This is a genomic window from Streptomyces malaysiensis subsp. samsunensis (assembly GCF_024519315.1).
In the GTDB taxonomy this organism is placed as follows: Bacteria; Actinomycetota; Actinomycetes; order Streptomycetales; family Streptomycetaceae; genus Streptomyces; species Streptomyces malaysiensis.
The window spans coordinates 1-57,671 of the sequence record NZ_JANIIC010000044.1; the positions used below are offsets into that span (position 1 = coordinate 1).

43 protein-coding genes, 1 tRNA gene and 1 pseudogene (1 of these 45 running past the window's edge) are annotated in these 57,671 nt (G+C 72.6%); 16 read left to right on the plus strand and 29 right to left on the minus strand.

Going from position 1 to position 57,671, the window contains the following annotated elements:
* Positions 1-692: 692 nt before the first annotated feature.
* The 3 genes from NQU54_RS31175 to NQU54_RS31185 form a co-directional block, all read right to left on the minus strand.
* Positions 693-2,540, minus strand: a complete 1,848-nt coding sequence (locus tag NQU54_RS31175) for a tetratricopeptide repeat protein (RefSeq protein ID WP_079152988.1) — start codon at positions 2,538-2,540, stop codon at positions 693-695.
* A 181-nt stretch (positions 2,541-2,721) separates the two neighbouring features.
* Positions 2,722-2,795 (minus strand) — tRNA-Met (locus tag NQU54_RS31180).
* Between the two features lie 68 nt (positions 2,796-2,863).
* On the minus strand, positions 2,864-5,815 hold the full coding sequence (locus tag NQU54_RS31185) for a UPF0182 family membrane protein (protein WP_257634005.1): 2,952 nt from the start codon (positions 5,813-5,815) through the stop codon (positions 2,864-2,866).
* 135 nt (positions 5,816-5,950) lie between these two features.
* On the opposite strand from NQU54_RS31185, the gene NQU54_RS31190 reads away from it, so the two are divergent.
* Positions 5,951-6,517 (plus strand): PPA1309 family protein, encoded by a 567-nt coding sequence (locus tag NQU54_RS31190; RefSeq protein ID WP_257633953.1) that lies wholly within the window; start codon positions 5,951-5,953, stop codon positions 6,515-6,517.
* Between the two features lie 21 nt (positions 6,518-6,538).
* Here the strand turns inward: NQU54_RS31190 and NQU54_RS31195 are convergent, their stop codons facing one another.
* From NQU54_RS31195 to NQU54_RS31210, 4 genes are all read right to left on the minus strand, one after another.
* Positions 6,539-7,633, minus strand: a complete 1,095-nt coding sequence (locus NQU54_RS31195; RefSeq protein ID WP_257633954.1) for a YlbL family protein — start codon at positions 7,631-7,633, stop codon at positions 6,539-6,541.
* An 81-nt stretch (positions 7,634-7,714) separates the two neighbouring features.
* Positions 7,715-7,897 carry a hypothetical protein gene (locus NQU54_RS31200; protein ID WP_079258936.1) on the minus strand — a complete coding sequence of 61 codons (183 nt, stop codon included), beginning with the start codon at positions 7,895-7,897 and terminating at the stop codon, positions 7,715-7,717.
* A 275-nt stretch (positions 7,898-8,172) separates the two neighbouring features.
* Entirely contained in the window at positions 8,173-8,640 is a 468-nt protein-coding gene (locus tag NQU54_RS31205) for a molybdenum cofactor biosynthesis protein MoaE (protein ID WP_257633955.1), read from the minus strand.
* Between the two features lie 102 nt (positions 8,641-8,742).
* The gene (locus tag NQU54_RS31210) at positions 8,743-9,852 is read right to left on the minus strand and encodes an NAD-dependent epimerase/dehydratase family protein (protein WP_069864235.1); all 1,110 of its coding nucleotides are present in this window, start codon (positions 9,850-9,852) and stop codon (positions 8,743-8,745) included.
* Positions 9,853-10,043: 191 nt separating this feature from the next.
* On the opposite strand from NQU54_RS31210, the gene NQU54_RS31215 reads away from it, so the two are divergent.
* Both NQU54_RS31215 and NQU54_RS31220 read left to right on the plus strand, forming a co-directional pair.
* Positions 10,044-11,498, plus strand: coding sequence for a zinc-dependent metalloprotease (locus tag NQU54_RS31215; RefSeq protein WP_257633956.1), 1,455 nt, complete (start codon positions 10,044-10,046; stop codon positions 11,496-11,498).
* Positions 11,495-12,025, plus strand: coding sequence for an NUDIX hydrolase (locus tag NQU54_RS31220; protein WP_372506094.1), 531 nt, complete (start codon positions 11,495-11,497; stop codon positions 12,023-12,025). The genes NQU54_RS31215 and NQU54_RS31220 overlap by 4 nt, the downstream gene beginning before the upstream one ends.
* Positions 12,026-12,165: 140 nt before the next feature.
* Here NQU54_RS31220 and NQU54_RS31225 read toward each other — a convergent pair whose 3' ends face one another.
* From NQU54_RS31225 to NQU54_RS31240, 4 genes are all read right to left on the minus strand, one after another.
* Positions 12,166-12,924, minus strand: coding sequence for an AIM24 family protein (locus NQU54_RS31225; protein ID WP_257633957.1), 759 nt, complete (start codon positions 12,922-12,924; stop codon positions 12,166-12,168).
* 16 nt (positions 12,925-12,940) lie between these two features.
* Positions 12,941-13,624: an AIM24 family protein gene (locus NQU54_RS31230; protein ID WP_069864241.1), complete on the minus strand. Its 684-nt coding sequence runs from the start codon at positions 13,622-13,624 to the stop codon at positions 12,941-12,943.
* 11 nt (positions 13,625-13,635) lie between these two features.
* Entirely contained in the window at positions 13,636-15,411 is a 1,776-nt protein-coding gene (locus NQU54_RS31235; RefSeq protein WP_257633958.1) for a TerD family protein, read from the minus strand.
* A 213-nt stretch (positions 15,412-15,624) separates the two neighbouring features.
* Entirely contained in the window at positions 15,625-16,254 is a 630-nt protein-coding gene (locus NQU54_RS31240) for a M48 metallopeptidase family protein (RefSeq protein WP_069864244.1), read from the minus strand.
* Between the two features lie 264 nt (positions 16,255-16,518).
* On the opposite strand from NQU54_RS31240, the gene NQU54_RS31245 reads away from it, so the two are divergent.
* Positions 16,519-17,658 (plus strand): ThiF family adenylyltransferase, encoded by a 1,140-nt coding sequence (locus NQU54_RS31245; protein ID WP_257633959.1) that lies wholly within the window; start codon positions 16,519-16,521, stop codon positions 17,656-17,658.
* A gap of 74 nt (positions 17,659-17,732) precedes the next feature.
* On the plus strand, positions 17,733-19,202 hold the full coding sequence (locus NQU54_RS31250; protein ID WP_257633960.1) for an ABC1 kinase family protein: 1,470 nt from the start codon (positions 17,733-17,735) through the stop codon (positions 19,200-19,202).
* Positions 19,203-19,584: 382 nt separating this feature from the next.
* Here the strand turns inward: NQU54_RS31250 and NQU54_RS31255 are convergent, their stop codons facing one another.
* The 4 genes from NQU54_RS31255 to NQU54_RS31270 form a co-directional block, all read right to left on the minus strand.
* Positions 19,585-19,896 (minus strand): putative WhiB-interacting protein, encoded by a 312-nt coding sequence (locus tag NQU54_RS31255; protein WP_069864250.1) that lies wholly within the window; start codon positions 19,894-19,896, stop codon positions 19,585-19,587.
* Positions 19,893-20,255, minus strand: a complete 363-nt coding sequence (locus NQU54_RS31260) for a WhiB family transcriptional regulator (protein WP_069864252.1) — start codon at positions 20,253-20,255, stop codon at positions 19,893-19,895. The genes NQU54_RS31255 and NQU54_RS31260 overlap by 4 nt, the downstream gene beginning before the upstream one ends.
* A gap of 114 nt (positions 20,256-20,369) precedes the next feature.
* Positions 20,370-20,636, minus strand: a complete 267-nt coding sequence (locus NQU54_RS31265; RefSeq protein ID WP_079152989.1) for a hypothetical protein — start codon at positions 20,634-20,636, stop codon at positions 20,370-20,372.
* Between the two features lie 182 nt (positions 20,637-20,818).
* On the minus strand, positions 20,819-23,071 hold the full coding sequence (locus tag NQU54_RS31270; RefSeq protein WP_308408513.1) for an ATP-dependent DNA helicase UvrD2: 2,253 nt from the start codon (positions 23,069-23,071) through the stop codon (positions 20,819-20,821).
* A 171-nt stretch (positions 23,072-23,242) separates the two neighbouring features.
* Here NQU54_RS31270 and NQU54_RS31275 point away from each other — a divergent pair, with 171 nt between their 5' ends.
* Entirely contained in the window at positions 23,243-23,485 is a 243-nt protein-coding gene (locus tag NQU54_RS31275) for a mycoredoxin (RefSeq protein ID WP_069864256.1), read from the plus strand.
* Between the two features lies 1 nt (position 23,486).
* Here NQU54_RS31275 and nudC read toward each other — a convergent pair whose 3' ends face one another.
* The 5 genes from nudC to NQU54_RS31300 all read right to left on the minus strand — a co-directional run bounded on the left by nudC (position 23,487) and on the right by NQU54_RS31300 (position 33,941).
* The gene (gene nudC, locus NQU54_RS31280) at positions 23,487-24,422 is read right to left on the minus strand and encodes an NAD(+) diphosphatase (protein ID WP_257633961.1); all 936 of its coding nucleotides are present in this window, start codon (positions 24,420-24,422) and stop codon (positions 23,487-23,489) included.
* Positions 24,423-24,473: 51 nt separating this feature from the next.
* Positions 24,474-25,877 carry a M20/M25/M40 family metallo-hydrolase gene (locus NQU54_RS31285; protein WP_257633962.1) on the minus strand — a complete coding sequence of 468 codons (1,404 nt, stop codon included), beginning with the start codon at positions 25,875-25,877 and terminating at the stop codon, positions 24,474-24,476.
* A 54-nt stretch (positions 25,878-25,931) separates the two neighbouring features.
* Entirely contained in the window at positions 25,932-29,699 is a 3,768-nt protein-coding gene (locus NQU54_RS31290) for an ATP-dependent helicase (protein ID WP_257633963.1), read from the minus strand.
* A 206-nt stretch (positions 29,700-29,905) separates the two neighbouring features.
* Entirely contained in the window at positions 29,906-33,124 is a 3,219-nt protein-coding gene (locus tag NQU54_RS31295) for an ATP-dependent helicase (protein ID WP_306279253.1), read from the minus strand.
* Between the two features lie 412 nt (positions 33,125-33,536).
* Complete coding sequence (locus NQU54_RS31300) at positions 33,537-33,941, minus strand: MGMT family protein (protein ID WP_306279249.1); 405 nt, start codon at positions 33,939-33,941, stop codon at positions 33,537-33,539.
* A 222-nt stretch (positions 33,942-34,163) separates the two neighbouring features.
* On the opposite strand from NQU54_RS31300, the gene NQU54_RS31305 reads away from it, so the two are divergent.
* The 3 genes from NQU54_RS31305 to NQU54_RS31315 all read left to right on the plus strand — a co-directional run bounded on the left by NQU54_RS31305 (position 34,164) and on the right by NQU54_RS31315 (position 40,352).
* Positions 34,164-36,920, plus strand: a complete 2,757-nt coding sequence (locus NQU54_RS31305; RefSeq protein ID WP_257633965.1) for a lysylphosphatidylglycerol synthase transmembrane domain-containing protein — start codon at positions 34,164-34,166, stop codon at positions 36,918-36,920.
* Between the two features lie 207 nt (positions 36,921-37,127).
* Entirely contained in the window at positions 37,128-38,636 is a 1,509-nt protein-coding gene (locus tag NQU54_RS31310) for an alpha/beta hydrolase (RefSeq protein WP_257633966.1), read from the plus strand.
* Between the two features lie 111 nt (positions 38,637-38,747).
* Entirely contained in the window at positions 38,748-40,352 is a 1,605-nt protein-coding gene (locus NQU54_RS31315) for an alpha/beta hydrolase (protein ID WP_257633967.1), read from the plus strand.
* 98 nt (positions 40,353-40,450) lie between these two features.
* On the opposite strand, the gene moeZ is transcribed toward NQU54_RS31315, so the two are convergent.
* From moeZ to NQU54_RS31350, 7 genes are all read right to left on the minus strand, one after another.
* Complete coding sequence (gene moeZ / locus NQU54_RS31320; protein WP_069864271.1) at positions 40,451-41,629, minus strand: adenylyltransferase/sulfurtransferase MoeZ; 1,179 nt, start codon at positions 41,627-41,629, stop codon at positions 40,451-40,453.
* Positions 41,630-41,714: 85 nt separating this feature from the next.
* Positions 41,715-42,482 (minus strand): spherulation-specific family 4 protein, encoded by a 768-nt coding sequence (locus tag NQU54_RS31325; protein ID WP_257633968.1) that lies wholly within the window; start codon positions 42,480-42,482, stop codon positions 41,715-41,717.
* Positions 42,470-43,537, minus strand: coding sequence for an SDR family oxidoreductase (locus NQU54_RS31330; RefSeq protein ID WP_174884985.1), 1,068 nt, complete (start codon positions 43,535-43,537; stop codon positions 42,470-42,472). Before NQU54_RS31330 ends, NQU54_RS31325 begins: the two co-directional genes overlap by 13 nt.
* Before the next feature lie 121 nt (positions 43,538-43,658).
* Positions 43,659-45,005, minus strand: a complete 1,347-nt coding sequence (locus NQU54_RS31335) for a hypothetical protein (protein ID WP_257633969.1) — start codon at positions 45,003-45,005, stop codon at positions 43,659-43,661.
* Positions 45,006-45,042: 37 nt separating this feature from the next.
* Positions 45,043-46,860, minus strand: a complete 1,818-nt coding sequence (locus tag NQU54_RS31340) for a DUF3492 domain-containing protein (protein WP_257633970.1) — start codon at positions 46,858-46,860, stop codon at positions 45,043-45,045.
* Positions 46,861-47,067: 207 nt separating this feature from the next.
* Positions 47,068-48,633, minus strand: a complete 1,566-nt coding sequence (locus NQU54_RS31345) for a DUF3152 domain-containing protein (protein WP_257634009.1) — start codon at positions 48,631-48,633, stop codon at positions 47,068-47,070.
* Positions 48,557-49,591, minus strand: coding sequence for an alpha/beta fold hydrolase (locus tag NQU54_RS31350; protein WP_257633971.1), 1,035 nt, complete (start codon positions 49,589-49,591; stop codon positions 48,557-48,559). The genes NQU54_RS31345 and NQU54_RS31350 overlap by 77 nt, the downstream gene beginning before the upstream one ends.
* A gap of 208 nt (positions 49,592-49,799) precedes the next feature.
* On the opposite strand from NQU54_RS31350, the gene NQU54_RS31355 reads away from it, so the two are divergent.
* From NQU54_RS31355 to NQU54_RS31370, 4 genes are all read left to right on the plus strand, one after another.
* Entirely contained in the window at positions 49,800-50,030 is a 231-nt protein-coding gene (locus NQU54_RS31355; protein ID WP_257633972.1) for an Rv3202a family protein, read from the plus strand.
* Between the two features lie 138 nt (positions 50,031-50,168).
* Positions 50,169-50,810 (plus strand): TetR/AcrR family transcriptional regulator, encoded by a 642-nt coding sequence (locus tag NQU54_RS31360; protein ID WP_257633973.1) that lies wholly within the window; start codon positions 50,169-50,171, stop codon positions 50,808-50,810.
* A gap of 151 nt (positions 50,811-50,961) precedes the next feature.
* Positions 50,962-51,189, plus strand: coding sequence for a DUF3107 domain-containing protein (locus tag NQU54_RS31365; protein ID WP_257633974.1), 228 nt, complete (start codon positions 50,962-50,964; stop codon positions 51,187-51,189).
* Between the two features lie 218 nt (positions 51,190-51,407).
* Positions 51,408-51,680: a hypothetical protein gene (locus tag NQU54_RS31370; protein WP_257633975.1), complete on the plus strand. Its 273-nt coding sequence runs from the start codon at positions 51,408-51,410 to the stop codon at positions 51,678-51,680.
* Between the two features lie 103 nt (positions 51,681-51,783).
* Here the strand turns inward: NQU54_RS31370 and NQU54_RS31375 are convergent, their stop codons facing one another.
* The gene (locus tag NQU54_RS31375) at positions 51,784-52,605 is read right to left on the minus strand and encodes a ferritin-like fold-containing protein (RefSeq protein ID WP_372506098.1); all 822 of its coding nucleotides are present in this window, start codon (positions 52,603-52,605) and stop codon (positions 51,784-51,786) included.
* 263 nt (positions 52,606-52,868) lie between these two features.
* On the opposite strand from NQU54_RS31375, the pseudogene NQU54_RS31380 reads away from it, so the two are divergent.
* Positions 52,869-55,513 (plus strand): annotated as a pseudogene (locus NQU54_RS31380) (DEAD/DEAH box helicase).
* The gene (locus NQU54_RS31385; protein ID WP_069864292.1) at positions 55,510-56,376 is read left to right on the plus strand and encodes an alpha/beta fold hydrolase; all 867 of its coding nucleotides are present in this window, start codon (positions 55,510-55,512) and stop codon (positions 56,374-56,376) included. Before NQU54_RS31380 ends, NQU54_RS31385 begins: the two are co-directional and overlap by 4 nt.
* 50 nt (positions 56,377-56,426) lie before the next feature.
* On the opposite strand, the gene NQU54_RS31390 is transcribed toward NQU54_RS31385, so the two are convergent.
* Entirely contained in the window at positions 56,427-57,356 is a 930-nt protein-coding gene (locus NQU54_RS31390) for an NYN domain-containing protein (protein WP_069864294.1), read from the minus strand.
* A gap of 215 nt (positions 57,357-57,571) precedes the next feature.
* On the opposite strand from NQU54_RS31390, the gene NQU54_RS31395 reads away from it, so the two are divergent.
* A protein-coding gene (locus tag NQU54_RS31395) for a DUF8834 family protein (protein ID WP_087684286.1) crosses the window boundary here: on the plus strand, positions 57,572-57,671 show its 5' portion. It continues 53 nt past the right edge of the window; 100 of the gene's 153 nt are visible here — the first part of the coding sequence; its start codon is at positions 57,572-57,574; its stop codon lies off the right edge, out of view.

Here is a 57,671-nt window from a genome sequence, read left to right on the forward strand (position 1 = left end):
GGCGAGGGCGGCGGCCCCGGGGGGGGCCCCCCCCCCGACCCGGCCCCCCCCCCCCCCCCCCCCGTGGGTATTCCCCCCCCGGGAAGCCCCCGCCGGGGGGCCCCCCGCGGGCCCGCCCGGCGGTGGGCCGCTCGGGGGTGGGCCGCTGGGGGGTGGGCCGCTGGGCGGTGGGCCGCTCGGCGGTGGCACACCTGCCAGTGGGCCGCCCACCGAAGGGGCGCCTGCCCGTGGGGCGGCCGCCGCTGGGACACCTGCCGCTAGGCCGCACGCCAGGGGGACGTCCGCCGCTGGGACGCGTGCCTCTGGACCGCCCACCCGTGGGACGTCCGCCGCCAGGCCACCCACCGGTAGCACGCCTACCACCGGGCCGCCCGCCAGCGAGCCACCCGCCTCTGGACCGCCTGCCGTGGGACGTCCGTCGCCAGCCCCCAGTAGCACGCCCGCCAGCGGGACACCCGCCGATGGACCACCCGCCGGTGGCACACCCACCGCTGGGACACGCGCCAGCGGGCCACCCGTCGGCGGGGCGCCTGGCCTCTTGGCCGCACGCCACTGAGTCATCCGCCGCTGGGACACCTACGGCCTGGCCACCCGCCACTAGCACACCCACCAGCGGGCCACCCAACACCGGGACACCCGCCAGTGGCACGCCCGCCGACGGGCACTGGGCCGGAGCCCCGGGCCGGGGGTCCTTACGCCGTGAGTTCCTGCTGGAGCGCGTCCCGCAGCCGGGCGGCGCGCTCGGCGACCTCCGCGGGACCCAGTTCGACCGCTCGCGCGCACCACCGCTGCCCCTCGGCGAGCGCCCCGCGCCGGGCCGCGAGCAGGGCGAGCCGCAGCGCGGCCCGGCCGTGGCCCGCCTCGGCGGCACGCGTCCACCACAGGGCGGCCTCCGGCTCGCTGCCCTCGCGGGCCAGCAGCAGCCCGAGGTTGAACGCGCCGTTGCTGCTGCCCGCCTCGGCCGCCGTGCGGTACCAGCGCGCGGCCTCGACCACATCGCCGCGCGCGGCCGCGAACATGCCCACCCGCACCTGGGACCGCCGGTGGCCCTGGCGCGCGGCGCGCTCGTACCACTCCTCGTACTCGGGGACGATGGGCCCGGAGCCGTCGTGGGGCGGCGGGGTCGGGAAGCGTGTCCCGGAGGAGCTGCCGAAGCCGGTGCCGGTCGCCGGGTCGCCGCCGACCGACGAGCGGTCCAGCAGCGCGGCCAGCCGGAAGGCGCCCTCCGCGCTGCCGCCGCCCGCGGCGCAGCGCAGATGGCGCTCGGCGCCCTGGAGGTCGCCGTCCCGCTGCAAGGCGAGGCCGATCTGGAGCGCCGCCTCGGTGTGCCCGGCGGCGGCGGCCCGCTCGTACCACTGCCGGGCGGCCCGGCCCTCGCCCCGGCCCGCGTACAAGATCCCCAGGTTGAACGCGGCGTCGACGCTGCCCGCCTCGGCCGCCTTGGAGAACCACGGCTCGGCGCCCGCCGCGTCGCCGCGCTGAAGCAGCATCACGGCGACCGCGTTGGCGGCCTCGCGGTGGCCCGCGTAGGCGGCGCGGCGGTACCACTGCTCGGCCTGTGCGGTACGGCCCTGCTCGGCGCAGAGCAGCCCGAGGTTGTAGGCGCCGTTGATGTCCCCGGCGTCGAGCGCGGCGCGGTACCAGCGCTCGGCGGTCTGGGGCTCGCCCCGGTCGGCGTGGAGCGCGCCCAGCGCGTTGGCGGCGTTGCCGTCGCCGTCCTGGGCCGCCCGGTGCCACCAGACGGCGGCGCTGTCGGTGTCGCCCGCGTCGCGCAGCAGGAAGCCCAGCGCGCAGGCGGCACGGGCCTCGCCGTCCTTGGCCGACATCAGGTACCAGCGGCCGGCCTCCTTGGTCGCACCGCGCTTCTCCAGCAGCGTGCCGAGGTGGAGGGCAGCGCGCCGGTGGCCGCGCGCGGCGGCCTGCCGGTACCACTGCTCGGCCTCCTCCCGGCCCGCGCCATCGGCGCCCCGGCGGCGCTCGGCCGTCGGCTCGTCCCCTTCGTCGCCGTGGTCGTCGAGGATGCGGGCGAGCCGGTACGCGGCCTCGCGGTGGCCGCGCTCGGCGGCCGTGCGGAACCAGCGCTCGGCACCGATGTCGCTGCGGTGCTCCAGTAGATCGCCCAGCGCGTACGCGCCCAGGGTGTGCCCGGACTCGGCGGACTGGCGCAGCCAGTACTCGGCGGCGGGCTCATCGCCCCGCTCACGGTGGTGGCGGCCCAGGGCGTGGGCCGCGGCGGGGGATCCGGCGACGGCGGCTATCCGCCACCAGCCGGCGGCGTCGTCGGCGTAGCCGCGCTGATGCAGCAGAACGCCGAGGTTGTTGGCGGCGGCGCGATCGCCCGCCGCGGTGGCTCCCCGCAGATGCGGTTCGGCGCCGTCGAGGTCGCCGCGGCGCAGCAGCAGCGCGCCGAGTGCGCTCATCGCGGCGGTGTCACCGCCCTCGGCCGCACGGCGGTGCCGGGTCTCTTCCTCGGCATCGTCGTGCGTGTGCGCAAAACGCCCTGTCTCCAACAGACTGACCCTGTCCCCCATAAATCCCATCGTGGCATCACCCGCATCCGGCGTACACCTGGTATACCGCAGCCGACGAGGTCACTTCAGCGTTTTGTCGACATGCCCACAGAGAGACAACCCAAACGCTGGTATCCGCATTCCCCGAGTGGACGCTCCTGGAACGCACAACGAGGCCCGGATCCTTGCGGATCCGGGCCTCGTCCTTTAGTAGCGGGGACAGGATTTGAACCTGCGACCTCTGGGTTATGAGCCCAGCGAGCTACCGAGCTGCTCCACCCCGCGCCGTGGTGAAACCACCGTACCACGGCGCGCGGGGTCGGCCGGCCGGCCGTTCTCGCAGGTCGTCAGGGTCAGCCGCCCTTCTTACCGGCGCCTTCACCGGCGCTCTGGCTCTGTGGCTGGTTCTGCTTCTGCCCCTGCTTGCTGTCGGCCGCCTTCTCCTCCGCCTTGGCGGCGCGGTTCAGAGCGTCCCTCAGGTCCTCCTGGGCCCTGCCGTACGCCTCCCAGTCCTGCGGCTGCTTCTGGAGCGCGTCCTGGGCGTCCTGATAGGCGTCCTGGGCGTCCTTGAGGGCCTCCTTCACCGTGGGGTTGGTGCTCGACGGCGGTTCTTCCTGACCGCCGTCGTCCGGTGGCCGCTCTTCGGACGACTCGCCGAAGACGGCGTCCAGGGCCTCCCCCAGGGTGTCCTTGAAGACCGTCTCCTTGCCGTAGGAGACGCCCACCTTCTTCAGCAGCGGGTAGTTGGCGCTGCCACCGCGGGCGTAGACCGGCTCGATATAGAGGAAGCCGTTGTCCAGCGGCACGGTGAGCAGATTGCCGTACTCGATGTCGGAGTCGGTGCCCCTGAGGTTACGGACGAACTCGGCGACCTCCGGATCACCGTTGAGCTCGCTCTGCACCTGCTGTGGACCGGGCACGTTGGAGGTGACCTTCAGCAGTCTTATCGTGCCGTAGTCCTTGCTGTTGGCATCCGCGTCGATCGACATGAACGCGCCCAGGTTGGGACGCCCGTTGGGGGTGAAGGTCGTCGTCAGCGAGAACGTCTGCGCCTTCTGGTCGGGCATCTTCATGCTGAGGTAGTACGGCGGCACCGCGTTCCCGTCCTTGTGGGTCGGGTCCTCGGGCACCTGCCAGGCGTCACTGCCGCTGTAGAACTGCTTGGGGTCCGTGACGTGGTAGCGGGTCAGCAGCTCGCGCTGGACCTTGAACAGGTCCTGCGGATACCGCAGATGCTCCATCAGATCGCCGCTGATCTTGTCCTTGGGCTGCACGGTGCCCGGGAACGCCTTCTCCCAGGTCTTCAGGACCGGGTCCTTGGTGTCCCACTCGTAGAGCTTCACGGTGCCGTCATAGGCGTCCACGGTCGCCTTGACCGAGTTACGGATGTAGTTGACCTTGTTCTGCTGCGCGACCACCGAACGGTCTCCGTCGCTCAGCGAGTCGGCCGTGCTGTCGCCCAGGGTCGTCCGCGAGGCGTACGGATAGCCGTTGGTCGTGGTGTAGGCGTCGACGATCCACTTGATCCGGCCGCCCACCACCGCCGGATAGGCGTCACCGTCGATGGTCAGCCAGGGGGCGACCTTCTCGACGCGCTCCTTGGGCGTGCGGTTGTACAGGATCCGCGAACCGTCGCCGATCGCGCCCGAGTAGAGGATCTGGGGCTCGCCGAACGCCACCGCGTAGGCCGCGCGGTTGACCGGGTTGGAGAGGCTGACCCCGCTCTTGCCCTTGTAGCTGGTGGTCCGCTCGCCGTTCTTCTCGTAGTCGAGCTCCTTCTGGGGGCCGCCGACTATCGAGTACTGGTTGGTCTTCTCGCCGTAGTAGACCTGCTGCCGGTAGGTGCCGACCCCGCCGCCCGACGAGGACTTGGTGGGCAGCCCGGACTCGGTGAAGTCCGGTGAGCCGGCCGGGTCCGCGTTGGGATCGGTCGTGGTGCCCTTCGCCGCCACCATGCCGTAGCCATGGGTGTAGGTGAAGTGGTCGTTGATCCAGTTCCGCTTGGGGATGCCGTTGAGGTTCAGCTCGCGCACACCGACCACGGTGTCCTGGTCCTTGCCGTCGGCGCCCTTGTAGCGGTCGACGTCCAGCGTGGACGGGAACTGGTAGTACTTACGCTCCTGCTGGAGCTGCTGGAAGGTCGGCGAGATGACACTGGGGTCCATCAGCCGGTAACTGGCCGCCGTATTGGCGTCCTTGCGGAGCTTCTCGCCGCCGCTGTCGCTGTCGTTCTTACCGGAGTAGTCCGCCACCTTGGAGTCATCGATGCCGTACGACTGGCGCGTGGCCTCGATGTTCTTCTGGATGTACGGCGCCTCCTTGGCCTGCTCGTTCGGCTGGACCTGGAACTTCTGCACGATCGCCGGGTAGAGCCCGCCGATCAGGATCGCCGACAGCACCATCAGCCCGAAGCCGATGACCGGCAGCTGCCAGGTGCGGCGCCACAGCGTGGCGAAGAAGAGCACCGCGCAGATGGCCGCGATGAAGAACAGGATCGTCTTGGCGGGCAGATAGGCGTTGGCGTCCACGTAGCGCAGACCCGTCCAGTTGCCCGTCGCCTTGAAGTCGCTGGACTTCACCGCGAGGCCGTAGCGATCCAGCCAGTACGCCACCGCCTTGAGCGCGACGAAGACGCCCAGCAGCACCGACAGATGGCCGGTGGCCGCGGCGGTCGCGCGGGCGCCGGGGCTGGTGACCCGCAGGCCGCCGTAGAGGTAGTGCACCAGGGCGGCGGCGATCAGCGAGAGCACCGTGGCCGCGAAGCCGAAGCTCAGCAGGAAGCGGTACCAGGGCAGATCGAAGGCGTAGAAGGCCACGTCCTTGTGGAACTGCGGGTCCTTCTGACCGAACGGCACGCCGTTGACCCACAGCAGCCAGATGCGCCACTGGCCGGCCGCCGAGGCGCCCGCGATCAGCCCGACCAGGGCGGTGACCGCGAGCAGCACCCACTTCTTGAACGGGGCGATGCCCATCCGGTAGCGGTCCAGGCTCTGCTGCTCCATGGACATCGCGCTGAGCGGCGGCCGCAGCCGGTGCGCCAGCCAGATGTTGATCCCGACGGCCGTGGCCATCAGCACGCCGAAGACGAAGAACAGCCCGATCTTCGTCTTCAAGGTGGTGCTGAAGACGGAAGAGTAATGAAGAGAGCTATACCAGAGCCAATCCGTCCAAAACCCGGCAAACATGACAAAGAGCATGGCCAACACGGCCAGCACGCCCAGGGTCATGAGCAGGGTTCTGGCACGCCGGGACGGTCGGCCGACTCTCACCCGCGGCCCCGTCGGGCCTCCGCCGCGGTCCGGCATCTGGAAAGCCAAGGTGCGCACCTCGAAGTTCGCTGTCGATTGAGGGGACCCTGAAACCCAGGGCCCACCTGATGCAACTTACTCAGGCTTTACTCAGTTCCCGTTTCCGGGTCCGAACAGGGCACGATATGAACCATGTCCAACGCAACCCCCGGCACCGGCCCGCTGGCCGCGCATCCGCTGACCCGAGCCGTCCTCGAGATCGACGAGTACGCCGCAGGGCTCGGCTGGGACCAACCCGCCCGGCTCTTCGCCCTCGTCGACACCGCCCGGCTGCGCACCGAGGAGCCCGGCCTCGCCGCCCAGCTCGGCCTTGACGAGGACGGCGAGGAGATCGCCTCCCTGACCCCCATCGAGCAGGACGAGATGCCCTCCGGCGCCCCGCTGGACGAGTTCCTCGCCACCATCGCCTGGCCCGACGCCGTGACCGGCTGCGCCCTGACCGTGGAGCGGCAGATGCTGCCGCCGTCCGCCGAAGGCGCCGTGCCCGAGGGCCTGGACGACGCCGCACTGGCCAAATGGGTCGCCGACCACCCGGACCGCCAGGAGGTCCGGATGACCGTCGCCGTACTGCGGGACGGCGCGCGCGAGTCGGCCCTGCGGCTGCGCGAGAAGGGCTCCCCCACCGAGGTGGTCACCGGGGCCGGACTGGTGCCGGGCCTGGCGGACGCCCTCGCCGCCACCTTCGCCACCACCGACTGACGCCCGCCACGGGGGCGCCGCTCAGCCCGTCGTGCACTTCGGCAGACCGGCGGTGTCCCCCTTACGGAGCTTCTCGAGCGCCGTGAGGGCGTCGTCGATCGTGTGCACCTTGACCAGCCGCAGCCCGCTCGGCACGTCCTTGGCGGCGGCCGCGCAGTTCTCCTTGGGCGTGAGGAAGTAGCGGGCGCCCGCGTCGCGCGCGCCGATCGTCTTCATCTCGATCCCGCCGATCGGGCCGACCGTGCCCTTGTCGTCGATCGTGCCGGTGCCCGCGATGAACTTCCCACCGGTGAGATCGCCGGGCGACAGCCGGTCCACGATCCCCAGCGCGAACATCAGACCCGCGCTGGGCCCGCCCACGTCCGCCAGCTTGATGTCGATCCGGAACGGGAAGGTGTAGTCGATCCCGGCCTGGATGCCCACGATGGCGCGCGAGGGACCCTTGTCCGCCTTCGTGGTGGTGATGGTGACGCGCTCCTCGCCGGTCGGCTGCTTGCCACGCTTCTCCGCCGCGGCCACGTCCTTGGCCGGGACGACCGAGAAGACCACCTTCTGGCCCGGCTTGTGCTTGGTGACCAGCTTGGCCACGTCATCGGGCTCGCGCACCGCCGTGCCGTCCACCGACTTGATCACATCGCCCGCGTGCAGCCTGCCCTGGGCCGGGGCGCCCTTCTGGACGGCGCCGACGATCACATGCGCGGTGACCGGCTTCTTCAGCGCTCGCAACGCCGCGACCTTGGCCGACTCCTGGGACTGGGTGAACTCCTCCGCGTTCTGCTGGTCCACCTGGTCCGGGGTCTTGTCGTCCGGGTAGAGGGTGCTGTGCGGCACGACCACGTCATCGTGCGCCAGCCAGCCGTAGACGGCCTCCACGAGGTTCATCCGGTACTCGGAGCCGGTGACCCGGACCGTGGTCATGTTCAGATGGCCACCGGCGGTCTCACAGCTCCTACTGCCGGAGATCTGTAGCACGCACTCCCCGTTGTGCTCGCCCAGGGTGTTGTAGGTCGGCCCCGGCGACATCTCCGCGTACGGCACCGGGATCAGCACTCCGGCGCAGAGCAGCGCGATCAGCATCAGAAGGGAAGCGAGCATCGTCGCGGTGCGGCGTGGCATGGAACGACAGTACGGGACCCGTCCGTCAGTCCACCGTCGGGGCCGTCCGTACGAGGGGCGGCGCGGACGGGGAGCGCGGAGTCAGGCCGCGGCGTCCGAATCGGAGGGCCGGCGCTCCATCGCCTCGCGGAAGCGGGCATATCCGGCCAGCTCGGCCACATCTCCCCCGGACTTCCGTTTGCCGGCCCGGGCGGCTATGCCGGCGTATATCGCCGCGCCTATCGCCGCGAACAGTGGAATCAGCAACCAGAGAAGCGCGCCCACAGCAGCCTCCCGACCCCTTGAAAAATCGCGACGAACAGCCGCGACTGACAGATGAGCAGATTAAACCTCTGCCAGGTCAACGCTTACGGCAGGGTGGGGGTTACGCAAGCGGAGTACACCCTTCCGTGCCCCCATGCGCATGCGCTTTCCCCCTACGCGCCCACCCATTCCTCATGCGCCCACCCGCCCTCCCGTCACCCGACCACCACCCCCCAACGAGGCGCTACGCGCCCACCCGCCCTCCCGTCACCCGACCACCACCCCCCAACGAGGCGCTACGCACCCACCCATTCCTCGGTGCCGTCGGCGAAGGTCTGGTGCTTCCAGATCGGGACCTCGCGCTTGAGGTCGTCGATCAGCCGTCGGCAGGCGGCGAACGCCTCCGCGCGATGCGGGCAGGAGACGGCCACCACCACGGCCAGATCGCCGATCGCCAGATCGCCCACCCGGTGCACGGCGGCCAGCGCGCGCACCGGGAAGTCCGCCACGACCTTCTCGGCCACCCGGCGCAGCTCCGCCTCGGCAGTGGGGTGCGCGGAATAGCCGAGGGCGCCGACCTCCGCGCCTCCGTCGTGGTTGCGCACGGTGCCCACGAACAGCGCCGTGCCGCCCGCCGCGGCATCGCCCACCACCCCGAAGACCTCGTCCACGGACAGGGGCGTGTCACGGACGGCGAGCAGCCGGATGGGGTGGGCGGAGCCGAGTTCGCCGGGGTGATCGTACGAATGTGCCATGTGGTCCATCGTGCCGTACCGTCCCGCCCTCGTGGAAAGAATGGAGCAATCGGATACCGGATCCCGGAAAGTATCTTCCGGAACGCCGGAAAGCGCCCGGGAGCGCCCGCCTCAGGCCCGGCGGCGCGCCTTACGGGCGCGGCGCACGATCGCCGCGGTGCCCACCAGGGCCACGGTCGCACCCGCGGCGCCGAGCGTCGTGGCGTCCTTACGGCCGAGCCGCCGGCCCGCGACCGTATGGCGGCCGGAGACCTCCTCCAGCAGCTCCGCAAGGACCTCCTCATTGGTCCAGCTCGGCCGCCAGCCCGCCGCGTGCAGCCTGCTGCCGCTGACCGCCCAGGGATGCATCGTGTACGCGAGATCGCCGGCCGGGGACGGCGTCAGACCGAGCCGGTGCAGCCGGGAGGCGGCGCCCAGGGCCACCGCCGACGGCAGCTCCATGCGCCGGATGCCGGACAGCTCCTCGACCTCCTCCTGCTCCAGCCAGCCCTCGCAACCGACGGCCAGCTCACCCTCGACCTTCTCCAGGGCGGCGTACTCCAGCGCCCCGACCAGGTCCTCCACATGGCAGAACTGCCAGGTGGGACGGGATCCGGCGACGACCAGCAGCCGCGGTGACTCGAAGTAGCGGGTGAGCGCGGTGTCCGTGCCGCCGACCAGGACCGCCGGGCGCACCACGGTCACATTCAGCCCCGGATGCGCCCGGGGCGCGCGCTCCCCGAGCCGTTCGATCTCCAGGAGGTCGCCGACGCCGGTGGCCTCGGCGGTCGCCCGCAGCTCCGCGTCCTCGGCGAGCGGCACGTCGTTGTCCGGGAGCGCCCCGTAGACCATCGCGGAGGTGCACAGCACCACCCGGCGCACCCCGGCCGCCGCGGCGGCCGTCAGGACGGTCTGGGTGCCGCGCACGTTGTAGGCGGTGCGGGCGGCGGTATCGGTGCCCAGGTCCAGGTCGACGGCGAGGTGGACCACCACGTCCGCGCCGCGCAGCTTGTCGGCGATGGCCGGATCGCGGACGTCCAGCACATGCCACTGCGCCTCGGTCACCTCACCGCGGCGTTCATCGATGGCCAGGACCTGCTTGACCTCTTCGGACTCCGCGAGCCGCTGCGTCAGCAGGGCACCTGGGCCCGAGGCGGCACCGGTCACCGCCACGACGGGCCGTCGTACGGTGCGGGCCGTATCGTTTCGCGCAGCGCGAACTTCTCGGTCTGGGGAACTCACCGGGCGTCTCCAGCGGTTGTCTTCAGTACGCAGCGCATGCACGCATACGTACCAGGTGACGTCCATCCTGCCGCAGGGCGGCGATCAGCGAAGCACCGAGCCCGGAAACCGGCGAGGTGTCTAGGCTGGGTGGTGATGTCGGGCATCCGCCACCGGCCCGGGGCCGGTGGCCCAACGAGCCGAGGAAACCCGTGAGTGACACCCCATTCGGATTCGGCCTTCCGCCGGAGGAGCCGGACGACGGCGACGACGGTAAGAAGAAGGGCGGCCAGGGCGGCGAGCAGGGCCCCGCGAATCCCTTCGGGTTCGGCGGCGGCCCCGGTGGCGCGGGCGGCGCGGAGAATCCGTTCGCCGCGATGTTCGGTTCACTGAATCCGGGCGACCTGGGCGCCGCGTTCCAGCAGCTCGGGCAGATGCTCTCCTACGAGGGCGGCCCGGTGAACTGGGACATGGCCAAGGACATCGCACGCCAGACGGTCGCGCGCGGCACCGCCGACGGCAGCAAGGACGAGAGCGTCGGCCCCGCCGACCGTGCCGCGGTCCAGGAGGCCGTGCGCCTCGCGGACCTGTGGCTGGACGGCGTCACCTCGCTGCCCTCGGGCTCCGGCAGCGCGGTGGCCTGGAGCCGCGCCGAGTGGGTCGAGGCCACCCTGCCGGTGTGGAAGGACCTGGTGGATCCGGTCGCCGAGCGGGTCGGTGCCGCCATGGGCGATGTGCTGCCCGAGGAGATGCAGGCCATGGCGGGCCCGCTGCTCGGGATGATGCGCTCGATGGGCGGCGCCATGTTCGGCACCCAGATCGGGCAGGCGCTGGGCGTACTGGCCGGTGAGGTCGTCGGCTCGACCGACATCGGGCTGCCGCTGGGCCCGGCGGGCAAGGCGGCCCTGCTGCCGGTCAACATCGCGGCGCTCGGCTCCGGCCTCGGCGTGCCCAAGGAGGAGGTCCGGCTCTACCTGGCGCTGCGCGAGGCGGCCCATCAGCGGCTGTTCGCCCATGTGCCGTGGCTGCGCTCGCACCTCTTCGGCGCCGTCGAGGGGTACGCCCGCGGCATCAAGGTCGACACCGCCAAGCTGGAGGACGCGGTCGGTCAGCTCGACCCGACCCACCCCGAGCAGTTGCAGGAAGCGCTTCAGCAGGGCATGTTCCAGCCCGAGGACACCCCCGAGCAGAAGGCCGCGCTGGCGCGTCTGGAGACCGCTCTGGCGCTGGTGGAGGGCTGGGTGGACGCGGTGGTGCACGCCGCCGCCAAGCCGCATCTGCCGTCCGCCGACGCCCTGCGCGAGACGCTGCGGCGGCGCCGCGCGAGCGGCGGCCCGGCCGAGCAGACCTTCGCCACGCTGATCGGCCTGGAGCTGCGGCCGCGTCGGCTGCGGGACGCCTCCCGGCTGTGGGCCTCCCTGACCGACGCCCGCGGCCTGGAGGGGCGCGACGGGCTGTGGGCGCATCCGGACATGCTGCCGACGGCGCAGGACCTCGACGACCCGGACGGCTTCGTCCACCGCGAGCAGCTGGACTTCTCCGAGCTGGACAAGATGCTCGGCGAGGCGGCGGGCGGTGCGGACCGTAAGGACGACCCCGACCGTCCCGACCTCCGTAAGGACCGCACGGACGGCGAGGGCGACGACCGGGGCGACGGCGAGAAGTGAACCATCTGCACCAGGACGCGGCGCGGGTGCTCACCGAGTGGCCCGCGCCCGATGCCGCCCAGGAGCGGCTGCGGCTGCTGTACGGCGACCATCTGGCCGCGTATCCGGACGGTATGTGGAAGGCGTGCGGGGACGGCCACATCACGGCGAGCGCGCTGGTGATCGACCCGGAGCGGGGGCGCGTGCTGCTCACCCTGCACCGGAAACTGCGGATGTGGCTCCAGATGGGCGGCCACTGCGAGCCGGGCGACACCACGCTCGCGGGCGCGGCGCTGCGCGAGGCCACCGAGGAGTCGGGGATCGAGGAGCTGACGCTGCTGCCGGACGGCCCGGTGCGGCTCGACAGGCACCACACCCCCTGCGCCTGGCATCTGGACGTCCAGTACGCGGTGGTGGCGCCCCGGGGCGCGGTGACGGCGATCAGCGACGAGTCACTGGATCTGCGCTGGTTCGGCTACGACGAGGTGGCGGACGTGGCCGATGAGTCGGTGCGGCTCCTGGTGACGCGCACGCGTGCGCTGCTCTGAGCCCTGAGCTCCGAACGCGGGGCAGGAGCCATACGGAGTGCGGGACGGCGGCGGGTCCGAGGGACCCGCCGCCGTCGCGTCGGTGGCCGGGGTGAGCCGGTGGCCGGGGTGAGGACTGACCGGGGTGAGCGTGGCCGCCGTCAGTTGCTGAAGATGTTGCCCTGGTTCTGACCGCGGGCGCCCTGCTGGCCCATGCCGAACTGCGCCGCCATGCCGCCCCCCGCCACCGCGTTCTGCGGCGGAAGCAGCTCGCTGGGCTGCACAAGGGCGTAGCCCTGGCCGAGGAAGCTGAGCTCCCAGCCCTCGCCGGTGTTGCCGCGCCGCCGCCAGACGCCCGAGGAGTGCGTCTGCGCCTGCATCTGGACCCGTAGCGAACTGGACCAGGCGACGATGGCGTCCGCGTCGGCGTTGACGTACTTGTCGGGGGTGACCTGGAGCATGAGCGGCTCCCCCGAGGTCATCAGCGCGACCTTGCCCTGGCCGGAGATGTTGAGGTTGTACTTGCCGGAGCCGGAGATCCCGTACTGGCTGTCCACCGCGATCGCCTCCCAGTGCAGCGTGGAGTCGAGCGCGAGCACATAGGAGCTGTCGACGGTCAGCCCGTCGTGGTCCACGTCCATCACATGGATGTGCTGGGCGAGGTTGGCGAGGTAGACCGTGCCCTGCCCGGAACAGCGCATCAGGTCCAGGCCCTCACCGGTGCGGCCCCGGGCGCTGCGCTGTCCCGGCGTCTGGTACTCGCCGTCGAACTCGATGAGCCCCTGATAGGCGACCATGCTGCCCTTACGGGCGAGCACATCCTCATGGCCGCTCAGGGCGACCCGCAGCAGCTGCGGATTCTGGAGCGCGTAGCGGTCCTGCGTCTGGGCCTCGGTGAAGGCGAAAAGCGGGCTCTGCATCTGGTGTCCCTCCCCCTCAGCCCCGGGCCCGGAGCCGGTCGGTGCTGTCCTCACTGGGCTGTACGACGACGAAGCCCTGCCCGGAGAAGCCGAGCTGATACGCCTCGCCGCTGCCCCTGCCGATCAGGGACGACGCCTTGAAGCTGCGCTTGCCCTTCACCTTGAGCCCGGAGGACCAGGCCACGAGCGCGTCCGGGTCCACATAGGTCTCGTCCTCGCCGCGGCCGCAGTCGACGACGATGGGGATGCCGCGGGAGGTCAGGGCGACCCAGCCGGTGCCGGAGACGCCTACGTTGAACAGACCCTGACCGGCGAACTTGGCGATGCCCTTGACGCGTTCGACGCCCCATTGGAGGTGCGCGTCGAAGGCGAGGAGGTTGGTGCCGTTGACCGAGAGCGCGTCGCCGTTGAGGTTGATGCAGACGACGTTGGCCCCGTAGTCGGCGAGGTAGAGCAGTCCGTCGCCGCTGCACCGCATCAGCGGGGCGCCCTCACCGGTCAGCCACTGGGAGGCCATCTGCCGCACCGCGGGCGGATTGGGCTCGTACTGGACGAAGCCCTCGTAGGCCACCATCGAGCCGGTGCGGGCGAAGAGGTCCTGGCCGCTCTGCATGGCGACCTTGAGCATGCTGGAGCCGTGGTTCTCCATACGGGCGGCCACCGGGGCGGGTGCGAAGCCCGAGATCATTTGCTGGTCCATGACGGGCTCCTTCAGACCTCGTAGGGCTGGACGACGATGAAGTTGCCGGGCGCGCCACGGAACTGGAGGTTCACGGTCTCCCCGCTATGGCCGGGGTAGGCGCTGCGGCGCAGCCGCACCTGGCTGGAGATGATCACCTGGGATCCGGCGGACCACGCCACGATGGCGTTGCTGTCGGCGAAGGTGGTCGGGGTGACGGGGAGGACGACCGGCGTGCCCTCGGTCTTCACCACGACGGTGCCGGTGCCCTGGAACTGCATGGTGAACAGCGCTCCACCGGGGATGCCATGGCCCTCGATCCGGCGCACCTCATGGTGCAGCGACTCATCGAAGGCGAGCACGTTCTCGGCGGAGACACAGATGGCGTCGCCCTGGAGCTCGATCGGGTGGAGTTCGGCGGCGTTCTCGGCGAGGAAGACCTGGCCCTGGCCGGTGCAGCGCATCAGCTGCATCTCCTGGCCGGTCGCGTTGCCGGCGATCCGGCCGCGGAAACCGGCGCCCTTGTAGCTGAAGTCGACCTTGCCCTGGTAGAGCACCATCGTGCCCTGGCGGGCGAGCACGGGCTGCCCGCCGACACCGAGGTCGACCCGCATCAGCCGGGGGTTCTGCGGCGTCCAGCGCTGACCGGTGGGCGCCTCGCGGTACTTGGCGAGCGCGGCCTGGAGCCCGGGCGCGCCACCGCCCTGGGGCACGCCCATGGCCTGCGGCTGACCGTAAGGAGCGGGCTGGCCCGGCTGACCGGGCTGTCCACCGGGCGGACCGGGCTGGCCGGGGTATGGCTGGGCGGGCGGCTGACCATACGGCGCGGGGGCGGGCGGGGTCTGACCCGGCGCCTGGCCGAACGGGGGCTGATGGCCCGGGAACTGGCCCGGCGGTGCCGGGGGCGGCGGCATCTGGCCCGGGGGCGGCACCTGACCGGGCGGCGCGATGGGCGCGGCGACCGTCGGGGCGCCGTGCATCTGCGGGGTGCCGGGGACGGGCGGCTGAACGCCTTGCGGGGGTGTGCCCTGGGGCGCTCCCTGCGGGGGCGTACCCGGGGCGGGCGTTCCCTGAGGCGGCGTTCCCTGGGGCGGCGTTCCTTGGGGAGCGCCGAAGGCGGGGGCGGGCTGCGGTGCGGGCGGGGCCGGGGCAGGCTGCGGTGCGGCGGGCGCAGGGGCAGGGGCTCCGGCCGGGGGCGCGAAGGCCGGGGCGGCGGCCGCCTGGCCGGGCGGCGCGAAACCGGGCGCCGTGCCCTGGGCGGGCGCGGGGGCGGGCTCCTCCTCGGCCACCTCGCCGCCGAAGTTCTTGAGGAGCGCCTCCAGTCCCCCGTCGAAGCCCTGCCCGACGGCGGCGAACCGCCAGACGTCCTTGAGGTAGAAGTCGCCCAGCATCACCGCACGTTCGGTGCTGAACTCCGAGCCGGTGAAGGAATACCGGGCCACCTCCTCGCCGCCCGCGACGATCCGGAGGTAGCCGGGGCCGACCTGCGACATCTGCCCGGCACCGTCGATGGTCGCGGTGAAGGAGAGCTTCTGGATGGTGGACGGGATGCGGTCGAGCGTGACGCGGAACGAATCCGTGTCGCCGGCCTGCGGTCCGAGTTGCTGTATCGCTTCTTCAGGTGATTTCGGCTGGTTGAAGAAGATGAAGTAGCGATCGTCCGACAGCCGCTCGTCCGCGTCGAGGCCGAAGCAGCTGATGTCGAAGCTCAGCCCGGGCCCGGCGATCTGCACCCCGATGTACAGATCCCTCCCGGCCGTCAGATCACTGATCCTGGCCTTGTGGCCGCGTTGGAATTCCCTGGCCATACGTTAGGACCGTCCCCCATCCCGATACCGGTGTGTGCATTGCGCGTCAGGCTAGCCGCTGCCGCCGACTATGAGCGACGTCCGGGGGCCCGGGTGTGGTTCCGTTACGTCCCGGGCCTGGTTCCGTGACGTGCCGGGCGTGGTCCTGTGACGTGCCGGGCGTGGTTCCGTGACGTGCCGCCCCCGGTCCTGTGACGTCCCGGGCGCCGCTCCCTACGGCTGGTCGTCCCCGGGCCCGGAGAGGTGCGGCAACCGCCCGGCGGCGACCACCCCTTCGAGATAGCCCCGGGCGCGCTCGGTCCGCGGATACGCCTCCAGGAGCCGCCAGAAGCGTGGGCCATGACCGGGCACCAGCAGATGGGCGAGCTCGTGGAGGAGCACATAGTCCACGACGTACTCCGGCATGCCCTGGAGCCGGTGCGAGAGCCGGATGCTGCCCTCGGCGGGGGTGCATGACCCCCAGCGGGTGTTCTGGTTGGTGACCCAGCGAACGGAGGCGGGCCGGGCCCGACCGCCCAGGTACTGCTCGGAGAGCCACTCGGCGCGGGCGGCCAACTCCGCGTCGCCCAGCATCCGCTTGCTCTCCTGCGCTGCCAGCTTCTCCAGCATGACCCTCACCCAGCGCTGCTCCTCCGCCTCGGACATCCGGGCGGGGATGAGGACGACGGTGCGATCGCCCTCGCGATAGGCGGAGACCGTCCTGCGCCGCCGGGTGCTCCGGCGGACCTCGACCGGGTTCGCGTCCGAATCTCGACTCTTCGGGCTCGGGACGGTGCGCGGTGCGCTCGCGGCGCTGCGGGAGGGGGTCTCTCCCGTGGCGCGAGAGGACGGGTCGGCGGACACGCCCTGACGTTACCCGCTGGCGGCCGGGGAAGTCCCACCCCGCCGTTGGTTGCGGACCGAACCACTCCACGGTGTGCACGGCTTGTATGACCGGTGTTCGTACGACTTATTCCACTGCCTGTGGACAACGCACTGCGGGCTCCGGGCACCGACCCGCATGCTGAAGGCGGTTCAACGGAAACGAACCGATGCAAATCCACGCGAAACGCCATGAACAGGTAAGTACGGACGCGAAGAGATACAGCACATCAACGGGGGGCGGCTATGCATCCGATGCTCAAGCCCGCGCTGCGGCGCGGCTGGCGGAGCCGGGACACGGTGCAGTTCGGGGTGGCCCGGGCGCATGCGGTGGTGATGGGGCCGGTGGACACTGCCACGGGCAGTTTTCTGGAGCTGCTGGACGGCACCCGCGGTCTGCCGCTGCTGCGGCAGGAGGCCCGGGCCATCGGGCTGCCGGAGGGGCGGGCCGACGCACTGGTGGACCGGCTGGCGGCGGCCGGTCTGCTGGACGAGCCGAAGGACGGCGGTGAGCCGGCCGCGGCCCTGGACCGGCTGCGGCCCGACGCGGGGGCGCTTGCGGTGCTACACCCCGAGCCCGGGGCGGCTGCGCGGCTGCTCGCCGCGCGGCGGGCGATGCGGGTTCAGGTGCGGGGCGCCGGCCGGGTCGGGGCCGCGGTCGCGGCCGCCCTGTCGGGCTCGGGGGTAGGCCGGGTCGATGTGGTGGACGGGGGCTGTGTCGAGCCCTGGGATGTGGCGCCCGGCGGGCTGTCGGCCGAGCAGATCGGGGAGCGCCGGGATCTGGCCGCGCGCCGTGTGGTGCGACAGGCCGCGCCGGGTCCGCTCCCCCGCCGGTCGGCCCGGGAGCGGACCTCCGCCGAAGAGCGGACTTCCTCAGGAGAGACCGGTCTGGCGCTTGTGGTGATCACCCCGCGTGACGGCCTCGCCGCGTACGCACCGGCTCCGGAGCCGGCCCAGCCGCTGCTCGCCTCCGGCACACCCCATCTCTACGCGGGAGTCATCGAGGCCACGGGGGTGGTGGGGCCGCTGGTGGTGCCGGGCATCACACCCTGCGCGGGCTGCGCCGCGGCGGGCCGGGCCGAGCGGGAGCCCGCCTGGCCGCGGATGCTCGCGCAGTGGCGGTCCGGGCGCCGCCGGACCGCCCCGGCCTGTGACACGGCGCTGGCGATGGTGGTGGCGGGGCTCACAGCGGTGCAGGCGCTGGCCTTCCTCGACGGCCGGCCCTCGGGAGGCACGGGTGTCCGGTGGGAGTTGGCGCTCCCCTTCCTCATCTGGGAGGCACGTCCGGTCGAAGCACATCCCGGATGCGGCTGCGGAGCCGCCGGGGAGGAGGATGCCGTATATGCCTCGGCCGCAGAGGCACCGCACGCGACAATGTCCCGGTGACCCACGTCCGCGGAGTGGGCACGGGGGCCCGGGAACCACCTTCCGGGATGGCACGGCTGTAGTTGGAGGGGCGCATGACCGATCTGCCGCGCAAGGCGATCACCCGTACCGCCAAACTGGCGGCGCTGCCCTTGGGATTCGCGGGGCGCGCCACGTGGGGGCTCGGGAAGCGGATAGGGGGACGGCCGGCGGAGATCGTCGCCCGCGAGGTCCAGCAGCGCACCGCCGAGCAGATGTTCAAGGTCCTCGGTGAGCTCAAGGGCGGGGCCATGAAGCTCGGGCAGGCCATGTCGGTCTTCGAGTCGGCGCTGCCCGAGGAGATAGCCAAGCCCTACCGGGCGGCCCTCACCAAGCTCCAGGAAGCGGCCCCTCCGATGCCCACCCGTACGGTGCACGCGGCGCTGGAGGAGCGGCTGGGCCCGGACTGGCCGGAGCTGTTCCAGGAGTTCGAGGACAAACCGGCGGCGGCCGCCTCGATCGGGCAGGTGCACCGGGCGGTCTGGCACGACGGGCGCGAGGTGGCGGTCAAGATCCAGTACCCGGGGGCGGGCGAGGCGCTGCTGTCCGACCTCAGCCAACTGAGTCGGTTCGCCCGGGTGCTGGGGCCGCTGGTGCCGGGGCTGGACATCAAGCCGCTGATCGCGGAATTGCGCGAGCGGGTCGCCGAGGAGCTGGACTACGCGCTGGAGGCGGCGTCCCAGCAGGCCCATGTGGAGGAGTACGCACAGGACACGGAGATCATGGTGCCCGAGGTGGTGCACCAGAGCGACCAGATACTGATCACCGAATGGCTGGAGGGGATACCGCTCTCCGAGGTGATAGCCGACGGCACACAGGAGCAGCGGGACCGCGCCGGGCAGCTGCTGGCCCACTTTCTGTTCTCGGGGGTGTCCCGCACCGGGCTGCTGCACGCCGATCCGCATCCGGGGAACTTCCGGCTGCTGACCGGTGACTCCCCGGACGGACCGCCGGAGCGATGGAAGCTGGGGGTCCTTGACTTCGGATCGGTGAACCGGCTCCCGGGAGGGCTTCCGGAGCCCATCGGCATCGCGCTGCGCATGGCCCTTGAGGGCGACGCCACGGGGGTCTATGAGCTGATGCGCGGGGAGGGGTTCGTCAAGCCGACGATCGAGATCGACCCGGATGATCTGCTGGACTTCCTGCTGCCGATGATCGAACCGGCCCAGGTCGACGCGTTCGTCTTCGACCGGCAGTGGCTGCGCAGCCAGGCGGCACGGATGGCCGACCGTCATTCCCCCGTCTATGAGCTGGGCAATCAGCTGAATCTGCCGCCCGCCTATCTGCTGATTCACCGGGTGACCCTGAGCACCATCGGAGTGCTGTGCCAGCTGGGTGCCACCGTGCGGATGCGGGAGGAGCTCGAAGCGTGGGTTCCCGGCTTCGCCGCGGACCCGGAGTCCGAGGACCGCGCCGAAGAAGCAAATACAGAAGAAGGCGCGGAAGAAGGCGTAGAAGAAGGCCCCGATGGACGCGTCGAGGAAGGCGTCAAGGAGGAGCCCGAGGCCGCGGAGACGTCGGCCTGAGCCCGCTCGCCGCCCGGCCGCACCGGCCAGATCGGCGGCACATGCGGCACTGGCAGCACCGGCCGGACCGGTCACGCCGGTCACGCCGGTCACGCCGGTCACGCCGGTCACGCCGGTCACGCCGGTCACGCCGGTCACGCCGGTCACGCCTCCAACGCCGGGATTGGCGCCTCTGTCGCCGGGGGTGGCGCCCACGACCCCGAGGGTGGCGCCTACGCGCCTGGGTAGCGCTCGCCCCGAGCGCGGCTGCCTTGGGGTAACCGAAGGGCCGGTCCGATCGGACCGGCCCTCTGTGGTTGCGCGATGGGTCGGCGTATGACCCATCAGCGTGTGTTCGTGTCAGCCCCGCTTCTGGTCGGCGCCGCGCACGGTAGTCACCGCGTCACTGCATGACCGCCATGGCCAGGGCGCGGCGGGCGCGGAGCGAGGCACGCTCCGCGCGGCGCTGCATCCGGCGGGCGGCGGCGAGTCGAACGGCCTGCCGTTCGGACTCGGCCTCCTGGATCCGGTCGTGCATATGCGCACGAGCCAGGGCTTCTTGGATGAGTTGCATCTCTCGGTTCCTGTTCTGGCGCGATTCGGGCGCGCCGGAGGTATCAGGTGCGGGGGTGTCGGAGACCGGTGGGGTCATCGTCGGGACCTGCTTCATGGGGTCGTGCGTCGCTGGGCGATCGATGGTGCCGTGGGTGCTCATGCCGCGACCGGGTTCTTACGCGGGCGACCACGCGGCCGCTTGCGGGCCACCACCACGCCCTGGACGAAGAGCTCGCCACCCCAGACACCCCAGGGCTCCCGGCGGTCCTTGGCACCGGCGAGGCATGCCTCGCGCAGCGGGCAGGTCTGACACAGCGACTTCGCGTACTCGACGTCGGCCGGGGACTCGGCGAAGAAGACCTCCGGGTCGTACGAACGGCACGGAACGGCTACACCCAGGTTCTCGATGGCCTCATCGAGTTCGGTGAGGGCGGTGAGCGGGGTCAAGGAGTCCTCCGAGGAGTCAGGCGGGCGGTTCAGGTCGGTCGATGCGGACGGGGCAGGTGCGTTGAGTTGCACGGGGTGTGTTCCTCGTCTCTTCGGTCCGGCTGGTGGCCGGGCTTGGCAAATCAAAAGGGCCGCGGATCCCGGTGTGGGTTCCGCGGCCCTGGAAGGTGCCGACCTGATCCTGGATCAGGCTGGATAACTCCAGGGTTCGAGCCTGCGGAAGGCCCACGTCTTGTGGTGCTGCTGCGTCATCCGGGATTCGGCACCATTGGCCGCAAAGGCATAGGCCATTGCCTGTGCCGCTGCTGCTACCGCAGGTGCCTGGATCGGTCGCTCGCTGAGACGTGCCTCATTGGCGCCGGGCATACCGGTGCCAGGGAGCTCAGAGCCGAGCAGGCATGTGGCGACGACCGACCGATCGGCCTTTTTGATGGTGTTGATGAAGGTGATCACTGGTCTTCGCCTCCTCTCGGCGTCTCAGGGACCGATCGAAACCAGTCCGGGTGTTCAGTACAACACGGAATCCTTGGCTCCTGGAAGGGCCGTTGTCTCCGTGCTCGGAAGGCTATGGGTATGGCCTCGGCGCGCGCAAACTATTTTTCCGTCGAGTTTTGCCAAGGGTCACCCGAATGGCTTCACCCGGCTTCGACGCCGCCCTCGCCATCGACTGCCGAGGGGAGTTCCCGGCCCGCGCACAGCGCGAGAACATCGGCCCCGAACCGGTCCAGCTTCCGCCGTCCGACACCGGAGATGCGGGTGAGCTCCGATTCGGTTCCCGGAACGGCCTCGGCGATCGCGAGCAATGTCTTGTCGGTGAACACGCAGTAGGCCGGCTGCCCCAGCAGCCCCGCCTGCTCGGCCCGCCAGTCGCGCAGCCGCTCATAGAGCGCCTCGTCCAGCTCGGACGGGCAGCCCTCGCAGCGCATCAGCTTCATCTCGCCCGCGTCGGTCAGCGCCCTGCCGCACACCCGGCAGTGCACCGGGCCGCGCCGCCTGCGCACCGCGCCGCCCCCGCCCGGGGCCGCCGCCCCGCGCTCGATCCCACCGCTCCCGCCCGGGGTGCGGGCGCCCATGGCCTGGGAGCCGGGCCGCAGCCCGTTGAGAAAGCGGGTGGGGCGGCGGGAGGCCCGGCCTCCCGGAGCTCGCGAGAGCGCCCAGGACAGCGTCAGATGGCGACGGGCACGGGTGACCCCCACATAGAGCAGCCGGCGCTCCTCCTCGATCTGCTGCTCCGTCTTGGCGTAGGTGATCGGCATTATCCCCTCGGTGAGACCGACCAGGAAGACGGCGTCCCATTCGAGACCCTTGGCCGCGTGGAGTGAGGCGAGGGTCACACCCTCCACGGTCGGGGCGTGCTGTGCCGCCGCCCGCTCATCGAGCTCCGCCACCAGATCCGAGAGCGTGGCCCCGGGGCGGCTCGCCGCGAAGTCCTCCGCGAGCCGCACCAGGGCGGCCAGGGACTCCCAGCGGTCCCGCACCGCGCCCGATCCCGCCGGGGGCTCGGGCGTCCAGCCTCGGGTGCCCAGCACGGCCCGCACCTGGGACGGGATATCGACATCCGCCAGCGCCGGATCGGCGCTTCCCCCGCGGGCCGCGCCGCGCAGCAGCAGCCCCGCCTCGCGCACCTCGGGCCGCTCGAAGAACCGCTCGGCGCCGCGCAGCTGGTAGGGCACCTGGGCATCGGCCAGCGCCTGCTCATAGAGCTCCGACTGGGCGTTGACCCGGTAGAGGACCGCGATCTGGCTCGCCGGGACGCCGCCGCCCCCCTGCTCGACCGGGGTGATCAGCTCACGGATCCGCCGGGCGGTGCCCTCGGCCTCGGCCGGCTCGTCCTGATAGGCGGCGTAGGCCGGGTCGGGGCCCGCCTCCCGCTGGGAGACCAGCTCCAGCCGGTGCTCGGCGGCCCGGCCGCGGGCCTGGGAGAGCAGCCCGTTGGCCAGGTGGACCACCTGGGGGGTGGAGCGGTAGTCCCGGATCAGCTTGACCATCGTGGCCCCGGGGTGGCGGGTGCGGAAGTTGAGCAGATGGTCGGGGGTGGCGCCGGTGAAGGAGTAGATGGTCTGGCTGGCGTCGCCCACCACGCACAGGCTGTCCCGGTCGCCCAGCCACAGCTCAAGCAGCCGCTGCTGGAGCGGGCTGACGTCCTGGTACTCGTCCACCACGAAGTGCTGGTACTGACGGCGCACCTGATCGGCGATGTCCGGCCGCTCCTGGAGCACACCGACCGTGAGGAGCAGCACATCCTCGAAGTCGATGACGCCGCGGTCGCGCTTCAGCTGCTCATAGGTGGCGTAGATCCGGCCGATCTCGGCGGTGTCGCGGGGCGCCTCCCGGCCGGACTTGGCGGCCACGGCCGGATAGTCCTCGGGCACGGTCTGGGTGACCTTCGACCATTCGATCTCACCGGTCACGTCCCGCAGCTCATTGCGGTCCAGCCGGACCCGGCAGCGCGCGGCGGCCTCGGCCACGAGCTGCACCTTGCGCTCGACCAGCCTCGGCACCTCCCCGCCGACCGCCTTGGGCCAGAAGTACTGAAGCTGCCGCAGGGCCGCCGAGTGGAAGGTGCGCGCCTGCACCCCGCCCGCGCCGAGCTGCCGCAGTCGGCCGCGCATCTCCCCCGCCGCCCGGTTGGTGAAGGTGACCGCCAGCACACTGGCCGGCTGGAGTATGCCCGCGCGCACCCCATAGGCGATCCGGTGGGTGATGGCGCGGGTCTTGCCGGTGCCGGCCCCGGCCAGCACGCACACCGCGCCGTGCAAGGACGTCGCCACCTCGCGCTGCTCGGGGTCGAGCCCGTCGAGCACCGCGTCGGCGTCACGTGGCGTGGCCTCGTAGCCACCCGGTGTGGAGCCCTGCGGGAACAGAGTGGAGGACGTTGCTGCTGTCACCCCGCCATGCTGCCAGGTCCCCTGAGACGGCCGTGCCGGTTGTCCACAGCCGAGACCCTCCGGTCATATGAACGCATTGACTGACCGGGGGAAGGGGCCCGGGAATGACCGGGGGAAGGTGAGCGTTCACCTTCTGCCCACCCACCACGACCCCGAGGAGAGCGAAGACCGATGTCCGGCACTGTGACGATGTACAGCACCACCTGGTGCGGCTACTGCCGCCGCCTGAAGGGCCAGATGGACCGCGAGGGCATCACCTACACCGAGATCAACATCGAGCAGGACCCGGAGTCGGCCGCCTTCGTCGAGAAGGCGAACGGCGGCAACCAGACAGTGCCGACCGTTCTCTTCCCCGATGGGTCGACCCTGACCAACCCGTCCCTTGCGCAGGTCAAGGCCAAGGTCGGGGTCTGAGTCAGCCTCGCGGCAGCGGCTCGCCGTACCAGAGCTCGATCAGCCGGGCCGCGATCGAGATACCGGACGGAGGCAGGACCTCTCCGGACTCGATCGCGGCCCGCAGCTCTTCCCGGGAGAACCAGCGCGCCTCGTGGATCTCCTCCCCGTCCACCTGGATCCGGGAGGACGTGGCCCGCGCCATGAAGCCGAGCATCAGGCTGGACGGGAACGGCCACGGCTGGCTGGCCACGTACTCGACCTCGCCGACCGCGACGCCCGCCTCCTCCGCCACCTCGCGGACCACGGCCTGCTCGATCGACTCGCCAGGCTCCACGAAGCCCGCCAGCGTCGAGAAGCGCCCCTCCGGCCAGTGCACCTGGCGCCCGAGCAGCGCGCGGTCCTGCTCGTCCTTCACCAGCATGATCACCGCGGGGTCGGTCCGCGGGTAGTGCTCGGCGCCGCACGCCGGGCAGCGGCGGATATGGCCCGCCGCCGCGATCACCGTGCGCTCACCGCAGCGTGAGCAGAAGCGGTGCAGCCGCTGCCAGTTCTCCAGCGCGACCGCGTGCACCAGCAGCCCCGCGTCCCGCTGGGACAGCAGCGCGCCCGCCTCGCGCAGCCCGGCGGGGCGTGCCGACTGGTCCATCCGCCCCGGCAGGGAGTCCTTTTGCAGCGCGAAATAGCGCACACCCTCCTGGTCGGTGCCCAGGAAGTAGCGGTGGTTCTCGGTGGGCGGGGCCTCGAAGGACGGGGTCATGACGAGTTCGGTGCGGCCGTCCGGGGTGTCGTCGACCAGGGCCTGGCCGCCGGAGACCACGAAGACACGCGTCGTCGGGTGACTCCAGGCCGCGGCCAGCCACGCCTCGTCCAAGCGGTGGTGCGCGGAGCGGTCGATACCGCCCGGGGCGCTGAGCGTGATCGGCCGGTCGGTGGCGTGGTCGGTCGAGGTGGTCACAGCTGCTTCCAACTTCCCCAGTGCAACGGGCGGTTTACGTACATAAGCGAGCTATTCCCGTCCATTCTCGGCGAGATCGGCCCACAGATGGGCGGCTGTCTCCGCACCCTTCATGAGCAGGCCGAGCTCGACCTTCTCGTTGGGCGCGTGCCAGCCGTCGGACGGCACCGAGATGCCCAGGAAGAGCACCGGAGCGCCGAGGACGTCCTGGAGATCGGCGGCGGGACCCGATCCGCCCTCGCGGGTGAAGCGGATCTTCTGGTCGAAGGCGCGCCCCATGGCCCGGACGACCGACTGGAGCGCGGGGTGGTCCAGCGGGGTCAGACAGGGGCGGGTGGCGCCCCAATAGGTGATCTCATGGCGGATACCGGCCGGGAGCAGGGCGGCGACCCAGTCCCGCACGGATGACTGGACCTTCTCCACGTCCTGGCCCGCCACCAGCCGGAAGGAGAGCTTCAGCTGGGCGGCCGAGGGCACGATGGTCTTTCCACCCGGCCCCTGGTAGCCGCCGCCGATGCCATTGACCTCGGCGGTGGGACGGGCCCAGATCCGCTCCAGGGTGGAGTACCCCGCCTCGCCGAGCGTGGCCCGCGAATGCGCGGTCCGCAGCCAGCCTGCCTCGTCGAAGGGCAGCTCGGCGAAGAGCTCGCGCTCACGGTCGGTCAGCTCCACGACGCCGTCGTAGAAGCCCGGGATCGCCACCTTACGGTCGGCGTCGTGCAGGGCGGCGGCCAGCCGGGCGGCCTCGGTGGCCGGATTGGGGACCGCGCCGCCGAAGGAGCCGGAGTGGATGTCCTGGCCGGGGCCGTAGAGATCGATCTGGCAGTCGACGAGGCCCCGCATACCGGTGCAGACGGTCGGAGTGTCCTCCGACCACATCCCGGTGTCGGAGACGATCACGGTGTCGCAGACCAGTCGGTCGGCGTACGAGCGGATCAGCTCGGGGAAGTGCGGGGAGCCCGACTCCTCCTCGCCCTCGATCAGCAGCTTGAGGTTCACCGCGGGCGCGCCGCGGCCGGTGACGGCGAGATGCGCCCGTATCCCCAGGGTGTGGAAAAGGACCTGCCCCTTGTCGTCGGCGGCGCCGCGGGCATGGAGCCTGCCGTCCTCGATGACGGGCTCGAAGGGGTCGGTGCGCCAGCCGTCCTCACGGGCGGCGGGCTGGACATCGTGGTGGCCGTAGACGAGCACCGTAAGGGCGTCGGGATCACCGGACGGCCATTCGGCGAACACGGCCGGAGCGCCCGGTGTGTCCCATATCTCAGTCACCGGGAAGCCCGTCGCGGCCAGGTGGTCCTTCAACCACTCGGCGCTGCGCCGGACGTCGTCGGTGCGGGCGGGGTCGGCGGATACGGACGGGATGCGCAGCCACTCGGAGAGTTCGGCGAGAAAGGCGGCGCCATGGCCGTCCACATAGGCGCGGACGGCGTTGTCCGTGTCCGGGGTGTTGCTCATGCATGTGAGCCTATCCGGCCCGCGAGGGGGCGAGGGCGGGGGCCTCCGGGGTGCTCATGTGCGCTCGCTCTCGGTGACGGTTCCGACGTCGATATGGTCATTTCCGGTCGCGTCCGCGTCACCGACGCCGACCCCGTCTCCGGTTCCGGTTCCGTCTCCAATGCCGTCTCCCTCTGCGTTCTCCGGCTCGTCGCCGTTCTCGCCGAGCAGGATGCGCTCGAGACCGGCCCGTCCGGGCAGCCCGGCGGGGCGGACCACCTCACCGCTGCGCACGTACACGAACGCCGCCGTGACGGCAGACAGGGGCAGCCCGTGCTGTTCGGCCCAGGCGAGGCGGTAGATGGCCAGCTGGAGCGGGTCGGCGTCCCGGGAACGGCCGGTCTTCCAGTCGACGATCTCGTAGCGGGGGCCGCCGTCGGGGCCCGTTCCCGGCTCGCGGTACACCGCGTCGATCCGGCCGCGGATTATGCGTCCCGCCAGGGTCAGCTGGACCGGCACCTCCACGCGGTAAGGGGTGCGGCGGGCGTACGGCGTGCGGGCGAACGCCTCCTTGAGCGCGGCCAGATCCCGCTCGTCGGCGATCTCCGCCTCGCCGTCCTCGCCGCCCGGCAGCTCGTCCGGGCCGAGGAAGGGCAGCGGCAGCGCCTCGAAGCGCGATTCGACCCAGGCGTGGAAACGGGTGCCCCGCCGTGCGGCGGGGCGCGGCGGCCTGGGCATGGGGCGGGCCAGCTCCCGCGCGAAGCCGTCCGGATCGGCGGCGATGCGCAGCAGTTGGGAGGCGGTGAGCGTCCCCGGCAGAAGCACCTCGTGCACGGTCTCGCGGGCCCGGCGCAGCTCCCCCGCGAGCGCGTCCAGATCGCGGTCCCAGGAGCCGACCAGCCGGGCCTCCTCGGGCGCCATCTCGCCCTCGTCCGGCTCCCACGTGATATCCGGCACACCGGGGTCCGGTGCGCCGTGAGGATCGGGTCGCGGCGCGTCGCCGTACGGGCCCTCGCCCACGTCCTCATATGGGTCGTACGGGTCCTCGGCCGCCTCGCCTTCCCCGTACGGCCCCTCGTCCGCGTCTACGTAAGGGCCCTCGTAAGGATGCTCCGGAGGCTCGGACCACTCCGGGTCCTCCGCCTCCAGGCCCTCCAGGCCCTCCAGGCCCTCCAGGTCCTCCAGGTCCTCCAGGCCCTCGGGGTCCTCCGGGGGTTCGCGCTCCTCCGGCGGCTCCAAGTCGTCCACGGGCATCGGGAACGGGTCCTCATCAGCCGGGGGCCGCCCCTCGTCACGCGCCGTCGGCCCCTCCCCCACCGTCTCGATGCGCGCCAGGTGGGCCAACACCACATCGGCGGCGCGACGCCGGTGGCCCAGCGCGGCCGGGTCCAGCGGAAGCGGCCAGGCCCGGTCGGCCGCCGACTCCCGCAGGGCCGGGTTCTCCGCGCCCTCCTCCGGTGGCTCGGCCCATGCCTCGATCTCGCCGTACCCCGCCTCGCAGTGCTCGCGCAGCGCGTCCAGGAAGGCCGACGGCCCGCGCGGCCGCTTCTGGGTGGGGCCCCACCAGTGGCCCGAGCCCAGCAGCAGCGAGCGCGGCCGAGTGAAGGTCACATAGCCCAGCCGCAGCTCCTCGGTCCGCTGATGCCCCTTCATGGCGTCCTTGAAGGCCGCGATCCCCTTGCTGTCCCAGGCGGTGACGTCCGGGAGGGTTCGCGCGTCCCCGCGCAGCTCATGGGGCAGGACCTTCGCGTTCGCCGTCCAGGACTCGCGGGACTGCTCGCTCGGGAACTGCTTGGCGACCAGACCCGGCACCGCCACCACGTCCCACTCCAGCCCCTTGGACTTGTGGGCGGTGAGCACCTTGACCGTGTTCTCGCCGCCGGGGAGGGCGTTGTCGAGCCCCTTCTCGTACTGCGCGGCGGTGCGCAGAAAGCCGAGGAAGCCCTGGAGGGTGGCCTCGCCGTCCACGGCCGCGCCGCCCTCCCGGCCCGCGAAGGCGGCCGCGACGTCCAGGAAGTTGCCGAGCGTCTCGCGGCGGCGCGCGGCCAGGGCGTGTGGTGAGGCGGAGAGTTCGACCTCGAGGCCCGTGGTGGCCAGGACCCGGTGGAGGACGTCCATCAGCGGATCGGCCAGCGAGCGGCGCAGTTCGCGGAGTTCGGCCGCGAGGCGGGCGAACCGGACCCGTGCCTCGGCGGAGAAGGGCAGCCCGTCGTCCGGGCCGCCGCCCGCCTCCAGGAAGGTGTCGAGTGCGTCGGCGAGGGAGATCACCTCGGAGGGGTCGGTGCCCTCCACGGCCTCGGCGAGCCGTCGGTCGGGATCGTCCTCCGCCCCGTCCGGCCCGCCGTGGGAGACCAGCATGCGGGCGCGGCGGCCGAGCAGCGCGAGGTCGCGGGGGCCGATCCGCCAGCGCGGCCCGGTGAGCAGACGGACCAGCGCGGCGTTGGCCCCCGGGTCATGGAGGACCTCGCAGACGGCCACCAGATCGGCGACCTCCGGCAGATGCAGCAGCCCCGACAGGCCCACCACCTCCACCGGAACGTCCCGTTCCACCAGGGCGCCCTGGATCTGCGCGAAGTCACCCGCCGTACGGCACAGGACCGCGATCTCACCGGGCGGGGTGCCGGTGCGCACCAGGTGGGCGATGGAGTCGGCGAGCCAGGCCAGCTCCTCGGCGTGGGTGGGCAGCAGCGCACAGCGCACCGCTCCGTCCCGCTCGGCGCCGGGCGCGGGGCGCAGCGCCTCGACGCCCTCGTGCATCGCCCGCAGCGGGGCGGCCAGCCCATTGGCGAGGTCCAGGAGGCGGCCGCCGCTGCGCCGGTTCTCGCTGAGCGCGAAGCGCCGCGCCGGGCTGTCGTCGGCGTGCCGGAAGTGCTCGGGGAAGTCGTCCAGGTTGGCCACGGAGGCGCCGCGCCAGCCGTAGATGGCCTGGCAGGGGTCGCCCACGGCGGTGACGGGGTGTCCGGTGCCGCCGCCGAAGAGACCGGACAGCAGCAGCCGCTGGGCGACGGAGGTGTCCTGGTACTCGTCGAGCAGGACGACCGCGAACTGCTCGCGCAGGATCCGGCCGACCTCCGGGTGGTCGAGGGCCAGGGTGGCCGCATGGGCGATCTGGTCGCCGAAGTCGAGCAGATCGCGGCGACGCTTCTCCTCGCGGTACGCCTCGACCAGGCCCAGCAGCTCCTGGCGGGCGCGGGCGGCCTCGGGCACCTTGCGCAGCGCCTCGTTGGTGAGCCGCGTCCCCTCCAGCGTCCGCAGCAGCTCGGTGTCGTAGGCGCGCAGCCGCCCCACGGGGACGATGTGCTCGGCGAGTTCGGCGTCGAGCGCGAGCAGATCGGTGACCAGGTCGGAGAAGGGGCGGATGAGCGCCGGATACGGGCCGGGGGCGGAGCGCAGGACGCGCGCGGCGAGCTGGAAGCGGGTGGCGTCGGCGAGCAGCCGGGCGCTCGGCTCGAGGCCGACGCGCAGCCCGTGGTCCTTGAGCAGCTGTCCGGCGAAGGCGTGGTAAGTGGAGATGGCGGGCTCGCCCGCGGCCTCCTGGGTGGCGCCCGGATCCGGGTCGGGGTCCACGATGCCCGCCGTGACGAGGGCCTTACGGACGCGCTCCGCCAACTCTCCGGCGGCCTTGTTGGTGAAGGTGAGGCCGAGCACCCGGTCGGGCGCGACCTGCCCGGTGCCGACCAGCCAGACCACGCGGGCGGCCATCACCGTGGTCTTGCCGGAGCCCGCCCCGGCGACGATCACCTGCGGGGCGGGCCGTGCGGTGATGCACGCCATCTGCTCCGGGGTGAACGGGATCCCGAGGAGTTCCTTGAGCTCCTCGGGATCGGTGATGCGGGCTGACACTCCAGTGAGGCTATCGGTGCCCACCGACATGCCCCGCCACCCCGGTCAACGGCCGCCCCGGGATCCCGGCCTGATACACAAAGCCATCGGCCGGACACCGCCGGGCCTCGACCTGGTGCACCGGGGCATCAGCCATACGGGCCCCGGCCCGATACGCGAAGGCGTCAGCCGTACGCCGCCGGGCCCCGGCGGCGTACGCGATCGCGTCAGTCGACCACATGGCGCCCCTCCGCGCGGGCGCTGCACGCGCCGCGGAAGGCGCAGCGCTCGCAGTGGTCGCCCGTGCTCGGGGTGAACCGCTCCTCCAGGACGCGCCCGGCCGCGGTGGCGAGCAGCTGCCCCACCCACTCCCCGTCCGGCGGCTCCTGGGCCTGGACCTTGGGGACGTCGTCGCCGCCGTCCTTCTTGGCGGCGCCCTGCCGCAGCTGGACGAGCTCCGCGCCGCCCGGCTCGGGGCGCCCGCCGTCGAACAGGTCGTCCACGGCGCCCTCGCGCACCGCCAGCTGATAGACCGCCAGCTGGGGGTGGTGCTCGACATCGCCGCGGGTCACGGCCTGTTTGCCGGTCTTGAAGTCGACCACGTAGGCGCGCCCGTCCTCATCCGTCTCGACGCGGTCCATACTGCCGCGGATGCGCACCTTATAGGCGTCGGCTTCGAGCGTGACGTCGAAGGGGTGCTCGGTGGCGACCGGGGTGCGGCCGCCCCGCTCCATCACATGCCAGTGCAGAAAGCGCTCCAGGGCCGCCCGTGCCTGCTCCTTCTCCTGCCGTGACTTCCAGGGGGCGTCGAAGGCCAGCGCGTCCCATACGGAGTCCAGGCGCTCCATGAGGACGGCGAGATCGGCCGGGGTGCGGCCGGAGGCGACCTCGTCGGCCAGGACGTGCACCACGTTGCCGAAGCCCTGGGCGGCCGTCGAGGGCGCGTCCGCCTTCACCTCGCGCCCCAGGAACCACTGGAGCGAGCAGGTGTTGACGAGCTGGTCGAGCGCGCTGCCGGACAGCGCCACGGGCCGGTCCCGGTCGCGCAGCGGGGCCTCGCTGTGTGTCGGCTCGTACAGCCCCCACCAGCGGTAGGGGTGGGCGGCCGGAACCAGTGGGCGGCCCTCCTCGTCGCGCAGCGCCGCGAGCCGGGCCAGCCGCCGCGCGGCGGCGTCGCGCAGCGCCTCCGAGGCGTCCGGGTCGACGGTGGTGGCACGCAACTCGGCGACGAGCGCGGCGACGGACAGCGGGCGGCGCGGGCGCTGGGTGACGTCGGTGGGCGGGACACCCAGTTCGGTGAGGAAGCGGGAGGGCTGGTCCCCGTCCTCCGAGGCAGCCTTGACGGCGGTGACCACGAGCCGCTCCTTGGCGCGCGTCGCCGCCACATAGAACAGCCGCCGCTCCTCGGCCAGCAGCGCGCCCGGCGGCAGCGGCTCGGCCAGCCCGTCCCGGCCGATCCGGTCGGCCTCCAGGAGCGAGCCGCGCCGCCGCAGATCGGGCCACAGCCCCTCCTGCACCCCCGCGACGACCACCAGCGCCCATTCGAGCCCCTTGGAGCGGTGGGCGGTCATCAGCCGTACGGCGTCGGGGCGGACCATCCGGCGGGAGAGGGTGTCGGCCGCTATGTCCTGGGCGTCGATCTCCTCCAGGAAGTTGAGGGCGCCACGACCGCCGGTGCGCTCCTCCGCGCGGGCCGCGGTCTCGAACAGCGCGCACACCGCGTCCAGGTCACGGTCCGCGTTGCGCCCGGCGGTGCCGCCGCGCTGGGCGGTCCGCTCCAGACGGCCGGGCCAGGGGGTGCCGTCCCACAGCTGCCACAGCGCCTGTTCCGCGGTGCCCCCCCGCGCCAGCTCCTCCCGGGCCGTGCGCAGCAGCAGCCCGAGGTTCTGGGCGCCGCGTGCGTATGCCGGGTCGTGGACGGCCAGCCGCTCGGGCTCGGCGAGCGCCTCGGCGAGCAGGACGTCGGAGGGGCGCGGCACCGCACGTCCCGCGGACCGCTCCTCCTCGCGCAGCGCGCGGCCCAGGCGGCGCAGATCGGCGGCGTCCATACCGCCGAGGGGCGAGGCGAGCAGGGTCAGGGCGGTCTCGACGCCGAGGGCCGCGGACAGCCCGCCGCTGTCCGGCAGCGCGGCCGTGGCGGCGGCCCGCAGCGCCGTCAGCAGGGGGGCCACGGCGGGTTCATGGCGCAGCGGGATGTCATCGCCGTCCACCTCGACGGGGACTCCGGCCGAGGTGAGCGCCCGGCGCACACCCGGGATCGAGCGCCCCCCGGCGCGCACCAGGACGGCCATCTCACGCCAAGGCACCCCGTCCTCCAGATGGGCGCGGCGCAGGATGTCGGCCACATTGTCCAGCTCGGCGCCCGCGGTGGGGTATGTGTACGCCTCGACGCGGCCGCCGTCGCGGGCGGCCGCCAGCTCCCGATGCGCCCTTACGGCTCGCGCGGGCAGCCGGGTGAGCGGCATCCGGCCGGCGATCCGCCGGGTGGCCGCGAGCAGGGCGGCCCCCGAGCGGCGGGAGACGGTGAGCACCTCCATGCCGGCGGGCCGGCCGTCCGCCTGCGGGAAGTCCTCGCGGAAGCGGAGGATGCCGCCCAAGTCGGCGCCGCGGAAAGCGTAGATGGACTGATCGGGGTCGCCGAAGGCGAGCAGGGTCCGGCCGCCGCCCGCGACCGCCCGCAGCAGCCGGGCCTGGGCCACGTCGGTGTCCTGGTACTCGTCGACGAAGACGGCGTCGTACCGCCCCGCCAGCTCGGCCGCGACCTCCGGCCGCCCGGCGAGCAGCACCGCGCGGTGCACCAGCTCCGCGTAGTCCAGCACCCCCTGGGCGTCCAGGACGTCCAGGTACTCGGCGAGGAAGCCGGCCGCGGCGGCCCAGTCGGGGCGCCCGGTGCGCCGGGCGAACTCCCCCAGCGACCGTGGGCCCAGGCCCAGCTCCCGGCTGCGGGCGAGCACCGCACGCACCTCGTCGGCGAAGCCCCGGGTGGTCAGGCAGGCGCGCAGATCGTCGGGCCAGCGGACGAACGTCCGGCCCTCGCTCGCCAGCTCTGCCTGACCGGCGAGCAGCTCCCTGACGACGACGTCCTGCTCCGGTCCGGAGAGCAGCCGCAGCGGATCGGCGAACAGATCGACGTCCTGGTGGGCGCGGACCAGGGCGTAGCAGTAGGAGTGGAACGTCGTGGCCTGCGGGGCGCTCGCGCCGCCCAGGCGCGCGGCCATGCGGTCGCGCAGTTCGACGGCCGCCTTACGGCTGAAGGTGAGCACCAGGAGCCGCTCGGGGTCCGCGCCCTCGCGCACCCGGCGGGCCACCGCCTCCACGAGCGTCGTCGTCTTGCCCGTGCCGGGCCCGGCGAGCACCAGCAAAGGTCCGCCCCGGTGCTCAACCACAGCGCGCTGCCGTGCGTCCAGGACAGGAAGAGCACCTGGCTCCGGCCGATGACGGAGCAGGCGGTAGACGCCCTGGGTCGGCTGCCGTGAGGACGGCTGCCGCGCCTGCCGCTGCCGCGGAAGGGACGAGGGGGAGGAGCTCACGTTGGATCGCCGGTCCTGGTGGGTTGGCTGGGTGCGGGACAGCCTCTCATGCGATGCGGGGCATCACCCGTATGGCTGTGGATACCGCCGGTACGTCCATGGGCCCGCGCACCGTTACGGTCGCGGGCCCGTCGCATACCGGTCGGGCCGCGGGCCCGCCACACCCACGTACCGCCCCCCGCCCACCGCGCCTCGGCACGGCCACACACCCCCGTATCGCCCCGCGCCCATCGCGCCCCGGCACCGTGCACCCCGGTCCGGCCGCGCATCCGCCACCGTCCCCCGGCACGGCCGCCGCGGCCCCGCCACGCCACCGGCCGGGGTCCCGCTACCGCCCGTGGTCCTCCCCGCCCCCGTCCCACCGCGCCTTGGCCATGTCGATCCGCGGCACATGGCCCTCGGCCGACCGCGGCGCCTCGCGCAGCGGGGTGCCCTCCTCGCGGTAGTGGTCCAGGGCCCGCAGCTCATGGCCGGGCAGCAGCACACCGTCCGCGCGCACCACCCGCCACCACGGCACGGCGCCCCCGTAGAGCGCCATCGCCCGCCCCACCTGGCGCGGGCCGCCCTCCTCCAGCCATTCGGCGACGTCCCCGTAGGTCATCACGCGGCCGGAGGGGATCAGCTCGGCCACCTCCAGCACCCGCTCGGCGTACTCGGGCAGCCCGCCGGCGCCGTCCCCGTCCCCATCCCCGTCGTGGTCGGGCTCCCTGTTCTCCCTGCTCTCCCGGCTCATCCGCCCCATCCTGCCGCACCCCGCCGACACCCGCGCCAAGCGCCCCGCCGGGCGCCCCACCGAGCGCCGGCGGCGGGTCCGTTCCGGGCCGGGTCGCGGTTCGATCACGCATTGTGCGGGAATCCTCAGCACGGCGTACCATTCGGGGTTCACGTCCCCGAAATGCACCCTGATGCCCCCCTCCGCAGCCCGGGCATGCCACCATCTTCCGGGCGGTGACTGGTGATACGAGATCAAGAAGAGACGGCGAAGCAGCAGGGTGCGCAGCCTCCGGAGGAGGAGGCCCGCACCCCGAAGGCGTTGCCGCACTCCACGGCACCGTCCGGTGGCCGCCACGAAGCGCCGGACGTAGGGGATGACTGCGGGCCGGACGGACCGGAGGGCCATGTGGACCGGGTCTCCGGGGACGAGCCGCTGCTGCCCGCCCGCGTCCACCGCCCCTCCGATCTGCTGCGGATGCTGCTCGGGATCCTCGGCATGGCCGTCGTGCTGGCCATCGCGGCCTTCGCCCACGGCACCACGGCGGGTCTGGAGAAGGACATCGGGCACGGCGCCGACCAGGCGCCCCCGCTGCTGATCGACTTCGCGGGGCTCACGGCCGGGGTGGCCGTCCTCGTCCTGCCGGTGGCCTTCGCCTTCGAGCGGCTGATCAAACGGGACGGGCTGCGGATCGCCGACGGCGTCCTGGCCGCGGTGCTGGCCCATGGGGTCTCCCTCGCCATGGACCTCTGGGTCGCCGACAGCGCCCCCGGCTCGATCCGCGAGGCGCTCACCCAGCCCGCGCCCGGCGGCACCTTCAGCGACCCCGTGCACGGCTATCTCGCCCCCGTCATCGCCTATATGACGGCCGTCGGCATGGCCCGGCGCCCGCGCTGGCGGGTGGCCATGTGGTGCGTGCTGCTGCTCGACGCCTTCGCGGTGCTCGTGGGCGGCTACACCACACCGTTCTCGATCATCCTTACGGTGCTGATCGGCTGGGCGGTGGCCTACGGCACGCTCTACGCCGTCGGCTCCCCCAATGTGCGCCCCACCGGCCAGCACCTGCTCGCCGGGCTGCGCCGCGTCGGCTTCAACCCGGTCAGCGCCATGCGCGCCGAGGAGCCCGAGGACGAGCACGGCGGCCACAGCGACCGGGGCCGCCGCTATCTGGTCACCCTGGAGGACGGCCCGCCCCTGGACGTCACCGTGGTCGACCGGGAGCAGCAGGCCCGGGGCTTCTTCTACGGCGTCTGGCAGCGGCTGACCCTGCGGACGATCACCCCGCCCCGCAGCTTCCAGTCGCTGCGCCAGGCCCTGGAGCAGGAGGCGCTGCTCGCCTACGCGGCCATCGCGGCCGGGGCCAACGCGCCCAAGCTGATCGCCACCTCCGAGCTGGGCCCGGACGCCGTGATGCTGGTCTACGAGCATGTGGGCGGCCGCCCGCTGCACGCCCTGCCCGACGAGGCGATCACCGACGAGCTGCTGGCCGGGGCCTGGAACCAGGTGCAGGCGCTCCAGTCGCGGCGCATCGCCCACCGGCGGCTGGACAGCGACGCCCTGCTGGTCGACCGCAACGGCACGGTCGTGCTGACCGATCTGCGCGGCGGCGAGATCGCGGCCGGTGACGTGGTACTGCGGATGGACGTGGCACAGCTGCTCACCACCCTGGGGCTGCGCGTGGGCGCCGAGCGCTCCGTGGCCGCCGCGGTGGAGGTCCTCGGCCCGGACGCGGTCGCCGGCAGCCTTCCGCTGCTCCAGCCCCTGGCGCTCGGCCGGGGCACCCGCGCGACCCTGCGCCAGCTCGCGCGCGAGCGCGCCCAGCGCCAGCGGGAGGCCGTCCTGGAGGCGTCACACGCCGCCAAGAAGGCCAAGGAGGCCGAGGCGAAGGAGGCCCTGGAGGCCGGGGCCGCGGAGACGGCCGCGAGCGACCGTAAGACCACCAAGGCCGAGAAGCAGGCGGAGAAGCGCGCCATCGAGGAGGCCCTGGAGGACGCCCGCGAGGAGGATCTGCTCTCCCAGATCCGGCAGCAGGTGCTGCTGGTGAGGCCGCAGGCGCCGATACAGCCCGAGCGGCTGGAGCGCATCAAGCCACGCACTCTGGTCAGTTTCTGCGCGGGCGCCTTCGCCGCGTACTTCCTGCTGTCCCAGTTCACCCATCTCAAGCTGGGCGCCCTGGTCGGCGAGGCCAACTGGATCTGGGTCATCTTCGCGCTCGTCTTCTCCGCGCTCACCTATCTGGCGGCGGCGCTGAGCCTGCTCGGCTTCGTCCCGGAGAAGGTGCCCCTGGGACGGGCGGTGCTGGCGCAGGTCGCCGCCTCGTTCGTGAAGCTGGTGGCCCCCGCGGCGGTCGGCGGCGTGGCCCTCAACGCCCGCTTCCTCCAGCGCGCGGGGGTGCGGCCGGGGCTCGCGGTGGCCAGCGTGGGCGCCTCCCAGCTGTTCGGGCTCGCCAGCCATATCGTGCTCCTGCTGACCTTCGGCTACATCACCGGCACCGAGCGCACCCCGGCGCTCTCGCCGTCCCGGACCGTGATCGCCGGACTGCTGACGGCCGCCGTCCTGGTGCTGGTGGTGACGGCCATCCCCGTCCTGCGGAAGTTCGTGTCCACCCGGGTGCGGTCGCTGTTCGCGGGCGTCGTCCCGCGCATGCTGGATGTGCTCCAGCGCCCCAAGAAGCTGCTCACCGGCATCGGCGGCGCCCTGCTGCTGACGGCCGCCAACGTGATGTGCCTGGACTCCGCGATCCGGGCGTTCGGCGGTGAGCTGAGCTACGCGAGCATCGCCGTCGTCTTCCTCGCGGGCAACGCCCTGGGGTCCGCGGCGCCCACCCCCGGCGGTGTGGGCGCGGTCGAGGCCGCCCTGATCGCGGGTCTGACCTTCGCCGGGCTGCCGTACGAGACCGCGGCGCCCGCGGTGCTGCTCTTCCGGCTGATGGTCTTCTGGCTGCCGGTGCTGCCCGGCTGGGTGGCCTTCACCCACCTCACCCGCAAAGCGGCGTTGTAGGGCCCGCCCGCGAAAAGCGCCATGGGGCTCCCGGTCAAAGGGGCATCGCCCTCGAAGAGGCGCCGCAAGGGCCGTGACGGCCCCGCTGGAGCCCTCCCGCGGACACCGGCTCCCGGGGCACCCCCTCACCCGTACGCCCCCGCTGTGCGCGCGCGGGGCGCCCGTGGCCCTCACGATGGCGGTACCCCCACCCACGGGAGAGTCGCCGTGTCCCGACCTCTGCGCATCGGCGCGCTGTCCGCCGCCCTGCTGCTGGCCGCCCTGGCCGCCGGATGCGGTGGCGACGGCGGACGGCCGGACACCTCGGCCCATCAGAAGCTGGACTGGTCCGCCTGCCCCGCCCCCTCCTCGAGCCAGGACGCGGGCGCCACCAAGGCCCCGGGCCGGGAGTGGGAGTGCGCGACGCTCCAGGCGCCGCTGGACTACCGCAAACCGCACGGCCGGACCATCGGCATCGCCATGATCCGCGCCAAGGCCACCGGGCCGGGCAAGCGCATCGGCTCGCTCATCTTCAACTTCGGCGGACCCGGCGGCTCCGGCGTGGCCACCCTCCCGGCCCTCGCCAACAGCTACAAGCAACTGCGCACCCGCTACGACCTGGTCAGCTTCGACCCGCGCGGGGTCGGCCGCAGCAGCGGGGTGCGCTGCCTCGGGGACCGGCAGCTCGACGCCTACTACGCCGCCGACTCCTCCCCGGACGACAAAGCCGAGGTGAAGAGCCTGGTCCGCCGGGTCAAGACCTACGCCGCCGGATGCGAGAAGAACTCCGGCACGATCCTGCCGTACGTCGGCACCACCAACGCGGCCCGTGACATGGACCTCATGCGGCGCGTCCTCGGCGACCAGAAGATGCACTACTTCGGCGTCTCCTACGGCACCGAACTCGGCGGCGTCTACGCCCATCTGTATCCGAAGAACGTGGGCCGCGCCCTCTTCGACGGGGTCGTGGACCCCATGCAGACACCCGAGCAGGGCGCGCTCGGCCAGGCCAAGGGGTTCCAGCGCGCCCTCGACGACTATATGAAGGCATGCAGGGGCAGCGCCGTCTACAGCTGTCCCACCCAGAACCGGATCCGCTCGCTGCTGAAGCGGCTCGACGGCCATCCGGTGCGCGGCTACGGCGGCCGGAAGCTGACCGAGTCCCTGGCCGACGGCGGCATCGCGCAGTCCCTGTACTCCCGGGACTACTGGCAGTACCTCACCCAGGGGATCGCCGCCGCCCAGCAGGGCGACGGCAGAATCCTGCTGGCCCTGGGCGACGCGATGAACGGACGCGGCCCGGACGGCCGCTACAGCACCCTCCAGTCCGCCCTCGCCGCCATCACCTGCGCCGACTTCAAACAGCGCTATACGGTCGCGGACATCGAGCGGAAGCTGCCCACCTTCCGTAAGGTCTCCCCCGTCTTCGGCGACATGATGGCGTGGGGCCTGACCCAGTGCACCGACTGGCCGGTCCGCGGCGCCTGGACCACACCCGACGTCAGCGCCAAGGGCTCGGCCCCGATCCTGATCGTCGGCAACATCGGTGACCCGGCCACCCCGTACGAGGGCGCGGGGCGGATGGCGAAGGAGCTGGGCCCCGGGGTCGGGGTGGAGCTCACCTACAAGGGCGAGGGCCATGGGGCGTACGACAGCGGCAACGCATGCGTCCGAAACACCGTCAACGCCTATCTGCTCCGGGGGAAGGTGCCGCCGAAGGGCAAGGTCTGCACCTAGGTCCGGGCCCGTGCCCGGCCCCGCCGCGCCCCGGCCGGCCGCACGAATCGTGACGGCTTTGAGAAGGATCACAGGCGATTCTGTCCCCGCCTCCTCATAGGATCTCCGGATATGCCGAGTTCCACACGCACCATACGGACCAGGGCGCTGGTCTCCGTGACCGCCATGGTCACCCTCATCACCGTCGCGGGCTGCAACGACGACGGGGGAAACGAACAGGGCAAGGCGTCGTCCGGGCCCACGGCGTCGGCCCCGGCCGCGCCCTCCGGCTCCGGCCTGCCGACCTCGCTCACCGGGCAGAAGCTGGACTGGTCGTCCTGCTCCGCCCCGACCGCGATCCAGGGCACCGGTGAGAAACCCGGAAGCCAGTGGGAGTGCGCCACTCTCGAGGCCCCGCTGGACTACTCGAAGCCCAAGGGCGAGACGATCGATCTGGCCATGATCCGCGCCAAGGCCGACGGGCCGGGCAAGCGCATCGGCTCGCTCATCTTCAACTTCGGCGGACCCGGCGGCTCCGGTGTCTCCTCGCTGCCCGGTTTCGCCGACGCCTATGACACCTTGCGCTCCCGCTATGACCTGGTGAGCTTCGACCCGCGCGGGGTCGGGGAGAGCGCCGGGGTGACCTGCCAGAGCGACAAGGAGATCGACGCCTCGGACTCCATCGACGGCACTCCGGACGACGACGCCGAGGTCAAGGCCGCGATGGCGGACGCCCGGGAGTTCATCAAGGGCTGCGAGAAGCGTTCGGGCAAGGTGCTCGCCCATGTGGACACCGTGAGCGCCGCGCGTGACATGGACCTCATGCGGCAGGTGCTCGGCGACGACAAGCTGTCGTACTTCGGCATCTCCTACGGCACCGAACTCGGCGGCGTCTACGCCCATCTGTATCCGAAGAACGTGGGCCGCGCGGTCCTGGACGCCGTGGTCGACCCCACCGAGGACCCCGAGCGGGGCTCCTACGGCCAGGCGAAGGGGTTCCAGCTGGCGCTCGACAACTATCTGAAGGACTGCGCCAAGAAGGGTTCCGCCTGTCCGACCGGTGACGACCCGGCGGCGGGCACCGACCGGATCGTCGCCCTCCTGAAGAAGCTCGACAAGAAGCCGCTGTCCACCGAGAGCGGCCGGAAACTCACCCAGGACGCGGCGCTGGGCGGTATCGCCGCAGCGCTCTACGACAAGGAGAGCTGGAAGTACCTGACGCTCGGGCTCCAGGAGGCCATGCAGCTCGAGGAGGGCAATATGTTGCTCGCGATGGCCGATTCGATGTCCGGCCGCGACGAGGACGGCCACTACAGCAACATCAACGCCGCCAATGCCGCCATCAACTGCGTGGACGACAGGCAGCGTTACACCGTGACCGATGTGAAGGCCCAGCTGCCGCGGTTCCGCAAAGCGTCACCGGTCTTCGGCGAGTATCTGGCCTGGGGCATGCTCGGCTGCACCGGCTGGCCGGTGGACGGCACCACGGACACCCCGGATGTCAGCGCCGAGGGCTCGGCGCCGATCCTCGTGGTCGGCAACACCGGCGACCCGGCCACGCCGTACGAGGGGGCCCGGAAGATGGTCCAGGAGCTGGGCAAGGGCGTGGGCGTCGAGGTCACCTACAAGGGGCAGGGCCATGGCGCGTACAACAGCGGCAACGCCTGCATGACCAAGGCCGTGAACGCCTATCTGCTGGACGGAAAGGTGCCCGCGAGCGGTACGACCTGCGGGTGAAGCCCTTACGGCCCTTACGGCCCTTACGGCAGGCACAAGGGGGCCGGATCGCCGTCGGCGCGGCGATCCGGCCCCCTTGTGCGCGATGCGTCAGGAGATCAGTAGACCGGCTTGTCGGGCTCGATCTGGTTGACCCAGCCGAGCACGCCACCGCCCACATGGACGGCGTCGGCGAAGCCCGCGGACTTCAGGACGGCCAGGACTTCCGCCGACCGGACACCCGTCTTGCAATGCAAGACGATCTTCTTGTCCTGCGGAAGGTCCTGGAGGGCGCCGCCCATCAGGAACTCGTTCTTCGGGATCAGCCGGGCGCCGGGGATCGAGACGATCTCGTACTCGTTCGGCTCGCGGACATCGATGATGTCGATGTTCTCGCCGTCGTCGATCCACTCCTTGAGCTGCTTGGGAGTGATCGTCGAACCGGCCGCCGCCTCCTGGGCCTCCTCCGACACCACACCGCAGAACGCCTCGTAGTCGATCAGCTCGGTGACGGTCGGGTTCGGACCGCAGACCGCGCAGTTCGGGTCCTTGCGGACCTTGACCTGGCGGTAGGTCATCTCCAGGGCGTCGTAGATCATCAGACGGCCGACCAGCGGGTCCCCGGTGCCGGTGAGCACCTTGATGGCCTCGGTGACCTGGATGGAGCCGATGGAGGCGCACAGCACGCCCAGCACGCCACCCTCGGCGCAGGACGGGACCATGCCGGGCGGCGGGGGCTCCGGGTACAGGCAGCGGTAGCAGGGGCCGTGCTCGGACCAGAAGACCGACGCCTGGCCGTCGAAGCGGTAGATCGAACCCCAGACGTACGGCTTGTTCAGCAGCACGCACGCGTCGTTGACCAGATAGCGGGTGGCGAAGTTGTCGGTGCCGTCGACGATCAGGTCGTACTGGGAGAAGATCTCCATCACGTTGTCCGCCTCGAGGCGGCCCTCGTGCAGCACGACATTGACGTACGGGTTGATGCCGAGCACCGAATCCCGCGCGGACTCCGCCTTGGGACGGCCGATGTCCGCCTGGCTGTGGATGATCTGGCGCTGCAAGTTGGACTCGTCGACCTCGTCGAACTCCACGATGCCGAGAGTGCCCACGCCGGCCGCGGCGAGGTACATCAGGGCCGGGGAGCCGAGGCCGCCCGCGCCCACACAGAGCACCTTGGCGTTCTTCAGCCGCTTCTGCCCGTCCATCCCGACATCGGGGATGATCAGATGGCGCGAGTACCTTCGGACCTCGTCGACGGTGAGCTCGGGAGCCGGCTCGACCAGGGGTGGCAGCGACACAGGGACTCCGTAAGGGGAGGGAGCAGACGGTTCACCCCCGCGTGAGCGGGGAGGTTTTCTTCTCGTAACACTGCCACGCCCCATCTCATTCCATGACACGTGGTCCGAGTCGCGAGACGATTTCGTCCCAGTAGCCGGGCAGGCCCTTCCAGGGGGCATCGGCGCAGGTCCGGCCCTCCGGATGGGCCGTACGGTCGGTGAAGTAGACCGTGCCCGCGCCCTGCCAGCGTGCGATCCTCAGCGCCTCCTCCAGATGGCGGCGGGGGACGCCATGCACCTGGTGGCAGAACCGTTCGGGCGGATACCCCGCCGTCCACTCGGCCACCTGGGACCAACGGTAGTCGGCCCAGGCGCCCCGGAACGTCACCAGCTGATCGGCGAGCTCCATATAGCCCTCATGCGGGTGGATGCCCTGGCCGAGCACCAGATGGGCCCCGTCCAGCAGCGCCCGCAGCGTGGCCACCGTACGGCGGACCTCCGGCAGACCGGGGCGGTCCACCGGGCAGCGCTCCAGACAGAAGCCGTCCACCTGGTACCACTCCAGGAAGTGGCTCGCGTCACTGATCACCTCGCCGAAGGGGCGGGTGCCGCAGCGCAGGTCGAGATGGCCCAGCACCCGTACGCCCGTGGCGCGCAGCTTCGCGGCCGCCGTAAGGCAGTGCGGATCCCTGCGCGAGCCGGGGCCACGCGCGACAGTGAGGACCGCCCAGTGCAGGGGCGCGCCGGGGCGGCTCAGCTCGGCCCACTCGGTGGGCGCGACCAGGGGGTGGGCATAGCCGGGCACCCCGAAGCCCAGCCGGGCGGCGGTGGCCGGGACCTCGTGTGAGCGGTCCGCCGGGATCAGATGCGACATGCCGCCTCCATCCAGATGTCGGCGAGCGACTCCTCCAGCGGAATCCTGGAGCGCCAGCCGAGCCGGTCGCGGGCGGTGCGCACATCGGCCTGCTGCCAGCTGCCGCAGCCGTCCGGATACGGGTAGGTGGTCGCGCTGCCCGCGCCTCCCGGGCCGCCGCCGTGCTCGCCGGCCGCCTGGGGGTGGGCGGGCGCATGGCCGTGGGCGGTGGCGTGGCCGTGGGCCGCGCCATGGGGGTGGGCGGGCGCCGGGACATGCACGCCGGCGGCCGCGACGTGATGCGGTCCCCCGCGCCCCGGCGGGCCGTCGATCTCGTGCAGGGCGCCGCCGAAGCCCGCGACCCTGGCGAGCACGGAGGCCGCCTCGCGCAGTCGTACGGCGCGGCCGCTGCCGATGTTGACCACGCCCTGCGCGGCCGACAGCGAGGCCGCGTGGACCGCCCGTGCCACGTCCCGTACGTCCACGAAGTCGCGCTGCACCCCGAGGCCGCTCAGCTTGAGCTCGCTCTCCCCGGACTGCATCGCGCGCCGCATCGCCTCCGCGAGCCGCCCCAGCGGCGAACCGGCCGGAGTGCCGGGCCCCACGGGCGAGAAGACCCGCAGCACCACCGCGTCCAGCCCGGAGCCCAGCACCAGCTCGGTCGCGGCGAGCTTGCTCACGCCGTACGGGCCGCCGGGGCGCGGCACGGCGTCCTCGGCGGTCGACGAGCCGGGCTGCGAGGGCCCGTACTCGGAGGAGCAGCCGATCTGGACGAGGCGGGCGCCGCAGCCGCTGCGGCGCAGCGACTCGCAGACGGTCGCCACGGCGACGGTGTTGTGCCGGGTGAGCTCGCGCGCCCCGCCACGGGTCGCCCCGGCGCAGTTGATCACGACGCCGGGGTGGACCGCGTTGAGGAAGCGGGTCAGCGCGCCGGGGCTGCCGTTGGAGAGGTCGAACCGTACATCCGCGTCGTCGCCGCGGCCGAGCGCGGTGAGCTGGACGGCGGGGTCGGCGAGCAGGTGTTCGGCGACATAGCGGCCGAGAAATCCGCCGGATCCGAGCAACAGGACTCTCATCGGCCGCGCCTCCCCGTACCGGCGCGCTGATCGGTCATGTCGCAGCTCATGTGGTTGCTCCTCGGACTCATTGAGGGGAATGGAAGGGAAGGGACGGGGGGTGGCGGGTTCGGTGGGCGCCTTACGGGGCGCGGTTCGGAGCGGTGCGAGTGATACGGGTGGCACTGACGGTGCGAGTGGTGCGCGCACCGGGGGCGCCATGGGCGGAGGCCCGGCACAGGACGCCGAACGCGTGGATCAGCAGCGCGAGCGCGGCGGCGCCACAGGCGGCCACCGGGACGGCGGCCGCGCCCTGGGCGGCGGTCAGCCGTGCCACGGGCGCGCCGAGCGGCGCGGCGCCCGGCAGCCGGGCGGCCGCGGCCATCGCCAGGGCCGCGGCCTGGACCGCGCAGGCCACGGCGACACCGCTGAGCGCGGCCCGGCGGAAGCCGTGGACGGCGAGCAGCCGGGCGAGGAGCAGCAGCCCGCAGAGCGCCACGACGGCCGCCTCGGCCGTCGACAGGGGCGCGGCGGCGGGAGGCGATCCGGGCACCGTGAGCCGGGCGGCGGGCACCAGGGCCGCCAGCCCGCACAGGTAGGCCGTCACCACGCCCGCGAACAGCGGGCGCACCCCCGCCGCGAACTCATCGAGGCCACGGCCGGCCGCCAGCCTGCGGCGCGCCCTTACGGCGAACCAGCGGGCGCACCACGCGGCGGGCGCGACGGCCAGGGCGAGGAGGACGGCGGCCTCGGCCGCGGGCGCCGCTTCGTAGGGACGGCGTCCGTCCAGGAGCCCGGTGAGCAGCCAGTCCCCGGCGGCGGCGTAGCCGAGCAGCCAGCACGTGCACAGGGCGTGCGCGATACGGCCGCCGCGTCCGCTCCCATGGACGCGCAGGGGGCCGCGGCGCAGGCACAGCCACAGGGCGATGACCGTCAGGAGGGCGCCGCCCGCGCCCACGGCGAGGCCGATGGCGGCGTCCTTACCGACGTTACCGACGGCATCGACATGGGGCACGGCGAAGGCGGTCGCCACGCACAGGGCGCCCGGCAGCAGCCACAACGCCCCGAGAACCATGCGCACGCCCAGCGCGCGCCCCGGCGCGGGGGCGGCCGGGGGCTCGGGCTCCTCGGCGCGCTCCACCCGGGCGTACAGCTCCTCGGCGAGCGAGAAGACATCGCGGTGCCGGAAGCGCGCGGCGGTGCGGTCCGTCACACCGTGGGCCTCCAGCCCGGCGGCGATCTCCAGTGGATCGACCGCGCGGGCGCACAGGTCGTGGTGCCGGTGCATCAGCGCCCGCACCGGATCGGCGGGCCCCCGCCGGCCCTTCCCGGCGCCGGTGCGCGGTGACGCCTCGTCCGGCCGCCGGGAGACCGGCACCCGGGCCCCGGAAAGGGCGCCGGAAAGAGCGCCGGACAGGGCCCCGGGGCCGCGATCGGAATCGGAGGAGGCCGGGTCGAACGGGCCGTTCCACCGGGGAGGCGTGGTCACTGGTGGACCCTCCTTGCTGCGGGCCTCGTTGAGAGGGTCATGCGGACTCCTCGGACGGCCGCGGGCCCACGCCCAGCGGCTCGGGCGGCGGTGGGGTGGCCCAGGTGGGGGTGTGCTCGGGGGCGGGGCGGGCGGCGGGCGGGCCGGGCAGCCAGTGGCCGAAGCCGTCGCCATCGCGGCCCGCGGTCCAGCGCCCCGGCACATGGGCCTCGGCGGGGCGGGCGAACGGCAGCGGCCCGCCGCCCGCACCGACCTCCTCGCGCCGCACCGGGCAGTGCGACATCAGCTCGAGATAGATACCGCGGAAGGCCGCGACGTTCTGCTCGACGGTGAACAGCTCCAGCGCACGGGCGCGCGCGGCGGCGCCCAGGCGCGCACAGCGCTCGGCGTCGCTCAGCAACGCCAAGCACGCATCCGCGAGCGCCCGGGGGTTGCGCGGGGGCACCACGAGTCCGGTGCCGCCGATGACCTCGCACACCGCGCCCACGTCCGTGGACACCGTGGCCCGTCCGCAGAACATCGCCTCGACCAGCCCGACCGGAAAGCCCTCGACCACGCTGGACAGCACCACGACACCGCCCGCCCCATAGGCGTCGGCCAGGGTCGGCACCTCGGGGTCGCCGAGCCGCTCGAAGGAGACCGGGTTGTCACCGGTGGAGTGGGCGTCCGCGGCCTCGTCGGGGAAGAGATGGTCGGCCAGCGCCCGGCAGTGGGCCGGATAGCCGTCGGCCTCCGGGTCGTCACCGCGCCGGGTCTCGATGATCCTCAGCCGTGCGTCCGGCTGCCACCTGCGCACCTCGGCAAAGGCGTGCAGCAGGGCGATGACGTCCTTGGGGGGCTCGATCCGGCCCACCCACACCAGCGTCCGGTCGTCGCCGGGCTGGGCCGCGCCCCGCTCGCCGACCTCGGCGAAGCGGGCGGCGTCCATGCCCGGGTAGACGGTGCGCAGCCGCTCCCGCTCGGCGCCGCACCGCTCCTGCCAGCGGCGCGTATGGGTGTTGCCGGGGGTGATCAGATCCGCGCGGGCGTACGCCTCGGCGGCCAGCAGGCCGTGGAACGCGGCCAGCAGGGTCCGTACCGGCCCGGGGAGCGGCCGCCCGCCCGCCGCACCGGCCGCGCCCGCCAGATAGCACTCGCGCAGCCGTACGCCGTACTCGGTGAGCAGCAGCGGGGTGCCGAAGCGGCGCTTGGCCAGCAGTCCGGGGAGCACGGCCGCGCCACCGGTGGCGGCGTGGCACAGATCCACCCCGGACAGCCCCGGGTCGCCGCCGGCCCCGTCGCCGTACCAGTCGAGCGACAGCGGGCGCAGGGCGCGCTCCAGCGCCTCGGTGACGGTCAGCAGATCGGCGGCCCGCGCCCGCTGGGCGCCGTGCGGCGCGCCCAGGGTGCGGCACGCCCGCTCCAGCGTCCTTACGGCGTCCTCGGAGCGGAGCGCGGCGGACAGCCCGCCGTACTCCCCCGCCAGATCGGCGAGGCCGTGGAGAGCATTGGCGAAACGGTCCGCCTGGACCGTGGTGCGTCCGGGCGCACAGGAGCCATGGGGCGCGCCGGAACCGTAAGGCGCGCTGATCGCCGCGGCCAGCTCCCCGAAGTGCTCGGCGAACCGCCGCCGCTGCCGCCGGCCGCCCCGCCCGCCCGGCCGGCGCTCCGGCTCCCCCCACAGCGGCGCGGTGCGCACCCAGCCGACGTTGCGCGGCAGATCGCCCCAGCCCCCGGCCTCCTGGCCGGGGTCGCGGCCGAGCGCGTACACCTCGAACTCATGCTGGGCGAGCCCGCGCACCAGCCGGTCGCACCACACCCGAGCATCACCCGTCGCATACGGATACCCACCCTCCGTGAGCAGTCCCACGCGCATGAGCGCACCCCCGATCTCCCAAGCGGGCCGTTGCTCCTGCCGCCGTCACCGGCGGCGGCCGCCGCCGTCAGGCAGCGGGAGCACGTTATGCGCGCAGGGCCATGGTGCGACGGACGGTTGTCCGTGGCACCACCGGAAGGGGTGAACGCACGTGACCTATCGGGAATTCAGGCGTTGCGAGGCGCTATACGGGCCGGAGCGCGGCCGTCAGCCCTTGGGGAACGGCCAGGCGTTGGGGCGGCAGGTGGCGCCGTCCGTCGACAGGAACTTGGTCTGCTGCATCATCACCGGTGCGAGCGCGCCCTGTTGGGAGCAGATCTCGTGGTTGTGGCCGAGACGGTGGCCGACCTCGTGGTTGATGAGCATCTGACGGTACGAGTGCATCTTGTCGTCGCCGAAGGTCTTGGCGCCCTGTGCCCACCGATAGGCGTTGATCATGACGCGCTCGGTCGACGCCGAGTCGCAGGAGACGTTGTCCTCGGTGGTGTCGAGGCCGGACTTGGCGCACCACGTCGCCGTGGTCCCGGGGCTCGCGAGCGTGATGACGAAGTCCGCATGCCCGGACGAGACCCGCTCGAAGGTGCGAACGCCGCCGTGGCCCCAACTGCGGTCGTCGTTGAGCGTCTTGTGCACGGCCTCGGCGAACAGCTCGCCGTCGAGCGGCAGGTCCTTCTCCACATCGACGCGGTAGCGCAGCAGCTGGCCCCGGCCGGGGGCCTTGTCGTGCCCGCCGACGGTCCGGAAGGCGCCGGATCCGCGCAGCTTGGCGTCGAGCGGATACAGGGCCGCCATCTTCGCGTCGTAGGTGACGGGCGCCGGGGAGCCCGCCGGGCGGGCCGGCGCGCGGCCGTCGTCGGCGCGGGACGCGGTATCGCCACCGCTCTCCGAGCCGCCCCGGGACTGCGTCTTACCGCCGCTCTGCGGTCCGCTCGCGACCTGTCCGGCCACCACGACGGCCAGCACGGTGGTCACGGCCGCGGCGGCGACACCGGTGAACGTGCGCCCCTTACCGCCCTTGGCCGCACCGCGCGCTCCCTTGCCCGAGGGCTCACTCCCGTCGTCGTCCGGCCCACTGCCTCCGTCGCCGCCCGAGCCGCCGCCGATCCCGCCGGAGGGGCCGGCCGCCGTCCGCGTACGGCGCTGCGGGGGGACTCCGCCCGGCGCCCCCGCGGCGAACACGTCGTCGCCGTCGCAGTCCAGGGCGTCGAAGGTGTCGAACGCCTCGATGTACTCCTTGCGCGGACCGGGCATCAGACCGGCCGCGCCGCCCGTGCCGCCCGTGGTCGGGCGCTGCGGCGGGTTCATGGTGCGCATGCCGTAAGGGGGCCGCGGCGGACCGCCCGGCCCCACGGGGCCTCTGGGACCGCCGGGACCGGCGCCGCGGCCGCCGACCGCGCCCCAGCCGCCGCCCGCCTCGCGCTGCTCGGGGTGGTCGCCTCTGGTGCGCGCCACGGGCCCGCCCGCTCCGTACGGCAGTCTGGGCACGCCCTGCGGCGGCGTCACTCCGGGGTCGGGGGCTCCCTGCCCCGGTACGCCGCGCCGACGGCGCCCCGTACCCGGTCCGTCCTCGTCGGCCATGGGGGGCGCGCCGGGTGCGATGTGCTCGACGAACTCGGGGCCCGGGCCGTGTCCTTGACCGGAGCCCGCCGCGACGGACCGGCGATCCCGGCCCTCCTGGCTGCCACGTGCGCTGTGTTTACCCACGCGCCGCACCGCTCCCGTCCACGCCGGACACCGGTGCGGCCCCCCACGCCTCCCGGCTCTCCCGGTCATCTCGTTCGTCAACGTCATCGAGCAGCTCGCGCATCCCGCGCGCCACTGTTTCCGGATACTCCATCATCGCGACGTGCCCGGCGTCCAACAGTGTCAACAGGCGCGAGTCGCGGAAGGTTGCGTTCGCCCGCCGCGCCATCCTGAACGACACCAGCTGGTCCCGGCCGCCGTAGACGAGCAGGGTCGGGGCGAGCACCCGCTCGGCCTGACGCCACAGGGAGTGCTGACCGCCCAGGGTGTAGGAGTCGACGACACCGCGTGCCGAGCGGCTGAGCGCGTCCCAGAAGTACGGGAGGGCGAGCCGGCGCTCGAACTCCTCGACCGCGTAGGCGAAGTCCTCCTGGCTGACCAGGGACGGATTGCCGAAGGTGAGCAGCATCACCTCGCGGGTGCGCCGCTCCGCGTCCCAGTCCCTGGTCATGCGGGTGAACAGCCGGGTCACCCCGGGCACCGCGAGCAGACCGGTCGGCACCGCGCTGCGCTGCGGGCGCAGCTCGGGCAGCGCGGGCGAGACGAGCGTGAGGGTGCGCACCAGATCGGGCCGCACCGCCGCGACGCGCGTGCTGATCGAGCCGCCCATCGAATTGCCGACCAGATGGACGGGCCCGCGGTCCCGCGCGTCGAGGTAGCGGATCACGGCGCGGGCATGGCCGGTGATGGAGTAGTCGCCGTCGTCCGGCGGCGGGGAGTCGCCGAAGCCGGGGAGGTCGAGCGCCTCGCCCTCCACCCGGTCGGCGAGCAGCTCCATCAGCGCCGACCAGTTCTGCGAGGAGCCGCCGAGACCGTGGACGAAGAGCGCGGGCGGCAGTCCGGAGGCGGACGGCGGACGGCAGCGCACGGTCATCGTGAGCCCCGGAAGGGAGGCGGTCCGCAGCTTCTCGCCCGCTCCGACCCGCACGGGCCTCGCGGGCGGGACCGCCGCGACGATGCGGGCTTCCGGCGGCTCGGTCGAAGACATGCGGCAATGTTACGAGACGATCACGCGCACGACCGTGTGTTCGCGCTCACAGACCACGTAGCGTCCGAAAGTGACCTCTCCTAGGCTCGTAAGTCACAGGGGCGATCACCTTGCCACTGGGCAGCCGCCACGGGGTAGCCGTCAGGGGGAAGCCACCACTGGCGAGCCGCCGGTGCGAAGCGCCACAGGGAACAAGGAAGGGGAGTACATGTCCATCGACCCATCCGACCCCGACACCTTCGAGGACTCCGTCGAGAACAGCGACGAGACGACCGTGTACGACGTCGAGGCGCCCGAGGCGGACGCCGTCGAGCAGCATCTCGAGGTGCGCCACCGCCGCGACGAACGGCCCAGGGCGGACGAGCTCGCGGAAGCCAACGAGGCCGACCGGGCGGAACAGGCCCGGGTCGTCGAGGAGAACGAGGAGGACTACCGGTGACCAGCGTCATTTGTGGCCTTTTCATAGTGTCCGGTCCGTGAAATTCTCCGCACGAACAGCGCGCCGCACTGTTACCCAAAAGTACGATGGCGGACGCGATGGACATCGTGCACAGGGATTCATTCATTGGGAGGCGGCGTGACAGCCATCGAGCAGACCGAGGCGCGCCCACGGGGTACGCGCCTGCCGCGCCGAGCCCGACGTAATCAGCTCCTGGGAGCCGCACAGGAGGTCTTCGTCGCACAGGGCTACCACGCGGCCGCGATGGATGACATCGCCGAGCGCGCCGGGGTCAGCAAGCCGGTGCTCTACCAGCACTTCCCGGGCAAGCTGGAGCTGTATCTGGCCCTGCTCGACCAGCACTGCGAGGCTCTGCTCCAGGCGGTGCGCACCGCGCTCGCGTCGACCACCGAGAACAAGCAGCGCGTCGCGGCGACCATGGAGGCGTACTTCGCCTACGTCGAGGAGGAGGGCGGCGCCTTCCGGCTCGTCTTCGAGTCCGATCTGACCAACGAGCCCGCGGTGCGCGAGCGCGTGGACCGCGTCTCGCTCCAGTGCGCCGAGGCGATCAGCGAGGTCATCGCCGAGGACACCGGGCTGTCCACCGATGAATCGATGCTGCTGGCCGTGGGCCTCGGCGGGGTCTCCCAGGTGGTCGCGCGCTACTGGCTCTCCAGCGGGAGCGGCGTCCCGCGGGACACCGCCGTGCAGTTGCTCACCTCGCTGGCCTGGCGCGGTATCGCGGGCTTCCCGCTGCACGGAGCCGAGGGCGGCCACTGAGCGCACATCCCGGCGGCGCGGAGCGGCGAGCTGCCGTGTTCGCTGCGGGCGTGCGCCCGCGGCCCCGGGGGATGTCCGGGCGCGACTAATGTGTGCTGGGTACAGCGCGGATGGCCGCGCTACCCCAATTGACCGTCGGAGGGACAAGGCCGTGGAGGTCAAGATCGGCGTGCAGCACGCGCCCCGCGAGATCACCTTGGAGAGCGGGCAGTCTGCCGAGGAGGTCGAGCGCCTGGTGGCCGAGGCGCTCGGCGGCAAGGCTCAGGTGCTGGCACTGGAGGACGACCACGGCCGCAAGGTCCTGGTCCCGGCCGACCGGCTCGCCTACATCGAGATCGGCGAGCCGACCGCCCGCAAGGTCGGTTTCGGCGCGGCCTGAGGGTTTGCGGCCTGAGGGTTTACCGACGGCGGCGGGGTTCGGTGGAGCAGTCCACCGAACCCCGCCGCCGTTTGCGCGCGCTCACACGCCCCCCGCTCGCCGGGCGCCACAGACCGCCCCCGCCGAAAGGGTTGCCTCCGGTTGGGCACGGGTAGGACGGGCTCGACCGGCACGTGATCACCTATCGGTCCCGGTCCGCTCACGGGAAGGACGCGCCAATGCTGTTCTGGGAAGCGCTCGCCTCGGTACTGATCGGTCTCGTCATCGCGTACGGGGCGCTCCACCGGCTCCCCCGAAGGCTGCCCGCGCGGCCGCTCGTCCTGTCCACCGGCCCCGCCGCCGCGCTGCTGGGCGCTCTGCTGACCCATACGGTGCTGGGCTCGGGCCATACGGCGGCGGTGCTGTTCGTGGCGCTGGTCTTCTCGGCTGCGCTGCTGTCGCTGCTCATCCGTCCCGCCAGGACGCGCCGCGGGCGTTCGGTCCCGGCGTAAGACCTGTCCAGCCGGGCTCCGGAGCACCACCGGCCGCCGAAGCCCCCCGTTCCGTTCCCTCGCCGTCCGGTACCGGCGGCCGTCCGGGACTGGCCGTGCGGGCCTAGGCGGCGAGCCCCAGGGCGGCCATCCGTTTGGTGTGGGCCTCGGTGATCCGGGAGAACATCCGGCCCACCTCCGCCAGGTCGAACCCGTCGGCCACCCCGCCGACCAGCATCGTGGAGAGCGCGTCGCGGTCCGCGACCACCCGCTGGGCCTGCGACAGCGCCTCGCCCATCAGCCGCCGCGCCCACAGCGCCAGCCGCCCGCCGACCCGCGGATCGGCCTCGATCGCGGCACGCACCTTCTCGATCGCGAACGAGGCGTGTCCGGTGTCGTCGAGCACCTGGAGCACCAGATCGCGGGTGTCGGAATCCAGCCGGGCCGCGACCTCGCGGTAGAAGTCGCTGGCGATCGAGTCGCCCACGTACGCCTTGACCAGGCCCTCAAGCCAGTCGGACGGCGCGGTCTGGCGGTGGAACCCGTCCAGCGCCGCCGCGAACGGCTCCATGGCCGCCGTCGGCTGCTCGCCGATCGCCGAGAGCCTGCCCCGGAGCCGCTCGAAGTGCTGGAACTCGGCGGACGCCATCTTCGCCAGCTCCGCCTTGTCCTCGAGCGTGGGCGCCAGCTTGGCGTCCTCCGCCAGCCGCTCGAAGGCGGCCAGCTCGCCGTAGGCGAGGGCGCCGAGCAGATCCACCACGGCGGCCCGGTACTGCGGATCGGCGGCCGCCGTGTCCCAGTCCTGGGCGGCGATCCCGGTGGGCTCCGGGGCCTTCTCCCCGCCGCCCTTCCCCGAAGCTGCGTGGTCCCCGGCGCGGTCCCCGGTGGTCGCGGCGGGCGTCTCAGCGGGCGTCTCAGGCGTGTCAGGCGTCTCCATGGAGCGCACAATAGCCCGCTCCGCGCCCCGGGGAAGGGCCTGGTCAGCCATGCCCCCGGATGCCCCGCATCGGACAGCCCGGTCACAGATGCGTACTTCCGGGGTACAGTGATAAATGCGCCCGTCGAGTATCGGCGGGTTGTTCCACGAATGCGGATGCCCGGTCGGTGGCCCGATCGGCTCCAAACCCGACCGCCCTCCGCGCGGCGCGCATCTGCGAATGCGCACGGCAGGAGGGACCCGCTCGCGGCGTGATCGCTCGAGCGAAGGCCGTGGTCCCGCGCCGAACCAGCCGCCCCCAGGCTGGTGCACCCGGGCGCCGTGCGACCCCCTTCGCCGCCTCCCGCCGCGCTCACAGAAGAGGCAAACATCCTGACCACCTTCCGAGAACTCGGGATCCTCCCCGAGACGGCCGAGGCCCTGGAAGCCGTCGGCATCACGTCCCCGTTCCCCATCCAGGAGATGACGCTTCCGGTCGCCCTCTCCGGCACCGACGTCATCGGCCAGGCCAAGACCGGCACCGGTAAGACGCTGGGCTTCGGCCTCCCCCTGCTGGAGCGCGTCATCGTCCCCGCGGACGTCGAGGCCGGCCGGGCCAAGCCCGAGCAGCTGTCCGACGCCCCGCAGGCGCTCGTGGTCGTCCCCACCCGCGAGCTGTGCCAGCAGGTGACCAACGACCTTCTGACCGCCGGTAAGGTCCGCGCCGTCCGCGTCGTGTCGATCTACGGCGGCCGCGCCTACGAACCGCAGGTCGAGGCCCTGAAGAAGGGCGTCGACGTGGTCGTCGGCACCCCGGGCCGGCTGCTGGACCTGGCGGGCCAGAAGAAGCTGCGGCTCTCCGCCGTCAAGGCGCTCGTCCTCGACGAGGCCGATGAGATGCTCGACCTGGGCTTCCTGCCCGACGTCGAGAAGATCATCCAGCTGCTGCCCGCCAAACGCCAGACGATGCTCTTCTCGGCCACCATGCCGGGCCAGGTCATCTCGCTGGCCCGGCGCTATATGTCGCAGCCCACGCACATCCGGGCCACCGCGCCGGACGACGAGGGCGCCACCGTGGCCAACATCACACAGCATGTCTTCCGCGCCCACTCCCTGGACAAGCCGGAGGTCGTGGCGCGCGTGCTGCAAGCCGAGGGCCGCGGCCTCGTGATGATCTTCTGCCGTACGAAGCGGACCGCCGCCGATATCGCCGATCAGCTCGCGCGCCGTGGGTTCGCCTCCGGCGCGGTCCATGGCGACCTCGGCCAGGGGGCCCGCGAGCAGGCGCTGCGCGCCTTCCGCAACGGCAAGGTCGACGTGCTGGTGTGCACCGACGTCGCCGCGCGCGGCATCGACGTCGAGGGCGTCACGCATGTGATCAACTACCAGTCGCCCGAGGACGAGAAGACCTATCTGCACCGCATCGGCCGTACGGGCCGCGCGGGCGCCTCGGGCACCGCCATCACGCTCGTCGACTGGGACGACATCCCGCGCTGGCAGCTGATCAACAAGGCGCTGGACCTGACGTTCAACGAGCCGGAGGAGACGTACTCCACCTCCGAGCACCTCTACGAGCTGCTGAGCATCCCCGAGGGCACCACCGGTGTGCTCCCGCGTGCCGAGCGCACCCGGGCCGGACTCGCCGCCGAGGAGATCGAGGACCTGGGCGAGACCGGGGGCCGGGCCGGCCGCGGCCGCCGGGCCGCCGCCCCGGCCAAGGAGGAGCGCCCCGCGCGCAACCGCCGGGTGCGGCGCCGCACCCGTGGCGGTCTGACCCTGGACGGCGAGGGTGCCCCGGAGGGGGCGACGGCGGCCGAGTCCGCCGCCGACACCGCCGAGGGCGCCACCGAGCCCCGTAGGCCCCGCCGACGCCGCCGTACGCGCGGCGGTCTGGCGCCGGCCGCCCCCGAGGCGGCCACGGCCGCCGTCGACACGGCGGAGGCGGCCCAGCCGGAGGCGGAGGCGGCAGACGCCCCCGCCAAGCCGCGCCGCCGCCGCACCCGGGGCGCCGCCAAGGCCGCCGAGTCGGCGACAGCGGCGGTCGAGACCGCCGAGGGCGCCACGGAGGAGTCCGCGAGCGCCATCGAGGCGGCGGAGACGGCCGTGGCGACGGCGGAGGCTCCGGAGACCGTGGAGGCCGTGGAGGCTCCCGCCAAGCCGCGCCGCCGCACCCGCGCCAAGGCAGCCGAGGCCACCGAGACCGTCGAGACGGCCGAAGGCACCACCGAGGCCCCTGACGCCGACGAAGCCGCCAAGCCGCGGCGCCGGACCCGCGCCAAGGCCGCCGAGGCGGCCCAGACCGCCGTGGAGACGGCCGAGGGTACGACGGAAGCCGCAGAGGCTCCCGCCAAGCCGCGCCGCCGTACGCGTGCCAAGGCGGCCGAGGCGGCCCAGACCGCCGTGGAAGCGGCCGAGGGCACGGCGGACGCGGTGAAGGCCGCCGGGACCGCCGAGGCGCTGCCGGAGGCCGCAGAGGCCCCCGCCAAGCCCCGCCGCCGCACCCGCACCAAGGCAGCCGAGGCCACCGAGACGGCCGAAGGCACCACGGAGGCCACCGACGCCGGTGAGGCCGCCAAGCCCCGGCGCCGCACCCGCGCCACCGCCAAGGCCGACACCGCCGACGCACAGCCTGAGGCGGAGGCCGCCGAGGCTCCCGCCAAGCCGCGCCGCACTCGCGCCAAGGCGGCCAAGGCCGAACCCGAGGCTGGGGCTGAGGCTGAGGCCGGGACCGGGGCCGACGAGGCCGCGCCCGCCAAGCCCCGGCGCCGGACCCGCGCCAAGGCGGCCGAGGCCGCCGAGGCCGCCGAGGCCGCGGTCGAGGGCTGACACGGCACCGCGTGACAGCACACGCCCAGGGGCCCGCACCGCGACACCGTGGTGTGGGCCCCTGGGTGTTCACGTGCCGTTTCCCACGAGCTGTATAGCCTCATCCCCATGAGCAGGCCGCCCTTCCTCACACTGCCCGCGAGCGCCCGCGCGTACCGTCTCCGCACCGCGCGCGGGGAGTTCGCCGTCCATGACGCGCGGCCCGCTTCGGCGGCGCGCGGGACCGTCCTGCTGGTCCCGGGGTTCACCGGGAGCAAGGAGGACTTCATCGCGCTGCTGGAGCCGCTCGCCGCGGCCGGCTTCCGGGCCGTCGCCGTCGACGGGCGCGGGCAGCACGAGAGTCCTGGCCCCCGTAAGGAGGCCGCGTACGCCCGGAACGAGCTGGCCCTGGACCTGCTCGCGCAGGCCACCGCCCTGAGCGCGGCGACCGAGGACCCCGTCCATCTGCTCGGGCATTCGCTCGGCGGGCTGATCTCACGGGCCGCCGTACTGCGCGACCCGGGGGCGTTCGCCTCACTGACGATCATGAGTTCCGGCCCGGCGGCCATCTCCTCCCCGCAGCGCGCCCGGATCAAGCTGCTGATCGACGCGCTGACCGTGATGGACATGGAGTCCGTATGGCAGGCGATGCGCGAGCTGGATCCGCCCGAGGCGGCCGACGAGGCGACACCGCCCGGGGTGGCGGAGTTCCTGCATCAGCGCTGGCTGGGGACCGTACCCGAGCAGCTGATCGTCACGGGGCGGCAGCTGTCAGAGGAGCCGGACCGGGTCGATGAGCTGGCGGCGCTGCGGCTGCGCACCCATGTGCTGTCCGGCGAGGCGGACTACGCCTGGCCGGTGCCGCTGATCGACGAGATGGCCGAACGGCTGGCCGCCCGCCGGACCGTGATCGAGGGCGCCGGGCACTCCCCCAACACCGAGCGGGCCCACCCCACCGCCGACGCCCTGGTCTCCTTCTGGCGCGACGTGGGCTGAACCCGAGGACGTCGCCGTCGTCGCCGAGCCGGAGGCGGATCGGAAGGCGCTCAGTACTGCGCCTGGAGATGCTCCCAGAACCCGTCCCGCAGGGCGCGCCGCAGATCGGCGTGGGCGCGCAGCGAGAGCCGCAGCAGCCCCTCCGCGTCGATCAGCAGCTCCTGGTCCACGGAGCCGGGCAGATAGGGGTGGCCCGGCAGCAGGTCCGCGAGGGTCTCCCGACCGCGTGAGGACAGCCACTGGGCGGCGATCTGCGCCCCGACGAAGCGCACCTCGTCCCGGGTCGGGGCGGGCCCGCACAGCGGCGCGTCGCCGTTCGGCTCGTAGCCGGTGGCCCGCCGGGTGACATACGGCTTACAGAAGTCGAGGTCGAAGGTGCGCTGGCTGTCGACCTCCCACAGCAGCGGCTCGGCCTGGTTGCGCCCGTCGAGGGCCTCGATGCCCCACAGGTGGACGCGGGCCCCGTAGCCCTGGGCCGCCTCGACGGCGGAGACCAGGTCCTCGTCGCCGCCGATCAGCACGGCGTCGCCGATGGCGCGGTGGCGGGCGAGGGACTCCAGGTCGGAGCGGATGAGCGAGTCGACGCCCTTCTGCTGGTTGTTGGCGTTGAGGTTGCCGAGCCGGACCTTGACGTCGGGCAGCTCCGCGATGCTCTGCTGCTCCGCTGTGTGGATCCGGCGCCGGGCGCCGTCGAACCAGTAGACGCGCAGCAGCCTGCTGTCCGGGAAGATCGTGCGCGCCTTGTCGATGAACGCCTCGATGAGCCCCTCGGCGTCCAGCTCGAACGCGCGGCGGTCCTCCGTGCCCGCGACGAGGCGGCCGGCGGCCGCGTAGACATACCCCGCGTCAACGAAGATCGCGTGGGTCGAGGGTGTGGTCGCGACCTCGGCGAGCACCCGCTGAAGCAGCTCGTTGGTGCGCTCGATGCCCGCGGCGATCGAGGCGAGGTCTGGTTGGCCCGGAGGCGTGGCTTCACTCATACGCGGTTCATTCTCCGGGCGGCCTCATGAGGGGCACAACCGGACCCCACCCCCGCCGCCGGAAGGTATTTAGGCTGCGAAAAATTTTTATTAGCGTAGGGAATGTTTTCGGGGGACGCCCTCGTTGAACAGGTACAGGAGGGCGCGGCAGCGACGCTGCGCGGCTCCGTACACATCAAGTTCTCCTTCAGGAGGATCAGACGAAGGGAGAAGCCTTGCGCTTCGAGATCATGCGCCTTGACGATGTCGATGGCACCGCCATCGAGAGCACCGTCGTAGACGCCGCCTCCGTCAACCGGATCGTGCAGCAGGCCG

Excerpts from the sequence above, each read along its gene's own strand:
- NQU54_RS31230 (WP_069864241.1), bottom strand. The coding sequence starts at position 13,624 with ATGGACCAGCAAATGATCTCGGGCTTCGCACCCGCCCCGGTGGCCGCC.
- NQU54_RS31255 (WP_069864250.1), bottom strand. The coding sequence starts at position 19,896 with ATGAGCACCCACGGCACCATCGATCGCCCAGCGACGCACGACCCCATG.
- NQU54_RS31175 (WP_079152988.1), bottom strand. The coding sequence starts at position 2,540 with ATGGGATTTATGGGGGACAGGGTCAGTCTGTTGGAGACAGGGCGTTTT.
- NQU54_RS31185 (WP_257634005.1), bottom strand. The coding sequence starts at position 5,815 with ATGCCGGACCGCGGCGGAGGCCCGACGGGGCCGCGGGTGAGAGTCGGC.
- NQU54_RS31275 (WP_069864256.1), top strand. The coding sequence starts at position 23,243 with ATGTCCGGCACTGTGACGATGTACAGCACCACCTGGTGCGGCTACTGC.
- NQU54_RS31390 (WP_069864294.1), bottom strand. The coding sequence starts at position 57,356 with ATGAGTGAAGCCACGCCTCCGGGCCAACCAGACCTCGCCTCGATCGCC.
- NQU54_RS31345 (WP_257634009.1), bottom strand. The coding sequence starts at position 48,633 with ATGACCGGGAGAGCCGGGAGGCGTGGGGGGCCGCACCGGTGTCCGGCG.
- NQU54_RS31385 (WP_069864292.1), top strand. The coding sequence starts at position 55,510 with ATGAGCAGGCCGCCCTTCCTCACACTGCCCGCGAGCGCCCGCGCGTAC.
- NQU54_RS31350 (WP_257633971.1), bottom strand. The coding sequence starts at position 49,591 with ATGTCTTCGACCGAGCCGCCGGAAGCCCGCATCGTCGCGGCGGTCCCG.
- NQU54_RS31245 (WP_257633959.1), top strand. The coding sequence starts at position 16,519 with ATGCATCCGATGCTCAAGCCCGCGCTGCGGCGCGGCTGGCGGAGCCGG.
- NQU54_RS31370 (WP_257633975.1), top strand. The coding sequence starts at position 51,408 with ATGCTGTTCTGGGAAGCGCTCGCCTCGGTACTGATCGGTCTCGTCATC.
- NQU54_RS31190 (WP_257633953.1), top strand. The coding sequence starts at position 5,951 with ATGTCCAACGCAACCCCCGGCACCGGCCCGCTGGCCGCGCATCCGCTG.
- NQU54_RS31205 (WP_257633955.1), bottom strand. The coding sequence starts at position 8,640 with ATGGACCACATGGCACATTCGTACGATCACCCCGGCGAACTCGGCTCC.
- NQU54_RS31285 (WP_257633962.1), bottom strand. The coding sequence starts at position 25,877 with ATGAGCAACACCCCGGACACGGACAACGCCGTCCGCGCCTATGTGGAC.
- NQU54_RS31235 (WP_257633958.1), bottom strand. The coding sequence starts at position 15,411 with ATGGCCAGGGAATTCCAACGCGGCCACAAGGCCAGGATCAGTGATCTG.
- NQU54_RS31325 (WP_257633968.1), bottom strand. The coding sequence starts at position 42,482 with ATGTCGCATCTGATCCCGGCGGACCGCTCACACGAGGTCCCGGCCACC.
- NQU54_RS31225 (WP_257633957.1), bottom strand. The coding sequence starts at position 12,924 with ATGCAGAGCCCGCTTTTCGCCTTCACCGAGGCCCAGACGCAGGACCGC.
- NQU54_RS31250 (WP_257633960.1), top strand. The coding sequence starts at position 17,733 with ATGACCGATCTGCCGCGCAAGGCGATCACCCGTACCGCCAAACTGGCG.
- NQU54_RS31340 (WP_257633970.1), bottom strand. The coding sequence starts at position 46,860 with ATGCGCGTGGGACTGCTCACGGAGGGTGGGTATCCGTATGCGACGGGT.
- NQU54_RS31330 (WP_174884985.1), bottom strand. The coding sequence starts at position 43,537 with ATGAGAGTCCTGTTGCTCGGATCCGGCGGATTTCTCGGCCGCTATGTC.
- NQU54_RS31300 (WP_306279249.1), bottom strand. The coding sequence starts at position 33,941 with ATGAGCCGGGAGAGCAGGGAGAACAGGGAGCCCGACCACGACGGGGAT.
- NQU54_RS31195 (WP_257633954.1), bottom strand. The coding sequence starts at position 7,633 with ATGCCACGCCGCACCGCGACGATGCTCGCTTCCCTTCTGATGCTGATC.
- NQU54_RS31355 (WP_257633972.1), top strand. The coding sequence starts at position 49,800 with ATGTCCATCGACCCATCCGACCCCGACACCTTCGAGGACTCCGTCGAG.
- NQU54_RS31315 (WP_257633967.1), top strand. The coding sequence starts at position 38,748 with ATGCCGAGTTCCACACGCACCATACGGACCAGGGCGCTGGTCTCCGTG.